The 55,940-nt window shown below is 55.5% G+C and carries 57 protein-coding genes (1 of these 57 running past the window's edge); 24 read left to right on the forward strand and 33 right to left on the reverse strand.

Going from position 1 to position 55,940, the window contains the following annotated elements; translation table 11 throughout:
• Window positions 1–92: 92 nt before the first annotated feature.
• Complete coding sequence (locus tag ACR0JE_RS14365; protein WP_480826963.1) at window positions 93–980, reverse strand: FAD:protein FMN transferase; 888 nt, start codon at window positions 978–980, stop codon at window positions 93–95.
• On the reverse strand, window positions 977–3,022 hold the full coding sequence (locus ACR0JE_RS14370) for a 4Fe-4S binding protein (protein ID WP_480864649.1): 2,046 nt from the start codon (window positions 3,020–3,022) through the stop codon (window positions 977–979). Before ACR0JE_RS14370 ends, ACR0JE_RS14365 begins: the two co-directional genes overlap by 4 nt.
• Before the next feature lie 218 nt (window positions 3,023–3,240).
• Here ACR0JE_RS14370 and pqqA point away from each other — a divergent pair, with 218 nt between their 5' ends.
• The 5 genes from pqqA to pqqE are packed head-to-tail and all read left to right on the forward strand — an operon-like array spanning window position 3,241 to window position 6,347.
• The gene (gene pqqA / locus ACR0JE_RS14375) at window positions 3,241–3,348 is read left to right on the forward strand and encodes a pyrroloquinoline quinone precursor peptide PqqA (RefSeq protein WP_170537497.1); all 108 of its coding nucleotides are present in this window, start codon (window positions 3,241–3,243) and stop codon (window positions 3,346–3,348) included.
• A gap of 26 nt (window positions 3,349–3,374) precedes the next feature.
• Window positions 3,375–4,262, forward strand: a complete 888-nt coding sequence (pqqB, locus tag ACR0JE_RS14380) for a pyrroloquinoline quinone biosynthesis protein PqqB (protein WP_480864650.1) — start codon at window positions 3,375–3,377, stop codon at window positions 4,260–4,262.
• Window positions 4,259–4,987, forward strand: coding sequence for a pyrroloquinoline-quinone synthase PqqC (gene pqqC / locus ACR0JE_RS14385; RefSeq protein ID WP_480864651.1), 729 nt, complete (start codon window positions 4,259–4,261; stop codon window positions 4,985–4,987). Before pqqB ends, pqqC begins: the two co-directional genes overlap by 4 nt.
• Window positions 4,984–5,271 carry a pyrroloquinoline quinone biosynthesis peptide chaperone PqqD gene (pqqD, locus tag ACR0JE_RS14390; protein WP_480864652.1) on the forward strand — a complete coding sequence of 96 codons (288 nt, stop codon included), beginning with the start codon at window positions 4,984–4,986 and terminating at the stop codon, window positions 5,269–5,271. The genes pqqC and pqqD overlap by 4 nt, the downstream gene beginning before the upstream one ends.
• On the forward strand, window positions 5,268–6,347 hold the full coding sequence (pqqE, locus tag ACR0JE_RS14395; protein WP_480864653.1) for a pyrroloquinoline quinone biosynthesis protein PqqE: 1,080 nt from the start codon (window positions 5,268–5,270) through the stop codon (window positions 6,345–6,347). Before pqqD ends, pqqE begins: the two co-directional genes overlap by 4 nt.
• 373 nt (window positions 6,348–6,720) lie before the next feature.
• Here the strand turns inward: pqqE and ACR0JE_RS14400 are convergent, their stop codons facing one another.
• The 4 genes from ACR0JE_RS14400 to ACR0JE_RS14415 are packed head-to-tail and all read right to left on the reverse strand — an operon-like array spanning window position 6,721 to window position 9,874.
• Entirely contained in the window at window positions 6,721–7,512 is a 792-nt protein-coding gene (locus tag ACR0JE_RS14400) for an ABC transporter permease (RefSeq protein WP_480864654.1), read from the reverse strand.
• Entirely contained in the window at window positions 7,509–8,261 is a 753-nt protein-coding gene (locus ACR0JE_RS14405; protein WP_480864655.1) for an ABC transporter permease, read from the reverse strand. The genes ACR0JE_RS14400 and ACR0JE_RS14405 overlap by 4 nt, the downstream gene beginning before the upstream one ends.
• Window positions 8,262–8,270: 9 nt before the next feature.
• Window positions 8,271–9,035 (reverse strand): transporter substrate-binding domain-containing protein, encoded by a 765-nt coding sequence (locus ACR0JE_RS14410; protein ID WP_480543767.1) that lies wholly within the window; start codon window positions 9,033–9,035, stop codon window positions 8,271–8,273.
• 41 nt (window positions 9,036–9,076) lie between these two features.
• Window positions 9,077–9,874: an ABC transporter ATP-binding protein gene (locus ACR0JE_RS14415; protein ID WP_480864656.1), complete on the reverse strand. Its 798-nt coding sequence runs from the start codon at window positions 9,872–9,874 to the stop codon at window positions 9,077–9,079.
• 77 nt (window positions 9,875–9,951) lie between these two features.
• On the opposite strand from ACR0JE_RS14415, the gene ACR0JE_RS14420 reads away from it, so the two are divergent.
• From ACR0JE_RS14420 to ACR0JE_RS14435, 4 genes are read left to right on the forward strand one after another with little or no spacing between them, the layout of a single operon-like run.
• Complete coding sequence (locus ACR0JE_RS14420; RefSeq protein WP_480864657.1) at window positions 9,952–10,608, forward strand: TetR/AcrR family transcriptional regulator; 657 nt, start codon at window positions 9,952–9,954, stop codon at window positions 10,606–10,608.
• Window positions 10,605–11,789 (forward strand): pyridoxal phosphate-dependent aminotransferase, encoded by a 1,185-nt coding sequence (locus ACR0JE_RS14425; protein ID WP_480548345.1) that lies wholly within the window; start codon window positions 10,605–10,607, stop codon window positions 11,787–11,789. The genes ACR0JE_RS14420 and ACR0JE_RS14425 overlap by 4 nt, the downstream gene beginning before the upstream one ends.
• The gene (locus ACR0JE_RS14430) at window positions 11,786–13,390 is read left to right on the forward strand and encodes a 5-guanidino-2-oxopentanoate decarboxylase (RefSeq protein ID WP_480864658.1); all 1,605 of its coding nucleotides are present in this window, start codon (window positions 11,786–11,788) and stop codon (window positions 13,388–13,390) included. Before ACR0JE_RS14425 ends, ACR0JE_RS14430 begins: the two co-directional genes overlap by 4 nt.
• A gap of 3 nt (window positions 13,391–13,393) precedes the next feature.
• Window positions 13,394–14,176: a dimethylarginine dimethylaminohydrolase family protein gene (locus ACR0JE_RS14435; RefSeq protein WP_480864659.1), complete on the forward strand. Its 783-nt coding sequence runs from the start codon at window positions 13,394–13,396 to the stop codon at window positions 14,174–14,176.
• Between the two features lie 63 nt (window positions 14,177–14,239).
• Here the strand turns inward: ACR0JE_RS14435 and ACR0JE_RS14440 are convergent, their stop codons facing one another.
• Window positions 14,240–14,419: a hypothetical protein gene (locus tag ACR0JE_RS14440; protein WP_480864660.1), complete on the reverse strand. Its 180-nt coding sequence runs from the start codon at window positions 14,417–14,419 to the stop codon at window positions 14,240–14,242.
• A 129-nt stretch (window positions 14,420–14,548) separates the two neighbouring features.
• Between ACR0JE_RS14440 and ACR0JE_RS14445 the strand changes: the two genes are divergently transcribed.
• The 7 genes from ACR0JE_RS14445 to ACR0JE_RS14475 all read left to right on the forward strand — a co-directional run bounded on the left by ACR0JE_RS14445 (window position 14,549) and on the right by ACR0JE_RS14475 (window position 20,814).
• The gene (locus ACR0JE_RS14445) at window positions 14,549–15,211 is read left to right on the forward strand and encodes a Crp/Fnr family transcriptional regulator (protein ID WP_480864661.1); all 663 of its coding nucleotides are present in this window, start codon (window positions 14,549–14,551) and stop codon (window positions 15,209–15,211) included.
• A 90-nt stretch (window positions 15,212–15,301) separates the two neighbouring features.
• Entirely contained in the window at window positions 15,302–15,514 is a 213-nt protein-coding gene (locus ACR0JE_RS14450) for a YgaP family membrane protein (RefSeq protein ID WP_480864662.1), read from the forward strand.
• Between the two features lie 4 nt (window positions 15,515–15,518).
• Window positions 15,519–15,950 carry a YeeE/YedE family protein gene (locus ACR0JE_RS14455; RefSeq protein WP_480864663.1) on the forward strand — a complete coding sequence of 144 codons (432 nt, stop codon included), beginning with the start codon at window positions 15,519–15,521 and terminating at the stop codon, window positions 15,948–15,950.
• A gap of 1 nt (window position 15,951) precedes the next feature.
• Window positions 15,952–16,380 carry a DUF6691 family protein gene (locus ACR0JE_RS14460; protein ID WP_480864664.1) on the forward strand — a complete coding sequence of 143 codons (429 nt, stop codon included), beginning with the start codon at window positions 15,952–15,954 and terminating at the stop codon, window positions 16,378–16,380.
• Between the two features lie 23 nt (window positions 16,381–16,403).
• Window positions 16,404–17,285: an MBL fold metallo-hydrolase gene (locus ACR0JE_RS14465; RefSeq protein WP_480864665.1), complete on the forward strand. Its 882-nt coding sequence runs from the start codon at window positions 16,404–16,406 to the stop codon at window positions 17,283–17,285.
• 10 nt (window positions 17,286–17,295) lie between these two features.
• Entirely contained in the window at window positions 17,296–18,975 is a 1,680-nt protein-coding gene (locus ACR0JE_RS14470) for a bifunctional protein tyrosine phosphatase family protein/NAD(P)/FAD-dependent oxidoreductase (protein ID WP_480864666.1), read from the forward strand.
• Between the two features lie 105 nt (window positions 18,976–19,080).
• Complete coding sequence (locus tag ACR0JE_RS14475) at window positions 19,081–20,814, forward strand: SulP family inorganic anion transporter (RefSeq protein WP_480864667.1); 1,734 nt, start codon at window positions 19,081–19,083, stop codon at window positions 20,812–20,814.
• A gap of 14 nt (window positions 20,815–20,828) precedes the next feature.
• On the opposite strand, the gene nadC is transcribed toward ACR0JE_RS14475, so the two are convergent.
• From nadC to ACR0JE_RS14520, 9 genes are all read right to left on the reverse strand, one after another.
• Window positions 20,829–21,725, reverse strand: a complete 897-nt coding sequence (nadC, locus tag ACR0JE_RS14480) for a carboxylating nicotinate-nucleotide diphosphorylase (RefSeq protein ID WP_480864668.1) — start codon at window positions 21,723–21,725, stop codon at window positions 20,829–20,831.
• A gap of 3 nt (window positions 21,726–21,728) precedes the next feature.
• Window positions 21,729–23,267: an L-aspartate oxidase gene (locus ACR0JE_RS14485; protein WP_480864669.1), complete on the reverse strand. Its 1,539-nt coding sequence runs from the start codon at window positions 23,265–23,267 to the stop codon at window positions 21,729–21,731.
• Window positions 23,264–24,235 carry a quinolinate synthase NadA gene (gene nadA, locus ACR0JE_RS14490; protein ID WP_480864670.1) on the reverse strand — a complete coding sequence of 324 codons (972 nt, stop codon included), beginning with the start codon at window positions 24,233–24,235 and terminating at the stop codon, window positions 23,264–23,266. The genes ACR0JE_RS14485 and nadA overlap by 4 nt, the downstream gene beginning before the upstream one ends.
• Before the next feature lie 77 nt (window positions 24,236–24,312).
• Window positions 24,313–25,125 (reverse strand): NUDIX hydrolase, encoded by an 813-nt coding sequence (locus ACR0JE_RS14495; protein ID WP_480864671.1) that lies wholly within the window; start codon window positions 25,123–25,125, stop codon window positions 24,313–24,315.
• A 374-nt stretch (window positions 25,126–25,499) separates the two neighbouring features.
• Window positions 25,500–26,672: an ABC transporter permease gene (locus ACR0JE_RS14500; protein ID WP_480864672.1), complete on the reverse strand. Its 1,173-nt coding sequence runs from the start codon at window positions 26,670–26,672 to the stop codon at window positions 25,500–25,502.
• A 35-nt stretch (window positions 26,673–26,707) separates the two neighbouring features.
• Window positions 26,708–27,850, reverse strand: a complete 1,143-nt coding sequence (locus ACR0JE_RS14505) for an ABC transporter permease (protein ID WP_480864673.1) — start codon at window positions 27,848–27,850, stop codon at window positions 26,708–26,710.
• On the reverse strand, window positions 27,847–28,560 hold the full coding sequence (locus ACR0JE_RS14510; protein ID WP_480864674.1) for an ABC transporter ATP-binding protein: 714 nt from the start codon (window positions 28,558–28,560) through the stop codon (window positions 27,847–27,849). The genes ACR0JE_RS14505 and ACR0JE_RS14510 overlap by 4 nt, the downstream gene beginning before the upstream one ends.
• Window positions 28,557–29,375, reverse strand: a complete 819-nt coding sequence (locus tag ACR0JE_RS14515) for an efflux RND transporter periplasmic adaptor subunit (RefSeq protein ID WP_480864675.1) — start codon at window positions 29,373–29,375, stop codon at window positions 28,557–28,559. Before ACR0JE_RS14515 ends, ACR0JE_RS14510 begins: the two co-directional genes overlap by 4 nt.
• A 369-nt stretch (window positions 29,376–29,744) precedes the next feature.
• Window positions 29,745–30,689, reverse strand: a complete 945-nt coding sequence (locus tag ACR0JE_RS14520) for a helix-turn-helix domain-containing protein (protein WP_480543788.1) — start codon at window positions 30,687–30,689, stop codon at window positions 29,745–29,747.
• A 384-nt stretch (window positions 30,690–31,073) separates the two neighbouring features.
• On the opposite strand from ACR0JE_RS14520, the gene ACR0JE_RS14525 reads away from it, so the two are divergent.
• Genes ACR0JE_RS14525 through ACR0JE_RS14555 form a run of 7 tightly spaced genes read left to right on the forward strand, consistent with a single transcriptional unit; the run spans window position 31,074 to window position 38,548 of the window.
• Entirely contained in the window at window positions 31,074–32,192 is a 1,119-nt protein-coding gene (locus ACR0JE_RS14525) for an aromatic ring-hydroxylating oxygenase subunit alpha (RefSeq protein WP_480864676.1), read from the forward strand.
• Window positions 32,189–33,724: a choline-sulfatase gene (gene betC, locus ACR0JE_RS14530; RefSeq protein WP_480864677.1), complete on the forward strand. Its 1,536-nt coding sequence runs from the start codon at window positions 32,189–32,191 to the stop codon at window positions 33,722–33,724. Before ACR0JE_RS14525 ends, betC begins: the two co-directional genes overlap by 4 nt.
• Window positions 33,721–34,515 carry an SDR family NAD(P)-dependent oxidoreductase gene (locus tag ACR0JE_RS14535; protein ID WP_480864678.1) on the forward strand — a complete coding sequence of 265 codons (795 nt, stop codon included), beginning with the start codon at window positions 33,721–33,723 and terminating at the stop codon, window positions 34,513–34,515. The genes betC and ACR0JE_RS14535 overlap by 4 nt, the downstream gene beginning before the upstream one ends.
• Complete coding sequence (gene kce, locus ACR0JE_RS14540) at window positions 34,515–35,447, forward strand: 3,5-dioxohexanoate:acetyl-CoA acetone transferase (protein WP_480864679.1); 933 nt, start codon at window positions 34,515–34,517, stop codon at window positions 35,445–35,447. The genes ACR0JE_RS14535 and kce overlap by 1 nt, the downstream gene beginning before the upstream one ends.
• A 10-nt stretch (window positions 35,448–35,457) precedes the next feature.
• Window positions 35,458–36,876 carry an aminobutyraldehyde dehydrogenase gene (locus ACR0JE_RS14545; RefSeq protein WP_480864680.1) on the forward strand — a complete coding sequence of 473 codons (1,419 nt, stop codon included), beginning with the start codon at window positions 35,458–35,460 and terminating at the stop codon, window positions 36,874–36,876.
• Window positions 36,876–37,616 carry an SDR family NAD(P)-dependent oxidoreductase gene (locus ACR0JE_RS14550; RefSeq protein WP_480543794.1) on the forward strand — a complete coding sequence of 247 codons (741 nt, stop codon included), beginning with the start codon at window positions 36,876–36,878 and terminating at the stop codon, window positions 37,614–37,616. The genes ACR0JE_RS14545 and ACR0JE_RS14550 overlap by 1 nt, the downstream gene beginning before the upstream one ends.
• Window positions 37,616–38,548 (forward strand): 3-hydroxyacyl-CoA dehydrogenase NAD-binding domain-containing protein, encoded by a 933-nt coding sequence (locus ACR0JE_RS14555; RefSeq protein ID WP_480864681.1) that lies wholly within the window; start codon window positions 37,616–37,618, stop codon window positions 38,546–38,548. Before ACR0JE_RS14550 ends, ACR0JE_RS14555 begins: the two co-directional genes overlap by 1 nt.
• On the opposite strand, the gene ACR0JE_RS14560 is transcribed toward ACR0JE_RS14555, so the two are convergent.
• The 7 genes from ACR0JE_RS14560 to ACR0JE_RS14590 all read right to left on the reverse strand — a co-directional run bounded on the left by ACR0JE_RS14560 (window position 38,508) and on the right by ACR0JE_RS14590 (window position 47,036).
• Complete coding sequence (locus ACR0JE_RS14560; protein WP_480864682.1) at window positions 38,508–39,554, reverse strand: GlxA family transcriptional regulator; 1,047 nt, start codon at window positions 39,552–39,554, stop codon at window positions 38,508–38,510. The genes ACR0JE_RS14555 and ACR0JE_RS14560 overlap by 41 nt on opposite strands.
• 143 nt (window positions 39,555–39,697) lie before the next feature.
• Window positions 39,698–40,765, reverse strand: coding sequence for an ABC transporter ATP-binding protein (locus tag ACR0JE_RS14565; protein WP_480864683.1), 1,068 nt, complete (start codon window positions 40,763–40,765; stop codon window positions 39,698–39,700).
• Window positions 40,765–42,012, reverse strand: a complete 1,248-nt coding sequence (locus ACR0JE_RS14570) for an MGH1-like glycoside hydrolase domain-containing protein (RefSeq protein ID WP_480864684.1) — start codon at window positions 42,010–42,012, stop codon at window positions 40,765–40,767. Before ACR0JE_RS14570 ends, ACR0JE_RS14565 begins: the two co-directional genes overlap by 1 nt.
• 5 nt (window positions 42,013–42,017) lie before the next feature.
• Window positions 42,018–43,226, reverse strand: a complete 1,209-nt coding sequence (locus tag ACR0JE_RS14575; RefSeq protein ID WP_480543799.1) for a carbohydrate ABC transporter permease — start codon at window positions 43,224–43,226, stop codon at window positions 42,018–42,020.
• Window positions 43,226–44,458: a carbohydrate ABC transporter permease gene (locus ACR0JE_RS14580; protein WP_480864685.1), complete on the reverse strand. Its 1,233-nt coding sequence runs from the start codon at window positions 44,456–44,458 to the stop codon at window positions 43,226–43,228. Before ACR0JE_RS14580 ends, ACR0JE_RS14575 begins: the two co-directional genes overlap by 1 nt.
• A gap of 65 nt (window positions 44,459–44,523) precedes the next feature.
• Window positions 44,524–45,879, reverse strand: coding sequence for an extracellular solute-binding protein (locus tag ACR0JE_RS14585; protein ID WP_170537420.1), 1,356 nt, complete (start codon window positions 45,877–45,879; stop codon window positions 44,524–44,526).
• A complete protein-coding gene (locus ACR0JE_RS14590) occupies window positions 45,876–47,036 on the reverse strand; it encodes a LacI family DNA-binding transcriptional regulator (RefSeq protein ID WP_480864686.1) in 1,161 nt (386 codons plus the stop codon). The genes ACR0JE_RS14585 and ACR0JE_RS14590 overlap by 4 nt, the downstream gene beginning before the upstream one ends.
• Window positions 47,037–47,283: 247 nt before the next feature.
• On the opposite strand from ACR0JE_RS14590, the gene ACR0JE_RS14595 reads away from it, so the two are divergent.
• The gene (locus tag ACR0JE_RS14595) at window positions 47,284–47,547 is read left to right on the forward strand and encodes an ATP-binding protein (protein WP_480826998.1); all 264 of its coding nucleotides are present in this window, start codon (window positions 47,284–47,286) and stop codon (window positions 47,545–47,547) included.
• Window positions 47,548–47,904: 357 nt separating this feature from the next.
• Here the strand turns inward: ACR0JE_RS14595 and ACR0JE_RS14600 are convergent, their stop codons facing one another.
• From ACR0JE_RS14600 to ACR0JE_RS14645, 10 genes are all read right to left on the reverse strand, one after another.
• Entirely contained in the window at window positions 47,905–48,195 is a 291-nt protein-coding gene (locus tag ACR0JE_RS14600) for a TFIIB-type zinc ribbon-containing protein (RefSeq protein ID WP_480548286.1), read from the reverse strand.
• Between the two features lie 295 nt (window positions 48,196–48,490).
• Window positions 48,491–48,883, reverse strand: coding sequence for a RidA family protein (locus ACR0JE_RS14605; RefSeq protein WP_170537414.1), 393 nt, complete (start codon window positions 48,881–48,883; stop codon window positions 48,491–48,493).
• Window positions 48,873–49,286, reverse strand: a complete 414-nt coding sequence (locus ACR0JE_RS14610; RefSeq protein ID WP_480864687.1) for an acyl-CoA thioesterase — start codon at window positions 49,284–49,286, stop codon at window positions 48,873–48,875. The genes ACR0JE_RS14605 and ACR0JE_RS14610 overlap by 11 nt, the downstream gene beginning before the upstream one ends.
• Complete coding sequence (locus ACR0JE_RS14615) at window positions 49,286–49,972, reverse strand: ABC transporter ATP-binding protein (RefSeq protein ID WP_480548282.1); 687 nt, start codon at window positions 49,970–49,972, stop codon at window positions 49,286–49,288. The genes ACR0JE_RS14610 and ACR0JE_RS14615 overlap by 1 nt, the downstream gene beginning before the upstream one ends.
• Window positions 49,969–50,718, reverse strand: a complete 750-nt coding sequence (locus ACR0JE_RS14620; RefSeq protein WP_480864688.1) for an ABC transporter ATP-binding protein — start codon at window positions 50,716–50,718, stop codon at window positions 49,969–49,971. Before ACR0JE_RS14620 ends, ACR0JE_RS14615 begins: the two co-directional genes overlap by 4 nt.
• Window positions 50,711–51,694: a branched-chain amino acid ABC transporter permease gene (locus tag ACR0JE_RS14625; protein WP_480864689.1), complete on the reverse strand. Its 984-nt coding sequence runs from the start codon at window positions 51,692–51,694 to the stop codon at window positions 50,711–50,713. The genes ACR0JE_RS14620 and ACR0JE_RS14625 overlap by 8 nt, the downstream gene beginning before the upstream one ends.
• Window positions 51,691–52,611, reverse strand: a complete 921-nt coding sequence (locus ACR0JE_RS14630) for a branched-chain amino acid ABC transporter permease (RefSeq protein ID WP_480543807.1) — start codon at window positions 52,609–52,611, stop codon at window positions 51,691–51,693. Before ACR0JE_RS14630 ends, ACR0JE_RS14625 begins: the two co-directional genes overlap by 4 nt.
• 64 nt (window positions 52,612–52,675) lie before the next feature.
• Window positions 52,676–53,806, reverse strand: a complete 1,131-nt coding sequence (locus ACR0JE_RS14635) for an ABC transporter substrate-binding protein (RefSeq protein WP_353009520.1) — start codon at window positions 53,804–53,806, stop codon at window positions 52,676–52,678.
• Window positions 53,807–53,917: 111 nt separating this feature from the next.
• Window positions 53,918–55,552, reverse strand: a complete 1,635-nt coding sequence (locus ACR0JE_RS14640; RefSeq protein ID WP_480864690.1) for an AMP-binding protein — start codon at window positions 55,550–55,552, stop codon at window positions 53,918–53,920.
• Window positions 55,552–55,940 carry the 3' portion of an acyl-CoA dehydrogenase family protein gene (locus tag ACR0JE_RS14645; protein WP_480827007.1) on the reverse strand. The gene runs 763 nt beyond the window's last position, so only the last 389 of its 1,152 coding nucleotides appear in the window; its start codon lies beyond the right edge, outside the window — the gene reads right to left on this strand; its stop codon occupies window positions 55,552–55,554. The genes ACR0JE_RS14640 and ACR0JE_RS14645 overlap by 1 nt, the downstream gene beginning before the upstream one ends.

Genomic DNA, 55,940 nt, shown 5'->3' on the forward strand with positions numbered 1-55,940 from the left:
GGTCTCCGTCATGACCAAACGCGCCGTCCAAGCTTGTAGCTAAGGGGGGCAGCCGAAGAAACAAAAGCCCCGGTCAAAACCGGGGCTTTTTTCTATCCGGTCAGAGTTTTTACAGTGCCGTTTCGGTTCACACAAAGAGCTGTGGTTTCATCATCGGTTCGAGAGAGAACCGTACGAATCTCTGCTTTGTTCGCGCAACAGAAGGCCGTCGACAAGGCATCCGCAATCGTTGCGTTCGACGACTGTACACTCACCGTGGACCATTGCGGTGCGCGAGCGCCATTTGGGTCCAGGATGTGTGGACCACCTGATCGAGACTGAGATACTGTTGGGCTGGACGTTGCAACTGCGCGATCCTGCAGTTGGATTGTTTCAACCAAACCATGCATCGGGTCGGAGACACCAAGAGTCCAAGTGCGGCCACCGGCATGGAACTCTCCAACATTGACCAGAACCTTTGTCCACCCGGCTTGACGCAATGCGCGTGCAACAAGATCTGTGGCGTAACCTTGAGCTATACCGTTCAAGGTCAGTGACTGGCCCTGATCCAACTGAATGCGGGACCGGGAGATGCGCACCCGATCCCAACCAACGAGCCGCTGTGCTACTTTGATCTCTTGCGAGGTGCGGGCCGTCCAAAGCGGCTGAACCGTCGGATCAAAAAATCCTCCGGTCAGTTTGTAAGCGGTGTCGCTGACCACAAGCAGAGCATGAAAATCCGGGTCAGGGTCGCTCAGAAATCCAGTACGATTCAGCTGTGCTAAAGTCGAATCCGGACGGTAAAGGCTGAAGAGCGTCTCACACCGCTCAAGTATGGATCGCACATGCACAATCGCGTTCTGAGCTAAGTCGGGATCACCTTCGAGGGTCAGGTGAACCTCGGCCCCCAAGGCATAGCCTTGCCAATGAATGGGACGTGCCTGTGCCGGGGTCGCAAGGGCAGCGGCTGAAATGGCCAGAAAGCGGCGTCGGTTCATCATCGCGCAGCTACCCCTCGGCTCTGGCGCCGCGCTGCGATGATCAGCGGAACACAGCGGCTTTGGTCATCATGAATGGCGACACAGTCAAGACACTGAAAGCATTCGTCATACTGGATTTCACCGGTTTTCCGGATCGCACCGTATTTGCATTTGACTTTGCATAGCTGACAAGGTGAACCGCATTCCGTGCGGCGTTCGATCCAGTTTCGACCGCGCAGCAATCCTCCGATCGCCATAAAGGCCCCCAAGGGGCAAACGTAGCGACAGAACCCCTTGAAGAGCACCATGCTCAGCACCAGCCAGAATATCGCGTAGGCCGCATAGTACCACTCGCGGATGAAGAAGGTTGTGATCGCGGTTTTGAACGGTTCAACTTCGGCTGCTTTGTCAATCTGATCCGGGGCGAAGAAAACGACGGCAATAAGCGCCAGGAGAATGGCGTATTTCAGCCATTTCAACCGATTGTCCCATCTGGGAGAAGGTTCGATCTGCGGGATTCGTAACGCCTTACCAAGGTGATGGGAAAATTCCTGAAGCGCGCCAAACGGGCAAAGCCAACCGCAAAAAAGCCCCCTGCCCCACGCCACGAGGCCAGCAAGTGCGACCGCCCAAACCAAAAGCGAGAAGGGATCGTAGAGCAGAAACGCAAAGCTTCCGCCTTCCAAGGCGGTGCGCAGAGACCCCAGAACCGTAACGATTGACAGCTGACCCTGCCCCCACCAGCCGATGAAACCTGTGACAATGGCAAGAACCCCAAGACGCAACGGGGTAAACAGCGGTCGAGCCGCAAACGCGTTCATCCGCAGACCTAAAACGCCGACGAGCCCGGTCAGGAAAACCCCCAATACGATCATATCAGCCTGGCGGTTCCGCAGCGCTTCCAGCCAGGGCGGCGCTGGTTTGACCTGTACTGGCCTGTCAAAAAACCGTTCGGGCGTGCTGTGAGGTACCTCTAGTGTCACCGAGCCTGTTTCGGGTTGAAACATGCCATGTTCGCGCACCGCCAGAACCTTCAGCACCCATTCGCTTGCGGGATCAAAACCCAACCTTCGATCCGTGCGCAAGATCATGGCAACCCCATCGGGCATATTGTCTGAAAGCTCGACCAGCAGATCTGCATCGCGCAATGCGACCGGAAGCCCGCCTTGTTCTGCAGCAATCCAGTCCGGTGCAGTGTTGCGCACAAATTCATCGCTGACCAATCCATGGCGAGCTGTTTCAATCAGCAGGATCGGTTCGTCATTGTCTGAGATTTCCATAAAATTCTGCAGCTCTTTAAAGCTATCTTCAGACAAAGCTGCGCGAGCAATGGATTTGGGACCGAGATCCACAATCCAGAGATCAAGATATGGGTCTTCCGGATAATCCTTTGCTTCGGGGTCGTCATCCTCCCACAAGGTGCTTTTGAACAGGGCGTCGACTTCAGCATTGGTGATCACTTTGCGTGTCGCGATACCTTGGTCGACCAGGTCCTGCCAGGTCAAATCCTCTTCGTAGTCGGGTTTCGGAAAGGCTGGCGGCGCCGTTGCCAAGCCCTTCATCTTCTCTCGCGCAACGGCCAAAGCAGCACCCATAACCGATTCATGCGCGATCCGAACGCTGGCTGTCGCTTTTGTGACCCCGTCCAAATACACCAAAGACGACCCCGAAGCGCCATCGCCATAGGGCGTGCCAACTACGATCGAATCCGAAATCGACAGCCCGCCATATTGTTCAAAAAACTTGTGAAATGGCGCCTCTCCGAGGCCCGAGACAAAGATCGGCTCATTGTGTTCGATCAGTTGGACATCCAGAAACCGACCTTCAAGATCCAGAACAACAAGCAGGTTGATCGGCGCCCCTGAAAAGCCCGGCAATGGTGCTAAAGGTTCGGATTCAAATACATATCCCACCTCAGCGCCACCCGAGTTCAACAAACTGTAGACGCCATCTTCGTTTAACGCCTCACCCAGCGACATCGGAGCCCGTACGTAGGGTTCAATCTGTTCTCGTGGCAAAGGCTCGGCCAAAGCCGAAAGGCTGCCAAGAAGGAACACCAACATACTCTGAAGTACGCGCATGGGCGAAAGACTAACTTTCCACCCTTTGACATGACATTCGACGAAAGTCCTAGGCTAGGTATCTACGACCCTAAGGCTATTGACGTGAATTGCCCGAACCTTGAGACTTCGACTATCCCTACGACCAAAGCACCATTTTCGACGGAGTGCGCGAACTGTAGGTTTTGAGGAAACACTAGCTGTTCATGGGAGGAGACATCATGACTTGGAGCACACCGAAGCTGAAAGAAGTGAACTGCGGAATGGAGATCAACATGTACTCTCCCTCCGAGGATGAAGGCCGCGAGCACGAACGCGACCTGTTTTGATCATCTGATCTCAGCGGAGGCCCAAAGTGCATTTTCTGGTTCTTGGGGCTTCTGCAGGCGGTGGACTGCCGCAGTGGAATTGTGGTTGCCGGAACTGTGAGGATGCCCGTAACGGGCTTATCCCGCCTTCCGGCCAATCTTCATTGGCAGTATCGCAAGATGGTGAGCATTGGAGCATTCTTAATGCCTCACCAGACATTCGCCAGCAAATGCTGGACAATCCCAAAATGCACCCCCGGTCATTGCGCGATACACCGGTCGTCTCAGTTTTGCTGACCAATGGCGATATTGACCATATTGCAGGTTTACTCAGCCTGCGTGAACAAACCCCGTTCACCCTGTTTGCGACCGGTGACATTCTGGAAGTGCTTTCCAACAACCGGATTTTCGACGCGGTGAACCGGGCGAAAGTAGATCGCAAACGGATTGTTTTGGAACAAGACTTCGATCTTCAGAACGGGCTGCACGCGCGATTGTTTGCCGTACCGGGTAAGGTACCTTTGTTCATGGAAGGTGACACAGTGCAAACCGATCTGATCGGGGAACAAACAGTTGGTGTAAGGCTTAGCGCAGGCGGCAAGGTCGCCTACTACATCCCCGGGTGTGCGCAGGTGACGCCAGACCTATTGTCCCAGATCGCAGACGGGGATCAGCTTTTCTTTGACGGTACGCTTTGGGACGATGATGAGATGATCCGCACGGGAACGGGTGTCAAAACCGGGCAACGCATGGGCCATATCTCGGTCAGCGGACCTGATGGGTCAATCGCGTTGCTCAAAGACATCTCGGCAGCCAAGACGTTCATACATATCAACAACACCAACCCGATGCTGCAACCCGGCGGGCCGGAACGGACTTTTGTCGAGAACGCAGGCTGGTCCATTGCTTATGACGGGCAGGAGATCACGATATGAGCCGCGAAACGCTGGAAGCTCGCCTGCGCCAAATCGGCGCTGAACGCTACCATGATAAACACCCGTTTCACCATCGGCTTCATAGCGGGCAGTGCACACCCGATCAGGTACGGGCCTGGGTTATAAATCGATGGGCGTATCAGGCAGCCATTCCGATGAAAGACGCTGCGTTTATGTCGCGTTGTACCGATCCCGATATCCGACGCGAGTGGCGGTCACGGATCGAAGATCACGACGGTGGCGTTGACGAGGGCGGTGGTATCCGAAGGTGGCTGAAGCTCGCCGAGGCGGTGGGACTAGACCCTGACTATGTTGCGTCCGGCCAAGGTATCCTCCCGGCGACCCAGTTCGCAGTGGATGCCTATGTACACTATGTTCGCGAAATACCGCTTCTACAGGCGGTTGCGTCCTCACTAACAGAGTTGTTTGCACCAAAAATCCACGAGCAACGGATTGAGGGACTTTTGGCGCACTACGACTTCGCCAATCCAGATAGCTTGTCCTATTTCCAGAAACGCCTCACTCAAGCACCCAAGGACGTCGCCTTCGGTCTGAACTGGGTGCTCGATCACGCCGACACGCCTGAAAAAGAAGACATGGCCTGTGAAGCGCTGCTTTTCAAAACCAATGTCCTTTGGGCTCAGCTTGATGCGCTTTGGTGCGCCTATGTCGAACCCGGCCTGATCCCCCCCGGGTCTTGGCAGCCAGGGGAAGGCTTGACATGACACTTAAGCTACGCCCCCAAGATCGCCCCTATCTGCCACGCGGCGTGCGGGTTCAACACGACAAGGTTCGCAACCGCACAGTGCTGATGGCCCCGGAGAAGGTGATCGAGCTGGATGAAATCGGCGTTGCGATCCTGAACCGGATCAATGGCGCAGCCAGTTTAGATCAGATCATTGCGGAGCTGGCCGATACCTATAACGCACCCGCGGATCAAATCGCTCAGGATGTGCAACAGTTTCTTCAAACGCTTCGCAGCCGATTGTACCTGATGGTGCAAACATGAGTGTTCAAGCACCTATTGCCCTCTTGGCCGAGTTGACCCATCGCTGCCCGCTCAGCTGTCCCTACTGCAGCAACCCAATCGAGCTAGAGCGCAAAGAAACCGAACTGGAAACCAACGCATGGAAAGACGTGTTCCAACAGGCCTACGACATGGGCGTGTTGCAGCTGCATCTGTCTGGTGGTGAGCCCGCATCGCGCCGTGATCTGGAAGAGTTGACGGAAGCCGCCGCCGCCACCGGCCTCTACACCAACCTGATTACCTCGGGCATTGGTCTAACACCCAAACGGTTGGATCATCTTGAGGCTGCAGGTCTGGATCATATCCAACTCTCGCTGCAAGGCACCAACGCGGAACTGGCAGATCGGATCGGCGGGTATCGCGGAGGGTTTGACCGCAAGATGGCCTTCGCAAAAGAGGTCCGCGCACGGGGTATTCCCTTGACCTTGAATGCTGTTATGCACCGTCAAAATCTGGATGATTTGGATCGCACTATTGAAATGGCCGTCGAGCTCGGGGCGCGCCGACTAGAAGTGGCTTGCGTCCAATTTCACGGATGGGCCTTGGAAAATCGCTCTGCGTTGCTACCAACCCGTGAACAAACCCAAGTGGTAAAGAATACGGTCGCAGCAGCCGCACAGCGCCTCAAAGGGATTCTTGCTTTCGATTTTGTACCTCCGGACTACTACTCGGACTATCCCAAAGCCTGTATGGGCGGTTGGGGTTCAACTGGCTTGAACGTCACGCCCAATGGTACCGTTTTACCATGTCATGCAGCCCAGACGATCAAACACATTCAGTTCGACACAGTACGAGAAAAAAGCCTTAGAGAAATCTGGTACCAAAGCGAGTCTTTCAACATTTTCCGTGGAACCGATTGGCTACCGGAACCCTGTCAGAGTTGCGAACGCAAAGAGTTGGATTTAGGTGGGTGTCGTTGTCAAGCGCTTGCACTGTCTGGTGATGCCGCCGCGACTGATCCAGTATGCCAGAAGTCACCTATGCATGCCCAGGTTGCATCGGTTCTGGATCAACTTCCAATCTCGTCGGACACCAGTCTGGTCTACCGAAAAATATAAGCTCAAGCCCCATTCTGTCGCTTAAGATGTCATGCATCGCGACAGCAAAAGCCGGTCGATGGTGGCACGGTGTGCACTTTTTTGACCTTTGAGTTTATATACTAATGCGTCTTACCGCTCGCTGCCTTTGACACCAAAGCGGGCTCGGGCATCTGGTCGATAGGACCGCCTGCCCCGTGAACGCTGGCCAGACGAACGCCGAAGAAATTCTGCGAAACTTCTTGATTCAAGTCGTTTGCAAACGCGATGGCTGACACATGTGACGTTCAGCAATTCGCCACCCGTTCAGGACAACAGCTAACACATAGGCAGGGCCAACAGGATCACGGCAAGAGTTATACGCAACTGTCCCCTATCCCTCGCTAGGTCAAAATCAAGACGTACTTCGCTTTCCGGTTCCCAGAACTCGGACCTCCAACCAGTGGAACGCCAATGCAATCATACCCGCGACCAGAATATAGAATACAGCCAATAGAAGGAGCGGCTCATAGATGATGAAAGTATCAGAACGCACACGTGAAGAGACCGCGTAGATATCGACAACGGTGATAGTGGCGACCAAGGGGGTTGCTTTCAACTGAAGGATGGTTTCACCACCCAATGTTGGAAGAACACTGCGGATCGCCTGCGGCAACCAGATACGGCGGAACATGGTAAGCCGTGGCATGCCAAAAGATTTGGCGGCCTCAAGCTGCCCCTTGGCAACGCCCTTGAACGCGCCCCGCATGACTTCACCTTCATAACCCGCATAGGACAACGTCAACGCCAGCACTGCATAAGGCCATGCCTGCCGTAGATAGGGCCATAGTTCTGAAGACCGTATCCACGGAAACTGCGGGAAGAGCGAGCCCAGCCCATAATATAACAACCAAAGCTGCAACAGCAGTGGCGTGCCGCGGATGATGGTACAAAATGCCTTGGCAGGGGCGGCAAGATACCAGGGCCCAACCGCCTGTGCCAACCCAAGCGGAACCGCAAGCAGGAAACCAAGAACAACGGTGACGACCAACAGCCAGATTGTCGTCCAAATACCCTGAAGGGCCAGTGGGGCGTATTTCGGGATCCAGTCCCACTGCAGCGATACGGCGCACCATATGACGATCCCGACGAAGACTAGCATCATCACGATGCGGTGTGGTTGCATCAGCGATCTGAAATCGATCATCTGCTCCCTCCCGTCAGAGAGGGTTGGCCGCGACGCGCCCATTTCTCAATCCGGGCGAAGATACCGCCGGAAAACAGCGTGACCATGAGATAGAGAAAACCCGCCGCCAGAAAAAAAGTGAAATAGGCGCGCGTGCTGCTGGCAGCTTGTCGGGTCTCCAGCGTCAACTCGTTGAAACCCACAACAGCAAGCAGTGCCGTGTCTTTGGTCGCAATCAGCCACAGGTTGGCCAGACCCGGCACCGCAAAGCTCATCATCGCAGGGATTGTCACACGCCGCATGGTCATGAAGGCAGGCATCCCGTAGGATTTAGCAGCTTCGATCTGACCGGGTGGAACCGCCTGAATGGCACCGCGCAGAATTTCGGTCGCGTATGCACCCTGAACGACGCCCAGTACCCATATGCCTGCGCCAACGCCGCTAACCTCGACCCGGCCACCACCCATGGCAGCAGAGATTTTATTGATGATATCCGATCCCACGTAGTACAGGATCAGGATCAGAACCAGTTCCGGTACGGCCCGGATGACCGTCGTGTAAATGGCGAGAAGATCGCGCGTGACCTTCCCGCCATAAAGTTTGCCATAAGCTCCGAACAAGCCGATCACCAGGCCCAGCGCATATGCACCAAGGGCGATCTGCAATGAGTGGGACAATCCGCGCAGCAGATTGGCCCCCCACCCCGGTGGCGACAGCGACAGAAGCTCTGCGCTCTGCGTCAATCCAAGTGAGTCCAACAGTTCGGTCACAGCGGCAGCTTAGTAGATGCTGGCCGAGAAATAGTTCGACGTGATTTCCTCGTGCGTGCCATCGGCCAGAATTGCCGCGATGCCCTTATTCAGCGCCGCAAGCAGGTCGTCCTGACCCTTGCGGACGCCAGCACCCACACCGCGGCCCAGAATGGCCGGATCGTCTGCAACGGCACCTTTGATTTCGCAGCAGGCGCCGGCATCCGAGTTTACAAAGTCAGCCATCGCGATGCTGTCGGCCTGTGTGGCATCAATGCGGCCTGCGAACAGATCCTGATTGGCCTCATCCTGGGTTTGGTAGACGCGCAGTTCGGAATCCTTGAAATATTCCTGCGCATAAGCCTGGTGGATGGTCGAAGCCTGAATGCCAACAATTTTTCCCGCCAGCGATTCGGGGGTTGCTTCGATATCCATCGATTTATCCGCGACGATGACGGCAGGTGTGTTGTAGTAAGGATCGCTGAAATCAATGGTCTTCAAGCGTTCCTCGGTGATCGACATCGACGCCATGATCGCATCGATCTGCTGACCGGTCAGCGATGGGATGATACCATCCCAAGCGACGGGTGTGATCACACAGTCAAGCTCGGCCGCAACACAGACGGCGTTGATAACGTCGATCTCCCAGCCAACCCAGTTACCTGAGCTGTCCAGCGACGCGAATGGCGGGTAAGGCTCAGCTGCGATGCCGATCTTGACCTCTTCGGCACTGGCGACACCAGCCGAAAGAATGGCGGCGGCAAGCCCGGATGCGAGCAGTTTCTTGACGTTCATTTTGTTACTCCCTGTTGATTCATTCGTTAGTTTTGACTGGATCAGGCGACCGAGCTGAGGAATTGCTTCAACCGTTCTGATTTTGGGTTCCCAAAGACCTCGGCAGGTGGCCCCTGCTCTTCAATGCGGCCTTCGAAAAGATAGACAACGTGGTTTGCGACTTCGCGCGCAAACTTCATTTCATGGGTGACAAGCAGCATGGTGCGCCCTTCGGCGGCCAGATCACGGATCACGGTCAAAACCTCGCCGACCAGTTCGGGATCAAGCGCCGAGGTGGGCTCGTCAAACAGCATGACAGACGGATCGACCGCAAGCGCGCGTGCAATGGCAGCGCGCTGTTGCTGGCCACCTGACAGATAGGCTGGATAAGTATCGGCCTTGTCGCCGAGCCCTACCCTTTCCAGCAGTTCATGCGCCCGCGCAATGGCCTCTGACTTTGGTATCTTTAGCACATGCACCGGCACTTCGATTACGTTCTCTAATAGCGTGCGATGTGTCCACAGATTGAACTGCTGAAACACCATCGCCAACCGCGTTCGGATACGCTCGATCTGGCGGCAGTTCGACGGGCTGCCATCGGTATGCATCTCAACCAGTTCGCTACCTATGGTGATCTTTCCCGAACTCGGCGTTTCTAAGAAATTGATGCAGCGCAGCATGGTGGATTTACCAGAGCCCGATCCCCCGATGATCGCAACGACATCCCCCTTGTTGGCTGTTAGCGACACACCTTTCAAAACCTCCAGCGTACCGAAGGATTTATGAAGGTCTTCAACCTTTATTGCCTCGTTCGTCGCGGTTGCTTCGAGTGTGGATGATGTTGCTTTGGCTGTGTCCATATCCAAGAATCTTCTGATTTCGACTTGCAGTAAGCCCCGAATCTCGCAATTATGCAAGTGTATAATAACTCGATGCCATGGATGACCGGGACGTGCAGGACGACAGCCGAAAATTTACACGTGAGTCTGCTGAAGTTCGGCGCGAGGCGCTGATCCTGGCGACATTGGACCTGATCGCCGAGATGGGTGTTCGGGGTGCTACTGTGCGTGAGATTGCAGCCCGCGCGAACGTGACCCAAGGTTTAATCCGTCACTATTTTTCGACGAAGGAAGAGCTGGTTCAGGCGGCATATGAGCACCACATGAACACGCTGACCGATCAGACGGCTGCTTCGTCGGGTCAGGGCAGCGCAGTCTCTCGGTTAACCAACTTCGTTGACGCATCGTTGCGGCCACCAATCATTAACACAAGCGCTGTGGCCTTATGGGCCGGCTTCCTGAACAAGGTGCAGCGTGATCCGAAAATGCAGCGCATCCACCAGCAAACCTATAACTATTTCCGGGATCACCTCGAGAAGTTGATCGTCGCCGCATTGCAAGAAACCGGGCGCACAGTCGCAGCATCAGAAGCAACGCAACTGGCCATTGCCTGTAACGCGGTGATCGACGGCCTCTGGTTGGAAGGAGGAGCGCTTCCGGATGCATTTTTTGAAGGCCAGTTGGCGCAGATCGGGCTGGATTCTGTCAGCGCCATCGTCGGTATTCCTTTGACCAAAGAGGTAAAACAGCCATGAAGACCACGTCAGTGACCGAACGATTGGCGGGTTTGGGGGGTGCCAAATGGGGCGTCCATCTAAAAGCGCGCGAACTTATCAAAGCCGGAGCGGATATCGTTGAGATGACGATCGGCGAACCGGATGTTCCCGTGTCCGAAGCTTTGGTCGAAGCCACAGTGACCTCGCTACGTGCGCAGCGGACAGGATATTCCAACGGACGCGGTGAAGCTGGGCTGCTTGACGCGCTTTCTGCGCGCTATACAGCCTCGCGCGGGCGAGCTTTTGGGCCCGAGAACTTTCTGTGCTTCCCCGGGACACAAACCGCCCTATTCACAGCGATGGCTGGGGTTGCTGAGGCAGGTGATGAAGTTCTGATTGGCGACCCGATGTATGCGACCTACGAAGGGGTCATACGCGCCTCAGGGGCGGAAATGGTGCCCGTTCCGCTGCATCCTGAGCACGGGTTTCGCATGCAGGCCAAAGATATCGCAGCGCGGATTTCTCCGCGCAGCCGTGCCATTCTTCTAACCACGCCGCACAACCCGACGGGTGCAATCCTGACCGCGACGGAAATTGCCGAGATCGGGAAACTCGCAATTGCCCATGATTTATGGATCATCTCGGACGAGGTTTATGAAGAACTAGTCTTTGATGGTGCCCGGTTTGTTTCACCTTTAGCGAATCCGGAACTGGCGGATCGGGTCATAGGCGTGTCCTCCATCTCGAAATCACATGCCGCACCGGGGTTCCGCAGTGGTTGGTGTGTTGGACCCGCAGCATTTTGCGAAGCGCTGCTGCCGTATTCCGAGACCATGCTCTTTGGCAATCAGCCTTTCATTGCGGATATGACCGAAAAGGCAATCCGCGACGGGTCTGATGTTGCCCACGGAATGACCACCCGCTTCTTCAAGCGCGCAACCCTTTTGGCCGATCGTCTTGAAGCGGAAACGGATCTGACGGTTCACCGCCCCGAGGCAGGAATGTTCGCCCTCATCAACGTCTCAGCCACCGGGCTAGATGGTGAAACTTATGCCTGGGATCTGTTGCAAGCCGGGGTCGCTGTGATGCCGGGTTCCGCCTTTGGGGACAGCTTGAAGAACTGGGTGCGTGTCGCACTGACGATCAACGACACAGATTTTACCACCGCAATCTCTCGCATCATCGATCACGCCAACAGCAAATCACGCGAGGTTGCATGAGCAAAATGACAATCGGCGAAGCTCTGGTTTCGAAACTTCGCCAAAGGAATGTGACCTGCGTTTTCGGAATTCCAGGCGTTCACACGGTTGAGCTGTACCGCGGGCTTGCGGCCTCGGGCATTCGCCATGTTACGCCTCGGCACGAACAGGGTGCAGGTTTCATGGCTGATGGCTATGCCCGCGTGTCTGGCAAACCGGGTGTCGCCTTCGTGATTACCGGCCCCGGATTGACAAATACGCTAACGCCGATGGCGCAGGCACGCGGCGATTCAGTACCAATGTTGGTGGTGTCTGGCGTGAACAAAACCGCATCGCTCGGCAAGGGCTTGGGGCATCTGCATGAATTGCCCGATCAACTGGAGCTATCCAAAACAGTTGCACTAATGTCGGAACAAGTCTCCGAAACCACGGCTCTGGACCCGACCTTGAGCCGCGTTTTTCACAACCTCGCAAACGGCCGCCCTGGACCGGTGCATATCGAGGTTCCGTTGGATATCGCTGCGGCTGAATATCAGGAAACGCCTCTCGCGACGCTCGATCCAGAGCCGCCGGTTAACCCGGCTTTGATCACACAAGCCGCAACGCAACTGGCTGAAGCGAAGCAAACTGTCATTTTGGCAGGTGGCGGTGCGAAACGTGTTGGGGCCGGACTGCAAGCTTTGGCCGAAGCGCTGGATGCGCCCGTGGTCCAAACTGTCAACGCGCGCGGTTTGATGCATGGGCATCCTCTGACCGTTCCAGCAAGCCCGAGCCTGAACGCGGTACGCGCACTGATAGAAAGCGCCGATTGGGTGCTTGCTTTGGGAACTGAGCTGGGGCCAACGGACTACGATATGTACGACACGGGTGAGTATGCGAAACTGCCAAACCTGATCCGAGTTGATCGGTGTAGCGATCAACTGGCCCGACACGAAGCAACCCTTGCCATTCAGGGTGATGTTAACGTGGTTGTGCCAAAGCTGCTTGAGGCTTTGCCACTGGATGCAAAGCAATGCGATGGTGCAGAACGTGCCAGCAACGCACGCGACGCCGCCTGGACAGAAGTTGGCCCCGATTATCGCCATCAGGTGGAAATCCTGAATGCGATGCGCGCGGCGGCCCCGAACACGCTGATGGTCGGGGACTCTACACAACCAATTTATGCCGGTAATCTTTTCTACGATCACGACCGGGCTGGTGGCTGGTTCAATGCAGCGACGGGGTACGGCGCGCTCGGCTATGGGATACCCGCAGCCATCGGCGCATCAATCGCCGATCCAACAGCCCGAGTAATCTGCATTGCCGGCGATGGCGGCGCGCAGTTTTCATTGCCCGAAGTTATGGCAGCAGTCGATGAAAACCTGCCCATCACGTTCGTGATCTGGAACAACCACGGATATCGCGAAATCGCCACATCAATGCAGGATGTAGGAGTGACCGTAATAGGGTGTGATCCCTCGCCCCCAGATTTCGCCGCCACGGCCAAGTCATTTGGCATTCCATTCACTTCGATTCCCGCTGAACCCAGCGCTGTCGGGCAGGCCTTGCGCGACGCAGTCGCCACGGATGGGCCGGTCATGATCGAAGTCACCGCTCTGAAATTCGAACCTCAGAAAGAGTGAAACATGTCAGACCCTACCTTTGAGTTTTCCCGTGCCATTACCCGTCGCCCGGCTCCGACCATAGCCGGAGGGCTACGTGCAGAAGATATCGGAAACCCGGATTTTGACGGGATGATAGCGGCGCATAAGGCTTACGTTGCAGCACTAAAAAGTACCGGAGCGGAGGTGATCGAGCTTGATTCCCTCGACGCATTCCCTGACGCGCAATTTGTCGAGGATACGGCCCTGTGCCTGCCGCAAGGAGCCATACTGATGCGGCCAGGTGCACCGTCGCGGATGGGCGAAGTGGACCAAATGGCTCCGGCACTTCGAAATTGCTACGAAACAGTTCTTGAGATCAAAGGCCCAGGTCATGTCGAGGGGGGAGATATCCTTGTCACCGGTCGCGAAATACTGGTGGGCCGGTCCGAGCGAACGGATGCTGAAGGTGTCGCCGAGTTGGCACAAATCACCTCTAACTGGGGTTACAAACTGCGCGAAGTATTCACGCCAGAAGGCGTTTTGCATTTCAAGACAGATTGTTCATTGATGGATGCCGAGACAATCCTGTCGACCCGTCGATTGGATGCATCGGGTTGCTTTGAAGGCTACCGTGTATTGCATGTCGCCGACGGCGAAGAAGCCGCTGCCAACGCAATCCGCTTTAACAATCTGGTCCTGATGGCAGCGGGCTTCCCACGCACTGCAGAGATGCTGGATCGCGAAGGCTACCAGGTCGTAGAGATCGACAACACCGACTGCGCAAAGCTGGATGGGGGGATGTCCTGTCTTTCGTTGAGATTCTAAAGGTTTCGTTTCGATCGGTTTTGATCATCGGTGCAGGTTTGGCTGGCATCAGCGCCAATTGAGTCAAGTCTGATGATACGGGTCATCGTTCAAGGCGAGGTCATAGAATGAAGCTGACATCTGCATCAATTTAGCCTGGCCAAAGCGCAGTGCACGGCTCTCAAAGCGATTGAATTGATCCGGGTCGATGACGTCATGCAGGTCAATGGATTTGCACGACCGCATATCAAAAAGATCGTGCATGAACTGGGCCTCGTGGGGTATGTGGTCACCCGACGAAGGCACAATGGTGGTGTTCAATTGGGCAAACCTTTTGTCCTCTCGCATTGCTACAATTGAAAAGGGTATCGTAGCACCGATGCGCAAAGCACGATGATCACTGATTGGACAGAGCGCTTTCAGGGGACCGCGGCCTTGCCGCGCTCGGTGCGCGACCGCCTGCTTAAGGAAGCTCGGATCGTCGAAATGCCTAAAGGCGCGCAGGTATTTGGACCTGCGAATGTGCCCGATAGCCTCTTCTTTCTTTATGATGGGCGCATCCGTGTCTCGCAAAATTCGGACACCGGTCGGGATATCGTCCTCTATCGCGTAGATGCCGGGGAAAGCTGCGTTCTGACGACGGCCTGTATGCTGGCGGAAGAGGCTTACAACGCCGAAGGCATCGCAGAGACTGACATAACTGCCATCGTTCTTCCAAAGCTTGCCTTTGACAGGTTGGTCGCCGAAGAAGAAGAATTTCGGAAATTCGTCTTCGCGGCCTATTCAAGGCGGCTGATCGACCTCCTGCGTGTCGTGGATGACGTCGCCTTTGGGCATATGGATGTGCGTTTGGCCGAGCGGCTTCTGACATTGGCAGGCGAGTTTAAGGAGATCTCGACCACCCACCAACAATTGGCGAGTGAACTGGGCACAGCGCGAGAAGTCGTTAGCCGAATTCTGCAGGATTTTCAGAAGCGTGAGATGATTGCTCAATCACGTGGTCACATTTTGTTGCTGGACAAACAAGCGCTACAAGAACGCGCTGCATCCAACTAATTCAAAATTTTGCATGTTAAGTGACAATGTCACTGAACCCCTGAAGTCAAAACTATATCCGTTCTCCAAGTTATGATGATGGAGAACACCATGAACACGAACGTTGGAACCATTGACCGCATCCTTCGCACTGCTCTTGGCCTTGGATTGCTTTATCTTGCCCTTTTCAGCGGCTTGCCCTTGTTTGACGGGAATGTTCTGAAATTCGGCGCAGCAGCCGTCGGTATGGTTATGCTGATTGTCTCGGCAACGCGTGTTTGTCCGATCTACTCTATCTTCGGCTTTAAGACCTGTCGGTCCTGAAGCAATGGAAACTTCGTTTACTCCTTTCACCTCTTTTGGTGGTGGCTTGCTGATCGGCCTTAGTGCTGTGCTGCTAATGCTTGGCCTGGGGCGGGTACTTGGTGCGACCGGGGTTCTGTCTGGTACAGTCTTCGTCGAAAACCGGGAAGAGCTGATGTGGCGACTCGCTTTGATCGCAGGAATGATACTTGCTCCGGGGTTCATCTATGTCGTGACGGGCTCCATGCCTGTGCTCACCGTCCCCGTCGGCCCAGCCATGATTGTCATTGGTGGTGTGATTGTCGGGCTCGGCGCAAGCCTGGGGTCTGGTTGCACATCTGGTCACGGAATTTGTGGCTTGTCGCGCTTATCAATCCGTTCGTTCGTGGCGGTGCCGGTTTTCATGGCGACAGCAGCACTAACCGTATTCCTAATCCGCCATGTGGCCGGAGGCTGAAATGAAACATCTTATTGCCCTAGTGACCGGACTTGTCTTTGGAGCAGGAATTGCGATCTCTGGGATGATGGACCCGGCAAAGGTTCTGAACTTCTTTGACGTTGCTGGAACATGGGATCCAAGTTTGATTTTCGTCATGGGTGGTGCTCTGGTCGTGACGTTTATTGGGTATCGGCTTGTTTGGCATCGCCCTGCCCCGCTGTTTGAACACCGCTTCCAGCTACCTGTTTCCACACAGATCGATAACAAACTCATCGGGGGAGCAGCCCTATTTGGCATTGGCTGGGGAATTGCCGGCTTCTGTCCGGGCGCTGCCATCCCTGCATTGGGAACAGGCCGCTGGGAAGTCGCGCTGTTTCTCGCGTCGGTCATTGGCGGCTTCTATTTGCGCCGCCTGATCAGCCCTATGCCGGCCAAATCGACCACCTGACAATTCCCTTCGGAGGACACGATATGACTTACCCCGTTTGCATGGGCATCAAACCAGATATTCAGGCTTTTTTTGACGAAGCCACCAACACAATCAGCTACATCGTAAAGGACCCGTCATCGAATGCCTGCGCGATTGTCGATAGCGTCATGGATATCGACTATGCCGCAGGGCGCATCACCTATGAACACGCAGACCGACTGATCGACCGAATTGAAGAACAAGCACTAAAACTTGAGTGGATCATCGAGACACATGTTCATGCCGATCACCTCAGCGCGGCCCCCTACATTCAGTCGAAGCTGGGCGGCAAGATCGGTATCGGATCGAAAATCATGGTGGTGCAGGACACGTTCGGAAAAGTCTTCAACGAAGGCACCGAATTCCAGCGCGACGGATCTCAGTTCGATGCGCTGTTCGAGGATGGCGACACCTACATGATCGGCTACATGCAAGCCTTTGCCATGTATACGCCGGGTCATACACCTGCCTGTATGGTGCATGTAATGGGGAATGCCGCGTTTGTAGGCGACACCCTCTTCATGCCTGACGGAGGTTCGGCCCGAGCCGACTTTCCAGGCGGCGATTCCGGCGTTCTTTACGACAGCATTCAGAAAGTGCTGTCACTGCCAAACGAGATGAGGCTTTTCATGTGTCACGACTACGGTCCAAACGGCCGTGAAATACAGTGGGAAACCACAGTTGGTGACGAAAAAGCCCACAATATTCACGTTGGCGGGGGCAAAACGAAGGAAGAGTTCGTCAAGTTCCGAACCGAACGCGATGCACAGCTTGCCATGCCAAAACTCATCATTCCTTCACTGCAAGTGAACATGCGCGCCGGAGAAGTGCCAAAAGACGTTGACGGCAATCCGATGCTCAAAGTGCCCGTGAACGCACTCTGAGGAGGTCGAGATGGAAATCAGGAAAATCACCGACAAAACCTCGGTAAGCCCGCAAATCACGGTCTCCGATATGACCATGATCAAGGAAGCCGGCTTCCGAGCGATAATCTGTAACCGTCCCGACGGTGAAGGAGCAGACCAGCCCAGCTTCGAAGAAATCGAGGCTGCAGCAGAACTGGCTGGGCTTGACGCCGTCTACGTTCCCGTTCGATCCGGGATCGTAAACGATGCAGATGTCGAGGCATTTGGTGACGCGTTGGCCCAGCTGCCACGCCCTGTCCTTGCCTATTGCCGAACCGGAACACGATCAGCCACCCTTTGGTCGTTCCACGAAAGCAAGAAACGTCCAATGCCCGAAATTCTCGCAGCAACGAAAGCCGCGGGATACGATATGAACGGTGTCGCGAGACGTATAGCAAACGGGGGTAAGACCCCGACGGATACGGGCGATGCAAATTTTGATGTTGTGATTGTCGGTGCGGGTGCCGGTGGTGTTTCTGTCGCTGCCAGCCTGCGATCCCGCCAATCGAACCTTTCAATTGCGATAATCGATCCGGCGGATATTCACTACTATCAGCCAGGATGGACCATGGTCGGCGGTGGTATCTTCGAGGCCAGCGAAACCGCAAAAACTATGGGCTCGCTCATCCCGAATGGAGTCAAATGGATCAAAGCAGCGGTTGCCGCGTTTGAACCCGAAAACAATGCGGTGATCCTGGATGGATGTCGTGTTGTGAAATACGATCGATTGGTTGTTTGCCCCGGTCTGAAACTGGATTGGGAAGCAGTTGAGGGGCTCGAAGAAACGCTCGGCCACAATGGCGTAACCTCGAATTATCGCTATGATCTGGCACCCTACACCTGGCAGTTGGTGCAAGATATGAAAGAGGGACGCGCCCTTTTTACGCAGCCACCGATGCCTATCAAATGTGCAGGTGCGCCTCAAAAGGCAATGTATCTGTCAGGCGACGCCTGGTTCCGAAACGGTCGCCTGAAGGATATCGACATTCAGTTCATGAACGCGGGTGGGGTCCTGTTCGGGGTGAAAGACTATGTACCTGCTTTGGAACACTATGTGGCTAAGTACGGTGCGACGCTGAACTACTTCCACAATCTGGTGTCTGTCGATGGCCCAGCAAAGACGGCAACATTCAAGGTCGCCAAACCCGAGACTGAGCCGGAAACCGTCACAGTGGACTTTGACATGATGCATGTCTGCCCCCCTCAGGTGGCCCCTGACTTTGTCCGTGTCTCTCCTTTGGCCGATGCCGCAGGTTGGGTTGACGTCGATCAGGGTACCCTCCGCCACAAGAGCTACGAAAACATCTGGAGCCTTGGCGATGTCATGAACGCCCCCAATGCGAAAACTGCAGCGGCAGCACGCAAGCAGGCTCCAACAGTAGCGGAAAACATCGTGGCTGATATCTCGGGTCGCTCACCGACTGCAGCCTATGATGGCTATGGGTCATGCCCTTTAACAGTTGAACGCGGAAAAATCGTTCTGGCCGAGTTCGGTTATGGTGGGGTGTTAAAGCCTAGCTTCCCACCCGCACTGCTGGACGGCACCAAGCCCACACGCTTGGCATGGTTTCTCAAGGAAAAGATGCTGCCGCCGATCTATTGGAAAGCCATGCTGAAGGGCAAGGAATGGATGGCCAAGCCCGAAAAACTCAAGGTCGCTTCTGAATAAGCGGCTGATAACCAGCGCGGTGGAACCTTTTCCCATATGCGCATCATAAAAGGGTTGGCTCATGCGTGAACCGCTGAGCCCATCTTCTTTACTCTGGACGGGGCCATGACCCAACTTCTACGCCGCTACCTGCCAGTACTGGACTGGGGACGCAGCTACGATCGCAACGCTCTTTCGAACGATATGATCGCGGCGCTGATCGTCACGATTATGTTGATCCCACAAAGCCTTGCCTACGCGCTGCTGGCTGGTCTCCCACCAGAGGCGGGTATCTATGCCTCGATCGTGCCAATCTTGCTTTATGCTTTGTTTGGGACAAGCCGTGCTCTGGCCGTAGGGCCAGTTGCTGTGGTCTCACTCCTGACAGCCTCGGCAATTGGACAGGTCGCAGAACAGGGCACAGCCGGCTATGCGGTCGCGGCACTAACGCTCGCCTTCTTGTCAGGTGGATTCTTGTTTCTTTTGGGGGTGTTCCGGCTGGGATTTCTGGCCAATTTCCTCAGCCACCCGGTGATCGCCGGGTTCATCACTGCGTCAGGCATTCTGATTGCGACCAGCCAGATCAAACACATTCTTGGCGTTCCCGCCAAAGGACATACTCTGCCCGAGATGGTTGTGGCGACAGTATCTCATCTGAATGAATTGAATTGGATCACGCTTGTCATCGGAACAACTGCAACGGCGTTCCTGTTTTGGGTACGCAAAGGCTTGAAGCTAATGTTGAACCATCTTGGGGCCTCGGCGTTTGTTGCAGAGCTTGCCACCAAGGCCGGTCCCGTTGTCGCCGTTATCGGCACCACTGTTGCGGTTTGGGCGCTCAATCTTACAGACGAAGGTGTAGAGGTCGTGGGGGCTGTCCCGCAAAACCTGCCACCGTTGACCATGCCCAGTTTTTCCCCGGACCTCATCCAAGCCCTTCTAGTGCCAGCGATTTTGATTTCGATCATCGGATTTGTTGAATCCGTCTCCGTGGCTCAAACTCTTGCGGCCAAGAAACGGCAGCGGATTGACCCGGATCAGGAATTGATCGGGCTGGGCGCGGCCAACCTTGGTGCTGCATTCACCGGCGGCTATCCCGTTACAGGTGGCTTCTCGCGCTCCGTTGTAAACTTTGACGCAGGCGCGGAAACCCCTGCGGCGGGGGCATTCACCGCCATCGGACTCGCCATCGCGGCAACTGCCCTAACGCCGCTGGTTTACTACCTACCGAAAGCAACGCTTGCAGCGACAATTATTGTTGCAGTGCTGTCTTTGGTTGATCTGTCGATCCTGAAAAAAACCTGGAGCTACAGCCGTGCCGATTTCGTCGCTGTTACAGCGACGATTGTTTTGACCTTGTCGCTGGGGGTCGAGGTCGGGGTTGCCTCGGGTGTGATCATCTCTGTGCTGCTGCACCTCTACAAAACTTCCAAGCCGCATGTGGCCGAGGTGGGCCGCGTTTCCGGCAGCGAACACTTTCGCAACATCCTGCGCCACAAAGTCGAAACCGATCCGCGCGTGTTAAGCCTGCGCATTGATGAGAGCCTCTACTTCGTCAACGCTCGTTTTTTAGAGGATTTGATACAGTCTCGCGTTACCGAAGGCTGCAACATTGCCCATGTCGTTCTGATGTTTTCTGCGGTCAACGAGGTGGACTACTCCGCGCTCGAAAGTCTTGAAGCAGTGAACGCAAGTCTAAAAGACATGGGCGTTGGGCTGCATTTCTCTGAAGTGAAAGGACCTGTAATGGATCGATTAAGTCGCTCGCACCTGATTGAGGACTTAAACGGGCATGTCTTTCTATCACAAAACGAGGCCTGGATAACGCTCACGGAACGCCCACGCGCCGCTGCAGAATAGCCAAAAGACCAAGTTCAGTTTTTCGGCGCGGGCTCGAGTGAAGAGTTGACCGTAGCGACAAAATCCAGCCCGATGTCTAAACAAGGCGCACTGTGGGTGATCCAGCCCATAGAAATCAGATCGACGCCGGTTTCCGCAACGTCTCGCACACTATCCGGGGTGATCCCGCCCGAGGCTTCGGCGATCGCGTGACCATCAATCATTGCAACCGCTTTGCGAAGGGTCAGTGGATCCATATTGTCAAGCAGCACGGCATCGACGCCGATGTCTAGGACTTGCGCCAGTTGTTCGAGGGTGTCGACCTCAATCTCAATTTTAACCATATGGCCGACACTCTGTTTTGCTTTGGTCAGAGCCTTGCCAACACCGCCTGCTATCGCGATGTGGTTATCCTTGATCAGCACCGCATCACTTAAGGAATAGCGATGGTTCATGCCACCACCTGCACGCACTGCATATTTTTCGAGCGCACGTAGGCCGGGTGTGGTCTTGCGGGTACATGTGATTGCTGCACCCGTGTCTTTCACCCGGCGCACCAGATCTGCCGTCACGCTGGCGATGCCAGAAAGATGCCCCATAAAGTTGAGCGCGGTGCGTTCAGCTATCAAAAGGCTACGAGAGGGGCCTTGGAACGTTGCGATGATCGCGCCGGGCACGACGAGATCGCCGTCGTTTACATGACGCGTCACTTTGATTGCGGGATCGACCAATGCACAGGCCAGTTCTGCACAATCCAGTCCGGCAATACATCCAGACTGACGCGCACGAGCCACAACTTCAGAACTGTGATCCCCTGAAATGATAGCCGTTGAGGTTACATCGCCGGCAAGACCCAAGTCTTCCTCAAGGGCGCGACGGACTACAGGCTCCAGCATCATCCGGGGCAACGGGGCTAGGGGTGTGTCGGTCATAGGTCAAGCAATCCTTAGAAGGGGTTCCTGGCAGATCGAACCTGCATGGGTGAGAATTTCGGTCAGTGTCATCTGATTGGCATGCGCGATGGATTCCGAATTTGGGAAATCGCTGCGATAGCGTCCGCCGCGCGATTCACAACGAAGATGCGCGAAGATCGCGACAGATAGCGCCACAAGCGCCGGATCAGAAGCACACCCAGCGGATTCAACCATGGGCAACAGGTTTGAAATGGCAGAGCGCAGCCCGGCCTCATTGCGGATCACACCTAGATGTCTTGAAACCAACGACCTGACCAAACCAAGATCGGGATCAGGTAGCCATTCAGGCTCAAGCGCGGTCCGAGGAATTTGGTTCTTACACCCGGCAATGCTGTGGGCAGCGCGACGACCCATCACCACAGCCTCTAGCAACGAGTTACTTGCAAGCCGGTTTGCGCCATGCAGTCCAGTGGCTGCGCATTCACCAATGGCCCAAAGGCCAGTCAGGGTACTTCGGGCGTTCCGATCAACCGCGATACCACCCATGTGGTAATGCGCCGCCGGGCGTACTGGTATCGGTTCGCAAACCGGATCAATACCATGGGCATTACATAACCCATAAATACTGGGAAAATGCTGCGCAAAACTGGACCCAAGTGTTGTGCGGGCATCCAGAAATACACGGCCACCATCAGCGATGACTTGATGCACAGCGCGAGCAACCACATCGCGCGGGGCCAGTTCAGCACCCGGCATATGCGCCATGAAGCGCTTGCCGTTTTGATCGACAAGGATGGCGCCTTCACCCCGCACGGCTTCGCTGACCAGATACAAGGGCGTCTGCGGAGTATCCAAGGCGGTGGGATGAAACTGCACGAATTCCATGTCACGCAGTGCTGCCCCAGCGCGCGCAGCCATCATGACACCCTGCCCATAGCTGCCCGACGGATTGGTGCTGGCGTCGAATAAACCGCCGCAGCCACCAGTCGCCATGACAACCTGAGAGGTACGCAACACCTCTGCCTGACGGCCTTGTTGAACGCGAATGCCGGTAACACGCCCGTCAGTCGTTGTCAGCCGCCGAGCCTCGACATCTGTCAGGCAGGTGATCGACGGGCATTTCAGGGCTGCACGTGTCAAGGCAGATATGACCTCGGCGCCAGTGCGGTCGCCACCCACATGCAGTATGCGACGATGGGAATGTGCAGCCTCGTGCCCAAAGTCATATGCGCCATCAGCACTCCGGTCGAAGCAAACACCATAGCTTTCCAGCATGGTGATCGCCTCTTGCGCGTCGGCCAGAATGTCCGCCGCGACGGTCTTGTCGCACAACCCGTCTCCAGCTTGCAATGTATCGGTCAAATGTTGCGCCGGATCGTCATCCGCGCCCAACGCGGCGGCAATACCGCCTTGCGCCCAAGCGCTGGAACTTTCCTGCCCCAGCCCTGCACGGGTGATCAGCACCACCGGTTGCGGGGCCAATTCCAGCGCAGCGATCAACCCGGCAATGCCGCTTCCGATTATTGCAACCTGGCCATGAAGACCCTCGAGCTGGATCATTTTACTGCCAACATCCGTTCCACAGAACGACGCGCATCTTCGGCGATGGCCGGGTCGATCGTGACCTCATAGCGACCAAGTTCCAGCGCTTCGCGGATATTGCGCAGACTAATGCGCTTCATGTGCGGGCACAGGTTGCAAGGACGTACGAATTCGACGTCCGGATGGTTAAGCGCAAGATTATCGCTCATTGAACATTCCGTGAGCAGGCAAACCCGCGCCGGTTTGTTGGCGTTTACGAAATCCGACATCACGGCGGTAGAGCCCGAAAAATCCGCCTCAACAACCACCTCTGGTGGGCATTCCGGGTGGGCCAGTACCGTCACGCCCGGCCACGCTTCGCGCATGGCGCGCACGTCGTCAGGTGTGAACAGCTCATGCACTTCACAGTGCCCGCGCCATGCGATCAGTTCGACATCTGTTTCTTTAGCGACATTCTTTGCCAGATACTCATCAGGTATCATCAGAACGCGTGGCACCCCAAGGGACTCCACGATCTTCACTGCGTTGCCCGACGTGCAGCAGATATCCGATGCCGCCTTCACCGCTGCCGACGTGTTGACATAGGTGATCACCGGCAACCCCGGATGGGCTTGGCGCAGCAAGGCGATGTCCTCGAGGGTGATGGAATCAGCCAGCGAACACCCTGCCCCCAAATCCGGAATCAGTACGGTTTTCTCAGGGTTCAGCAGTTTGGCGGTCTCGGCCATGAAATGCACACCCGCCAAAACGATGACGTCAGCATCGACCTCAACGGCTTCGCGCGCCAAAGCCAGACTGTCACCCACAATGTCGGCAACTCCGTGGAAGATTTCTGGCGTCTGATAGTTATGTGCCAGAATGACCGCGTTCTTTTTGCGCTTCAGTTCGAGGATGGCTTCCAAATCCTCTTCGAACAGCATCCACTCTGGGGGCGGGATGACCTGCTTAACCCGATCATAGAGCTCGGGCAGTCGAAAATCTTTCATTGGACACTCCATTTATACTCGATTCGAGTACATTCTGCATCTACTTATTCTCGTTTCGAGATTATGTCAATGGATTGTTAGGGTCTGGAGAGCGGCAATCTGACACCCGACAGCATTCGGGCCTCAAGAATGGCGGGGCGATATCGGAACAGCCGCGCCGGACGGCCGCTGGTGCCGCTGGACATTTCACCGGTTTCTTCAACCAGTTCTTGCTGGTCAATCTGGCGGCGGAAATTGGGTTTGTGCAGGTGCAGACCAGACAACGCTTCGACCGTGCGCTGCAATTGAAGCAGAGTGAAGCTTTCGGGCAAAAGTTCAAATACCACCGGAGAGTATTTGATCTTGGCCCGCAGGCGCGAAATGCCTGTCGCGAGGATGCGACGGTTGTCGCCTGCCATGGGTACACCGAATTCTGGCGTATCGACCAGCCCGGCCTCGTACATCAATTCATAGCGTTGCAGAACAAGCTCTTCGTTCCACGGTTTTCCATTTAGACCGAACAGATAATCGACACGCTGGACCTTTAGCGCATCCGCCGCTGCCCAGGCTGTGAGGCGGTCAGTGATAAGCGGAAGTCCCCTGGGGCTGTGGTCACCGCGATGATCCTCCCAAGGAAAGTACCGATACCAGCTGCGCCATGTCGGGCGTCTGGCCCCGGCTGCATCCTGTTCACGCACCAGCCCAAGATAGCTGATCGAAATACGCTGCGAGCCGGTGACCTCCTCAGATCGTGGATCACGATCCTTATCTGCGAAAGTATAGAGTTGCTCGAGATAGCCTACTGGATGGCCGGTCTGTGCCTCGATCCAAGCGCGCAATCCGCTTTGCAAACTGCGATGAGAGGATTCGAAAGGCCCTGAAGGCAAGGCCTCGCCACCCCGTAGGGTCATGACCCGCGGCTGATCATCAGTTACCGCCGTTAAGATGGCGATCAGTTCGGCAGGGGCTAGTCCACTTGGCAATGAAATTCCTGTGTATTGAATGTCTGACCACATTGGCTTCAATGTGCGTTCTAACGCAAATTCAATACCTTTGCTTGTGGAAAATGCCCGGCGAAACGTGCTCATTCAGAGAATTCAGCTCTGACCCAAGTGCTCGCCGAGCGCAGTTAGAAGCACCCAACAACTATCACCTAAGGCGGTTTCGAAAACGGCTTCACGGGCAATTTTGTTTCAGGATGCACGAGATTAGCAAACCAGCGAGAGGTTATGTCATCGACATCAAGCAGCGGTACATTTGATGAGCACAGAACAGAAGAAGCCACCTAGCGACGCCCTCTCAATGCTACTGCAATCGGCAGCCGAGCTGCAGCCATTGCGGGTACGACACCACCTATGACTCCGATGGCAAGACCAACCAATGCGGCCTCAACCATAACATCTCGACCAACCACAAGATGGAAGGCCAGCTTTGTGCCATTTGCGCCGATCGTACTTGCCTGCCAGCCGTTTATTGCCAGCCATGATGCGGCAATGCCCAAACCAATGCCCAAGGTTGAAAGCAATACAGCCTCCAACCAGGTCGCTACACAAGCCGATAAGCGGCTAAACCCCAACGCCCGGACGATGGCGATTTCGACGGTTCGATCCGATACCGAGCTCATCATGGTATTCAGCGCCCCAGCGGTTGCGCCAATCGCCATCAATATCGCCATTGGCCATCCAAAATACCGGACGAGTCGCGCCGTTCCCTCGGCCTGACCTGCGTAGAGCTGAGCCTCGGTCAAAACCAAAAGTTGAGCTGTATTGAATTCTGAGGTGGCGCGGATTAGCCCGTCAAGCTTGTTGGCCTCCGTGAGAGAGAGCCGAAGACTTTGCACCTCACCCAAACGGTCGAACGCCGCTGCCACAGCATCAATGTCGCCCCAAATCTCTGATTCCAAAGCACTTCCTTGGTTAGAGAAATGTCCGACAACCGTCCAATCAACCGGACCGAGCCGAACCCGATCACCGACGTTCAAGCCAGGATAGCGGGCGGCCAGTTGCTCACCTACCATGATCTCACGCGCACCGGCTTTTATCGAGCGGCCGGAAACGAGCGTAACACCCGCGCGAATGCCCGGGCCAGTTTCATCCATCCCGCGTAGTGCCAGTGTTTCAGGTACCGCGTCGGGACTTTCTCGAAACTCGACGGGAACCACCAGTTCGCGCGACAGGACGGGTACATTTCGATCGTCGCGCAAGACGCCCAAATCGCCGCGCGTTGCCAGAAGTGCTCGCACAACTTCATTTGGGATATCAGAGTTGCCTTCCTGTCGTGTACCGCCGCCAAGGATAACAGCCACGTCTGATGATCCCGCGCTTTGCAACGTGATTTCGAACCCCCGCGCCATGGCAAGAAAGCCGCTTAGAACGCAGACCACAAGCGTGATTGACCCGACCATAGACAAGGAAATGGCCAGCCTGCGCGGAATACTGAGAAAGGTTGCACGGCTCATTGCAATGATTTGTCGAAAGGATGAAGGCATCGGGCTTACCTCGTTCTGAAAGCGGAAAGGATTGGCGTTCGCATGGCGGTCAGCGCGGGCAGCGCCCCGGCGACGAGACCAAGCAGGAAAACCAGTGCGGCTGCGCGCAACAGGACACCCTGATCAAAAACCAGCCCCAGAGCGGGCGGCAAGGCCAGGCTGGCAAGCTTCGCAAGTCCCAATCCGATCGTACCGCCGAGCAGGAATATGAAAAGGGCCTCAGCCAAAACCATCAGCAGGATACGGGATTGCGAAAACCCCAGGGTTTTCAGCACACCGACCTCAAAACGACGCTCGCGCAAGGCGAAGACCATTGTGTTGATCACGATCATCAAAAGCGTCACGAAAGAGGCGCTGACAACCAGCGTTACAACATGTTTGATGTCTGCATATTGGCTGAGGAACGCACTGAGGAATTGCTTTTCTGACAAGGTGCGCGTGGGTGCCGCAGAGTTGGCGAACAACGCGTCTATACGCGGTGCCAATTCCTGTGGTGCAACTCCTGGTTCTGGACGAAGCGCGAAGGTGGACACGGTATCTTTGCCCCGTGCGCGGCCTTCGTTGATGTAACGATACTGGGCAAGGATAAAATACGTATCTGTGCTGGCACTTTTGCCATCAAAGATTGCGGCAATCTCAAACGGCCAGTCACGGCTTCCATCACGTCTTTTGGTGCGGAAGGCCGAAACCGTCAGTCGGTCTCCGACCTTCCAGCCTTGAGCCTCGGCAAGGGCGCGCCCGACAAGGACCCTATCCCGCCCGGCACCCAGCGCATCAATCATAGACTGGCTTAGTCCGAGATCCCTACCGCTGACGGCCAGCAACTTGTCAGGCCGACCTGCGCTGACCGCGACCACATTGCGCTCATCGCGAACGCTGCCGCGCAACCGTGTGATGGGGCTGACTTCTGCAACACCAGCTACCTTAGCGATGCGCGGTAGATAGGCCACGGGCAAGGGCTGACTTCGACCGGCTGAGTGCATTACACCAAGCAAATCGTCGCTGGCGGCGGCCGTGCCCTGTGATCCGGCAATAAAACTGGCGGTCAGACCGTAGATGAAAAAAGCCACAACGACGGAAATGATCAGCAATATGGAACGCAGTGGTTTGCGTAGCGCGCTTTTGCGAGTGAGACCAAAGAATGTCATGCCATCACCCGCTCACGCTCAATAAACACGCCTTTATCAAGATGCAGTGTACGGCCCGCGACCTCGGCAGCTTCAGGGTCATGGGTGACCATCACGATGGTCTTGCCAAGCTCGCGGTTCAGGTATTCTAGCATTGTCAGTACTTCATCGGCGGATGCACGATCCAAATCCCCGGTCGGCTCGTCGCAAAGTAAAAGAGTTGGATCAGACACAATTGCGCGTGCGATTCCGACGCGTTGTTGCTGCCCACCGGACATGCGTGCAGGATTTTGACGTCCGCGCCCGGCCAGACCCACGAGATCGAGTATTTTCTCAACCCGCACGCGCCGCATAGATGCAGGGATCGGTTTCAACAGCAGCGGAAGTTCCACGTTTTCTTCGGCGGTTAGCATTGGCAGAAGGTTGTAGAATTGGAACACGATCCCAAGATGGTGCGCACGCCACGCTGAACGGGCGGCCTCGCCCATATGGTCCAGCCTTTGGCCTGCGATCCAGATCTCACCAGTATCTGGCCCGTCAAGACCTGCCAGAAGGTTGAGGAGCGTTGATTTCCCGGAACCCGATGGCCCCATCACAGCGACAAATTCACCTTTTTGGATGGTGAGATCGAGGTTTTCGAATATTGGAACGCTCGTGCCACTGGTTTGAAAGGTCTTGCCGATACCGTGCAGTGTGATGAAAGACTTGTTGGTTTCTGAATTGGTACTCATGGGTTAGCTCCCGGTTCTATTTGGGTGTGCATCGATGATGAAGGCAACGTGATGTTGACGCGCGCTGCCATGCCTGGCCGCAGCCCGGCAGGCGGATCGATCGGTTTTAGACGCAGCTCAACGGTTCCTTTGGCGGCATTCACCAATGGCGCTATGCGTTGAAGCGAGAAAGTGAAGGGTTGATTGGGAAAGGCGTCCAGAACCGCCTCGCCTATGAGATCATCGCTTAGGTCAGTAATCGCTTTTTCTGTCACATCAGCATCGATGACCAACCGGCCCATATCAGCGATTATCATCAGACCGATTCCATCATGTATCGCATCGATACGATCCAGAACGGCATCGCCTACATGAGCGGAAAGCTGTGTCACAGTCCCCGCGATCGGCGCACGCACGGTCAGATCGGCAACGCGTTCTTCTGCGACGCGTACAGCAAATTCGGCCCTATTAAACTCGGCTTTAGCGTGTTCGACCCGGTTGGCCGCCATGCGCGCAGCCGTCTGTGCATCTTCCAACCGACTACTTGGAACCGCCCCCCTTCGGCTGAGCTCGGCCTGTCTCTGCAGTGTCGTATCAACCTGTGCCCAGGAAATACGTGCAGCAGAAAGCGCCAGTTTGGCGACATAACGCGAGAGCTGCGCGCTTTCCAACGCGAACCTGGCGTCTTTGTCCTCGATAACAAGTACCGGTTGGCCCAAGCGAACCGTATCTCCGGGTTCAACAAGAATATCCGCTATCAGCCCACTATGTTCGGCATAAACAACGGCTGAGGATTGTGCGGCGACGTAGCCGGAACCAGTGATTTCTCGGATCATGGGTGCTGAAGAAGGAGCAGGTGAGTCTAAGACGAAACGCTGCGGCGCAGCTCCAACTGACGTATTCGGCACGTCAGACTGCAACAGAGTGCGCTGCGCGCCATCAGGCAGAAGAGCAATTCCCAGACCGGCCGCAAACAACAACACAGATGTTAAACTTGCCAAAGACAGCTTGGAAAAGCGCCGCGATGACCTGCCCGATGCAATTGGCGCCGGATACGCTGAAAGCTCTCTCAGCGTCTCGGACATCTTACTGTTTTGATCGGTGACTGTTTTCATGTCACCAGAATTTGTCGCATCCCGCGAACCCGCGACCTCTAACGCGATCTAGGACGTTCGAAATCGCGATTCAGTCAATTCCAAGCGAGGTCAGCGCGCCACTTTTGACGTGGACCCTTTTGATTTGCGCCATTCAAGCGGCGTTACGCCTGTCACACGTCGAAACTCTCGGTTGAAATTAGATTTTGTCTCAAAACCAACTTCGAACATGATCTCCGTTACCGAACGTGTGCTGTTCTCCAGCAGTTCGCAAGCCTCAGCGATACGGTAGCCGTTGACGTATTGTGAGACATTGTTTCCCGTCATCCGGTTGATTGCCCCCGAGATTTGCCTCGACGGGACAACCGCCCGGCGGGCGAGGCGCGCAAGGTTTAGATCGGCGTCCCGATAGATATGTGTTTCGCTCATCAAACTCTCGATGTTTGCCATGATCTCTTGATCATCAGCAGAACCAGAGAGTGACGATGGCGCAGTTGTTGGGGCGTGTGTTGAGCTTTCACCCGTGGCTCGACCACGACTGGCCACTGCGGTGGCCATTGAAAGAAAGAGCAGAGTTGCGACATTACCAACCGAGACGAGCTGCGGCAAATGACGGGCATTCATGATCGCGATGTCAACAGTGATAAGCGTGTCAACCACTGCAGAGAATATCAAGACAAGTGCCGCAAAAACCAAAGCACGGTGAACCAGTCCCGCAGATTCCAGCGCCGTCACCCGAAGTGCATCTGCCCCGGATCTCAGCAGAAAAAGTATAAGAGCTGCATAGACAAGGAACGTTACGATAATAATCACGTCCAGCGCAGCGGGCCAGAAAGCCATCGAAAACAGGACCATCAAAAGTGGAAGACTGTGCGGCGCAATCGGATAGAGTTTCCCAACCCGCCGTGGGCCGACCAGTTGCAACGAGCCGAAGTAAACCAATGGGGCCATTACGGTCGCCAGCAGTGGCGAAAGGAAGCGGACCCATTCAACACCATACCCGAAACGCAATCCGATCAACATGGACTGCAAAGCCGCACATATGATCAACAGCATAAATGCTGAGTTCTTGGGTTGATCATTCTCCCGCCGGGCGATGCTGACAAAAAGCAGTACCAGTAAGATTGTGACAACAAAAGGCAGCGGTACAAAGATCATAGCGCAGAGATAACTCGTCATGCTTGAATAGAATGATTGCTGACAAAAGATGAGGCACCCAGCGCCAATGGTCTAGACCTCAACACAATGTTTCATGACGATGCTTCAGATCTTGGCAACTGTATTTTTCAGACTTCTCGTAAACAAAGCCCATTGAGATTGATCCAAATTCACAGACTCTTCCTTTGTTGGATGGCTATTTTTGTAATTACTTTGGCGAAAAATGCTAAGTTTCGTTCCACCGCTTCAATATCGTTTTTTCAAATCCGGGAGGATGAATTGATGGACATCGCGGCAATTTCAGATGGCTATGACGACAATCCAGCGCGTTCGAAATCATTGAGGGCAGAAGCCTATACCGAGCCAAGATGGTTCGACACTGACCTAAAGTCCGTGATCGGCAAGACTTGGCAATGGGTCTGCCACGTTGAAAAAACACGTGATCCGGGGGCCTATGTCACAGTTGAGATCGCGGGCCAGCCAATTGCGGTTGTACGTGACAAAACTGGCGTACTGCGTGGGTTTTATAACGTCTGTAAACACCGTGCTCATGAACTCCTTTCAGGCGAAGGCACCACAACACGGATTATGTGCCCTTATCATGCATGGGTCTACAAACTGGATGGGCAGTTGGTGCGCGCGCCACATACCGAAAATCTCGTCGATTTCGACGTGAACGAAATTTGCTTGGACGAGGTGCAGGTTGAAGAGTTCTGTGGCTTCGTTTTCGTCAACCTAGACCCAAACGCCATCCCGTTGGCAGAGCAGTCTGGCAATCTTGAGATCGAAGTGCGCCATTGGGCCCCTGATGTAGATCAGCTGACCTTTGGCCACCGACTGACATACGACATCAAATCGAACTGGAAGAATGTCGTCGATAACTTCCTGGAATGTTACCATTGCCCCACCGCGCATAAGGATTTCTGCGATCTGGTAGACATGGATACCTATAAGGTAACAACCCACTCCATCTATTCCAGCCACATGGCCGATGCAGGTCAACACGCAAATTCAGCGTATGACGTTGCCAATGCCACGGTCAAAACCCACGCGGTGTGGTGGCTCTATCCAACGACCTGCCTGATGCGATATCCGGGGCGGTCCAGCATGATCGTCCTTAATATCATTCCAGTTGGGCCGGATCGGACTTTGGAAACCTACGATTTCTTTCTGGAAACCCCCGAGCCTGACGCAATGGAGCTTGATGCCATCCGATATCTGGATGAGGTTCTTCAGGTCGAAGACATCGGTCTGGTCGAAAGTGTGCAGCGCGGTATGAGCACGCCTGCCTTTACCCAAGGGCGCATCGTGCATGACCCTGGTGGATCGGGAAAATCCGAACATGCGGTGCATCACTTTCACGGGCTGCTTCTGGATGCCTACGCCAAAGGTGCAGCGTGACACAGCCCAACATACTCGTGATCATGGCAGACCAACTGGCGCCACACTTCACCGGAGCTTACGGGCACAAAACCGCGAAAACGCCGCATCTCGATGCGCTAGCCGCACGTGGTATGCGGTTTGATGCGGCCTATTGTAATTCACCTCTTTGTGCGCCCTCGCGCTTCGCCTTCATGTCAGGTCAGCATATCGGCCGTATTGCGGCCTATGATAACGCGTCAGAGTTCAAGGCATCCGTCCCGACCTTCGCCCACTATCTGAAAATGTTAGGATATCGGACCTGCCTGTCAGGCAAAATGCATTTTATTGGCCCTGACCAGATGCACGGGTTCGAAGATCGCGTGACCACTGATATCTATCCGTCGGATTTTGCCTGGACCCCGGACTGGGAAGCACCCGATGAGCGGATCGACAAATGGTATCACAATATGCAGACCGTCAAGGAAAGCGGCCTGGCACATGCAACATTTCAGATCGACTACGACGATGAGGTCGCCTTTGCCGCCAAACGGTGGCTCTTTGATGCAGCGCGCGACAAGGCGGCGGGCAACGCGGCACCCTTTGCGATGGTGGCCAGTTTCATTCACCCGCATGATCCTTATGTTTCCCGGCCCGAGTGGTGGAACCTCTATTCCGACGACGATATCGAGATGCCGGACTTTGTGCCCGCGCTTGAAGACCAGGACCCGTTTTCACGCAGGCTGTTGGATGGGATCCAGGCGTCATACGTACCACTGACGGATGAGGAAGTGATCCGCGCGAGACGCGCTTACTTGGCCAATGTCAGCTATTTTGACAGCAAGATCGGTGAACTTGTTCAGACCCTCGAAGAAACGGAGGAACTTGAAAATACGATCGTGATCGTGACCGCAGATCACGGCGACATGTTGGGTGAACGTGGTCTTTGGTACAAGATGAGCTTCTTTGAGCATTCCGCGCGCGTGCCGCTTGTCATGGCAGGCCCTGGCGTAGTGATTGGTACGGCTCAGAACGCGGTCTCGCTTGTAGACCTCCTCCCCACCTTCATCGACATCGCAGGTGGCGATCTTTCAATGCTGGGCGAACCGATAGACGGGCGCAGCTTGATCCCTTTGATGAGGGGAGAAGACGATCCTGTGGACGAGGCGATTGGCGAGTATTGTGCCGAAATGACCGGCTATCCCGTAATCATGATCAGACGGGGGCTGCTCAAATACATCCATTGCGATAGTGACCCCCCTCAGCTTTACGACCTTGGCCGCGATCCCAAGGAAACGCGAAATGTCGCCGCAGACCCGGATTACACAGATGCCGCAGCTCGCTTTGCCAAAGAGGTCGCTGATCGATGGGATGGCGAAACGCTTCGAAAGCAGATCATAGCGACGCAAAAGTCACGTCGGGCTCTGCACGCTGCAATGGAAGCAGGAACCAGCGAGGCTTGGGATTACAACCCGCCCTCTGACGCCAGCCAGCAATATGTGCGCAACCACATGGATTGGACGCTTGCGGCCAGCAGGTACCGTTTCCCTCCCCGGAAGGATCAGGATCAATGATGTTAAACGGAAAAGTCGCACTGGTGACAGGCGCACGGGGTGGAATCGGTCGCGCAATCGTTGCGCGGTTTTTGAAAGAAGGTGCGACGGTCTATGCGGCTGATCTGACACCGGAGGGGTCGCTGGACAAGCACGATGATGACGGCAGTCATTTTGTTAAACTCAACGTCACTCAAGAAGCAGACGCCATCGCCGCGATGGATATTGTCCGCACGGCCCATGCCAAGTTAGACATCCTTGTAAACGCGGCGGGGATCGAAATCGAAAAGACAGTCGAGGAAACCACGCTTGAAGAATGGAACCAAAGTTTCGCGGTGAATTCTACCGGCACGTTCCTGACCTCAAAATACGCGCTGCCTTTGATGCGAGCAGCAGCAAAGTCTGGCAGCAGTGCCAGCCTGATCAATTTTGGCTCCTATGACGGATTCATCGCTGACCCCGGACTGGCTGCCTATTGCGCGACCAAAGGGGCCGTCCATGCGCTTACCCGCGCCATGGCCTGCGATCACGGCCCAGAAGGCATTCGGGTCAATGCGGTTTGCCCTGGGTACATCGATACACCCATGTTGCAAAGTTTCTTCAACGGCGATGGCTCGGGCGGTGGCGGTGGCAATATCGAAACCCTGCAAAAAGCAGTGCGCGACGTGCACCCGATGCGCACCTACGGCACACCGACGGATATCGCCAATCTGGTAAATTGGCTTGCCTCGGACGAGGCGCGCTATGCGTCAGGCCAACTATGGGTGCTGGACGGGGGTCTGTCGGCGCAAGTCCAACAGATGAAGCTCTGATGCCCAGGCCTGTTATCATCACCTGCGCACCGACCGGTGGCATTCACACACCGTCGATGTCGCCTCACCTGCCCATCACGCCAGCTCAGATCGCAACAGCAAGCATCGAAGCGGCAGAGGCCGGTGCGTCGATCATCCACCTGCACGCCCGTCACCCTGAGACGGGTAAGCCCGACCCACGGCCGGAGCTGTTCGGCCAGTTCCTGCCTGTCATCAAGCAAGCGACTGATGCGATCATCAACGTTTCGACCGGAGGCGGGCTGGGAATGTCTATCGACGAACGGCTGTTGGCTGCCACGTCTGCGAGCCCAGAGATGGCTAGCCTGAACATGGGTTCAATGAATTTCGGGATCTTCCCGATGCTTCAGAAATACACCGAATTCCAGCATGATTGGGAACGTCCATTCCTTGAGATGACCGAAGACTTCATCTTTCCCAACACGTTCAAGACGATCCGCTACGCTATCGAAAAACTCGGCGGAGATCATGGCACGAAGTTCGAGTTTGAATGCTACGATCTTGGCCACCTCTACAACGTTAAATGGTTTGTCGATCAGGGGATCATCAAACCGCCATTCTTCATTCAGATGGTGTTTGGAATTTTGGGCGGCATCGGGGCTGACCCCGACCATTTGGTCCACATGCACAACACAGCCGACAAGCTGTTCGGATCAGAAAACTACGAATGGTCCGTGCTGGCCGCTGGCCGCCACCAGATGCCATTCGCCACGCAAAGCGCCATGCGTGGCGGCAACCTACGCGTCGGGCTAGAGGACAGCCTATTTATTAGTAGAGGCGAACTGGCCAAATCGAATGCCGAACAGGTGGCACGGATCCGCACGATAGTTGAAAGCCTTGGCCTCACAGTTGCATCCCCTGCAGAAGCGCGCGCACGGCTTGCCCTCAAAGGTGGCGATCAGGTCGGGTTCTAGGGAGGACAACATGCAAACGAAAATGCTGATCAATGGCGAAATGGTGGACGGTACGGGCGAGGCGCTTGATGTCGTGAACCCCGCAACGGGTGAGGTCATCGGGGCCGTGAATGAAGCCGGGTTAGAACAGGTCGAAGCGGCTGTTCGCAGCTCTGCCGAAGCCTTCGACAGCTTCGCGCGCATGCCTCCTGCTGATCGCGCCGCCATTTTGCTGCAGATCGCTGATATCCTCGAAGAACACAGTCAGGAACTAGCAGAACTGGAAAGCCTTGATGTCGGCAAACCATGGCCTTCGGCCCTTGATGATGAAATGCCTCTGACCATCGATGTCTTTCGTTTCTTTGCCGGTGCCGCACGCACAATGACGGGCTCAGCCGCCGGAGAGTACGTGGCTGGGCATACATCGATGATCCGTCGTGATCCCGTGGGTCCGGTCGCCGCCATCGCACCATGGAACTATCCTTTGATGATGGCCTCCTGGAAGTTGGCGGCCCCTATCGCCGCCGGTTGCCCGGTCGTCCTGAAACCGTCCGAGATAACCCCTCTGTCTACCCTTCGCATGGCGGAGCTGCTGCAAGACGTCCTTCCCAAAGGGGTGTTGAATGTGATCCACGGGCGCGGTCCAACTGTTGGCGACGCCCTCATCAACAGCCCGCAAATGGAAGCCATCAGCGTCACAGGTTCCCCCGCAACGGGCATGGCGGCGATGCGGGCAGCTTCGCAGCAAATCCGGCATGTCCACCTTGAACTGGGCGGGAAGGCACCTGTGATCGTCTTTGATGACGCTGAACTTGAGGCCGTAGCCGAGACCATTCGCTTTGGGAGCTATTTCAACGCCGGTCAGGACTGTGCCCAACCCTGTCGGGTGATGGTCGCTGCCAAAGCTTATGACAAGCTCGTCTCAGCCATTGAAGGCCAGGTCAGCCAAATTCAGATCGGCGCTCCAAAGGCGGAAGGCACCGAAATGGGGCCATTGGTCTCTTTGGCGCAAAGGGATCGCGTTGCAGGCTACGTCGAACGAGCGCGCGGCGCTGCTGAAATCGTGACCGGTGGTGCCGAGGGTGACGGACAAGGTTTTTTCTACCAACCAACCGTCATCGCCAACGTCAACAACAATGCCGAGGTCGCCTGCAAGGAAGTATTTGGTCCAGTTGTGACAGTTTCGCGGTTCGCAGATGCGGACGATGCTCTGAGTATTGCAAACGGTGGTTCTTACGGTCTCGCATCCTCGGTCTGGACGCGTGATGTCGGCCGGGCCATGCAGATGACGTCGAAACTGCGCTATGGCTTCACTTGGGTGAATACGCATGGGGTTGCCACACCGGAAATGCCTTGGGCCGCGATGAAAGGGTCCGGCACTGGAAGTGATATGTCCGTTTATGCGCTGGACGCCTATACCGCGATCCGCCATGTGATGGTGGCGCACTAATGCGGCTGGCTGGCAAACGCGCTTTTGTTACGGGCGGCAAGCAAGGGATTGGTCGCGGAATTGTGGAGGCATTTCTGGCTGAAGGGGCTGCTGTTACGACCTGCGGGCGCGGCCCACAACCTGATGATCTGCCGGAGAATGCAATTTGGCACACGCTAGATGTGTCCGACCCTGACGCAGTTGCACAAATCGTCTGGACAATTGGGGGCACCGATATCCTGGTCAACAACGCGGGCGTGCAGGTCGAAAAGTCCGTGGTCGACAGCACAGACGAAGATTGGAACCGGGTGATGGGCGTCAATGCGCGCGGCGTGTTCAACTGTTGTCGGGCGTTCATCCCACACATGCCTTCGGGATCGGCGATTATCAACATCGGTTCGATTTCTGGAACTGTCGCGGACCCATCAATGGCACTTTATAATGCGTCCAAGGCCTTTGTGCATGGGCTGACCCGCTCAATCGCTGTCGATCATGGCCCCGACATTCGCTGCAATGCCATCTGCCCCGGCTGGATCGAAACGGGCATGCTGGATGCCGGTTTTGATTTGGCAAATGATCCAGCACGAGCCAAACAAGACGCGCTCGCCCGGCACGCGGTTAGACGCTTTGGCAGACCGGCTGATATCGCTGCTATGGCTGTTTGGCTCGCCTCTGATGAGGCGGGCTTCGCAACCGGGCAGCTGTTCACTGTTGATGGCGGCATGACCGCAGCCTCACCCCTTAATCCGGGACTATTCTGATGACAGAGATTAATCATACCGCCGTCCTTGGGGCTGGCGTTATCGGTGCAAGTTGGGCCGCACTCTTCCTCGCTGCGGGTCGTAGTGTCACTGTCTTTGACCCCAGCCCAACCGTTGAATCTGACGTGCGTGACTATATCGAAAAAGCATGGCCCGCCCTTGAAGAGCTTGGATTGACGACGCGTGCAACACCCGATGCCATTCGCTTTGTTGCGAACGTAAAAGAGGCTGTGCGCGACGCGCAATTCGTTCAGGAAAACGTCCCGGAACGACTGCCCATCAAACACGCGACCTACAAAGATATCGAAGCCGCTCTCACACCAGATGTGATCGTTTCCAGTTCCACCTCTGGTTTGACGCTGGAGGCATTGCAGGAAGGTTGGCAAGATCCGAGCCCTCTGATCCTTGGCCACCCATTCAACCCACCCCATCTGATCCCACTGGTCGAGCTCACTGCTAACACCGCGACGAAGGCGGATGTCTTGGACCGAACAGAAGCGTTCTATGAGGATATCGGCAAAGTCACGATCCGAATTCGCAAGGGTCTTCCGGGCCACGTTGCGAACCGCTTGCAGGCCGCTGTATGGCGCGAGGCAGTACATATGGCCATTGAAGGCGTCGCTAGCGTCGAAGACATTGACAAAGCCATGTGGGCTGGACCCGGCCTGCGGTGGGCCGCAATGGGCCCGACAACGCTCTTTCACCTCGGCGCGGGCGAAGGTGGGCTCAGGGCCTTTTGCGCGCATTTCAAGGACACGTTCAACGGCTGGTGGGATGATCTTGGGGATCCTCGACTCAATGACGATGTTATCGATCTTTTGGTCGATGGAGTTTCGTCTCAATCCAAGGGCCAAAGCCCGGCAGACCTATCTGCTCAGCGAGATCGAATGCTCACAGCGTTGCAGACAGCGACCCGGCACCTTCGCTCTTGATGTCAGGTTGGTACATGGGCCAGGCGCGGAACTCGAACGGCACCCGCCCAGCCACCCGATCCGCGCTTGGTGCTAGGCCGAAACGTTGATGATAGGCCCGACTAAAATGCACTTGGCTGTTGAAGCCAGAGGCCGCAGCGATCTCACTTAGCTTCAACTCAGTCTGCGTGACCAAACCACGTGCCCGATCCAGCCGGATATCACGGTAATAAGCCACGGGTGATCTATGTACATATTGCTGAAACAGGCGGCTGAGTTGCCGCTGTGAGGTTTGTAAACGCTCCGCAATCTCGGGGATCGACAGGGTGTTTTCCAGATGGGCTTCCATCAAATCAATGGCAGCGCGGACGACGCCAGATGTTACATAGCCCATGGGTTCAACAACCTTCGGGTTTTGTGACTGATCTTCACCCCTGACATTGTGATGAAAAAGGTAGCGTGCTGTCGCGTTGGCAGTGCTTTCACCCGCAACGTTGTGTACGAGTTTCAGCCCCATATCCGTCGAAGCCGTGCCGCCGCAACAGGTGAACATGCGACCATCCAGTACAAACATGTTCTCAGAAACCGTGGTGTTGGTTGCAATTTCGATGAATGCATCAATGTGCTCATAGTGAACTGTTGCAGTCTTACCCTTAAGCAATCCCGCCATTGCCAAAATGATCGCGCCGGTGTCCAAACCACCAATGATGACACCCGATCCAGCCCATCGCTGAAGCAGTGTGCGAAGTTGGCGCGACGCGTGCCGTTCGGGTGTCCAACTGGAACTGACCAGCATCATCCAGGGCTCGGATCGTTCGACCTCTTTCAACGGTTTGGTGCAAACGACCATCCCATTGCTGGCTTCAACTTCGCCACCGTCTTTGGAAACGAAAACCCAATTGAACTTCGACGCTCCGCTCAGATAATTCGCGATGCGGAACGGATCGATAAATGCAGAAGTCGCCGAGACATTAAAATGCGGCGTCACAAAAACGATGATCTCAAGCTGTGCACCTGACATGGCCATTTTTGTAAAGCATCGTCCGAATTCGTCAAACGAACTTCCATGGAATAAACTGGATCATCGGATCTGGCTTTGACGGCCCAAAATCGGCTTTAGTGCACCGACCGTTCCATTTCATCTGGCCAGAAAAGCACGCGAAAGACCGATCATGTCTTTGCAGCTTGCTCGGTCATCGATTGTCCGTCGGCATCAAAGAAGTGTGTTTTGTCAGGTGGAAAGACCATGCCAATTCTTGCGCCGCTTCTTAGATCAGTATCCCCGTTCAGACGCACCGTGACACGTTCATCGTTGCCGCAATCAACAATCAGAAACGAGTCTGCCCCCAGATACTCGACCACCTCGATTGTCCCGTCCGATTGACCGGCACCGGGGTTTGCGATCTCAATATGCTCGGGGCGTATTCCGACTTTGGTCGCTTCGCTGGTCAGGGAAAACCCGCCTGAACCGCCATTGTCCAGATGATATGCGCCATCCCGCGTCGTACATGGCAGGATGTTCATCTTTGGGCTTCCTATGAACTGAGCAACAAACAGATTGGCCGGGCGCTCATACAACTCGCGTGGTGTCCCCACCTGAGCGATCTTGCCGTATTCCAGCACGACGATCCGATCCGCAAGCGTCATGGCCTCAACCTGATCATGGGTCACATAGATCATCGTGCGCTTTAGGTTCTGGTGCAGTTTCGCAATCTCGTATCGCATCTCGACCCGCAGGGCGGCATCGAGGTTGGAAAGCGGTTCGTCGAACAGGAAAGCGGTGGGATCGCGGACGATCGAGCGTCCGATGGCGACGCGCTGACGTTGTCCCCCCGATAGATCCTTTGGTCGGCGTTCCAGAAACGGCTCTAGCTTCAGCACCTCGGCGGCTTTTGTAACCTGTTCCTGAATCTCAGCCTTGGGCACGCCCGCTACCTTGAGTGAAAAGCCCATGTTTTCGCCCACGGTCAAATGCGGATAGAGCGCATAGGACTGGAAAACCATGGTGAGCCCACGCTTGGATGGCGGGTGGTCGGTGACATCGCCGTCATTGATCAGAAGCGCACCACGCGAGATATCTTCTAACCCGCCAATCATGCGAAGAAGTGTGGATTTCCCACAACCCGACGGGCCGACGAAGACAACAAATTCACCTTCTTCGATCTTAAGATCGACGCCCTTGATGACCTGTGCGCTGCCGAACCATTTTTCGACGCCTTTGAGTTCAATACTGCCCATCAGTTCCTCCCAGCCCAATGCAGCCAAACAGCGGCTGTCCAGGTAAATGCCTTGCCGCCTGCGGGGCTGCCCGTCATTGGGTCAAAATATTCTGCAAAGCCAAAGGTTGAGATCAGATCTGCTGTTTTACTGCGTAACAACTCTGCCTCTACCTTGTGGCCCATTTCGTCCAGACCGAACCCGGCCAGCATGTTCATGATCGCCCAACTTGGCCCTCTCCAATATCGGCGAGGATCGAAGCCCGGCATTGACGGGTCATAGCTTGGGAAGGGGTATGTCACGGTTTCCAATACCGACCGTGCGCGCTGCAGCATTCCCTTAGAATCCACACCTGCATACCAGCACAGGTAAGATGCGTTTGAAACGCTACCGGACCACTCGCCAGTGTGCGCATCGCGAGAATCAAAGGACCCCAGTTCATCATTCCAAAGCGATTGCGCCCCGGCTTCCAATTTTGCGATGTCCTCGGTCAAACCGTCGGCGGGTAAATCCAAAGCTTCGCTGACGATCAATAGATCCCGTGCAGCGCGCAAAGTGGTGAAGGACATGGTCGGATCGGCAACCCGGAATGGATTATCATCGAGAAGCCTACTCTGATCCCAATGCACGTTCCGCCCGATCTGGACCAGCTTTATATAACGGTCGTAGTCGTATTTGGTCGGGCGGTCATCGCTGTTCACGTGCTTTGTGTCACGACGCTGATATTCGCCCACGTCCGAGGCATCCATCCGCGCCATCGTGTTGTCCCAATCCGGCGCATTGTCCCGGCCAGCCTCCCATGGATGGGTGGTGCAAACTGCGCCGTGGTCATCAAGGCGCCACGTCATGATCCACCGGTGCCAGGCCAGCAGCGCCGGGAACAATGAACGCATCCGCGCTTCACCGGCTTCGGGGTCTTTTTCCCAGATCTTGCGGGCCATCGTTGCGGCGATCGGCGGCTGGATTATACCTGAGGAGGGAATTGGCCCGTTGCAGCCCCAGACGTCAGGGCCCGGGAAATAACCCTCATCCTGCTTATGAAACAGGATATGTGGCACCATACCGTCATCCCATTGGCCTGAAAACAATGTTTCGATTTCGACCCATGCGCGGTCGATGTCGAACTCGGCAAAGCCCAGCGCAGCGATGGCACTGTCCCAGTTCCATTGATAGGGGTACAGCCCCTCGGTTGGGATGGTGTAACCGCCGCGATCGTTGGCAATCAGAATGTTGCGTGCCTCGCGGTCGGGGTTTGTATGTTGGTTCATCTCGGTCATCCTTTGACAGACCCTGCCGTCAGGCCTTTGGTCATGAAACGTTCAAGCCCCAGGAACAGCGCCATGATCGGAACAGTGGCGATCACCGCGCCGGCCATAAGGTGCTGTCGGGGAATTTCTGAGGAGTTCAGCATGGTGACCCCTCGGGTCAGAGTGAATTTCGACGGATCGTCCAGCAACATGAAGGCCAGCAGGAACTCGTTCCAGGCAATCATGAAGACATAGAGTGAGACCGAGGCTAGGGCTGGCAGGCTGAGCGGCAACGTGATCTTCCAGATCACCGCCAAGCGCGAGAGGCCATCCATCAGACCAGCCTCCTCCACCTCGGTCGGGAGTCCACGGAAATACCCCTGCAGCATGTAAAGCGCGACCGGGATCGTCGTGACCGGATAGATCATAACGATGCCCAGGATAGAGTTGCGCAGACCAGTCAGCGAGAACGCAATATAGATCGGCAGCGCCAGAACGATCATCGGCACCATGTAGATCAGCAGGATTGAGCGAGAGAACGCCTTTTGCCCCTGAAACCGGAAACGCGCGACCGCATAGGCACCTGGAACGCTAAACGCCAGTGTGATGAAAACTGTCAGGACCGAGACATAGAGAGAGGTCCAAAGATAGGTGCCGAAGTTAAAATCGCGGAAGAGTTCCGTATAGCTGCGAAAAAGCGCCCAGCCCTGCGAAAGGTCCACCGAGAAATCCAGCGGATTTTGTAACAGCGCCTGTTGCGATTTCAGGCTGGTCATTACCATCACATAGAAGGGAATGACGACAATGGCGGTAAAGAAGATATAGCCGAATCCGGTGCAGAAGCGGATCACCGCATCCTCGAACTCATGGCGGGTTAGCTCTCCGAAAGGCAGTTCCTTCAAGATTTCTGCCATTGAAAGATGCATCACCAAAGCCATGGCGATGACGGTAATCATCGTGGCCTGCAGCGTGGTGTCTGACCCGACCAGAACCGGACCAAAACCTGTCACACAGGACAGGCCCAGCAGGGCCGTCACACCCAGGCGTGCCGGGGCAAGACGCGCCGGAAAGCGAACGTAGGTCAGACCAACCACCGCCCCCCAGATCAGGCTCATCAGAACCTGCGGACGAAAGGCTGCGCCCGTCGCGAAAGACATGGTCACCGCGACGGTTGTGGAAATGACCACCAGCCAAAGTGCACCCAGAACAGGTCCAGTGATAAATCCATTGCGCATCACAAACCCTCCTCACGGCTGATGAAGCGGAAGAAGACGAAGCTGAAAGTGATCAGGCACATCAGGATCACAACAGCAACGGCCGCGCCTGCACCGATATTCGAGATCGCAAAGGCTTGCTCATAGACGTTCACGGTCAATGTGCGGGTCCCCGCATTGCCGCCGGTCAGCAGGAAGATGTCGTCGAACTTATTGAACGTCCAAATAAAGCGCAGCAGGAACAGCACCGACAGGATGCCCAGCAATTGCGGAATGCTCAGCAGCCAGAACTTTTGGAATGGTGAGGCCCCATCCATATCGGCAGCTTCGTACATGCTGGAGTCGATGGACTGCATCCGCGCCAGAATGAATAGGAAGGACAGTGGAAAATAGCGCCAGATTTCGAACACCGTGACCATGATCAGTGCCAGTGGTCGTTCACCGAAAAAGTTGATCGGATCATTACTGAGCCCCATTTGCACCAGCAACGCATTGGCCGAGCCAGAAAAGGGGTCAAACAGTGTGACCCATGTGAAGGCCACGGCAATCACGGGAGCGACATAGGGGAATAGATAAAGACCCCGGATGAAGCCCTGACCTCTGAAGCTTTTGTTCAGCAACAGCGCGGCAAACAGGCCCATGACCAGGGCACCAATTGTACCGAAGACGGTGTAAAACAAGGTGACCCAGAGAACGCCCCAGAATTCTGATCCGTCAAAGACACGAGCGAAGTTTTCCAGACTGAACTCCAGATTGGTCAGAACGTTTGGTCCTTTCCCGGTAATGCCCGGTTCGGATCCTTCCACTAGATCTTCAAATGTGTCCTTATCGCCATCCAGGGTGACCGGAATGCGAATACGTTCCCGTTGACCACCCTCCAACGTACCGAAATCGCAGAATAGGTCTTGTCCATTCAGAATGCATGGGGTGGCGACCTCACCCGCGGTGACACCATCAGGCAAAACATCGCTGAGCGTTACACCTTCGACAGCGATTTCCTGACTAGAGTTGCGCAGTCGATATTCGATACGCAGATCGTCACCCGATCCTCGCAGGCTCTCGCGTACAACGGGCGCAGGTGGACGCAGGTCTGACAGCGAGAAGGGTTTGAAGCTGATCCAGATGATTGCCAGCAATGGCAAGATCACAACCAGCGACACGCTTATGATGGTTGGAGCCAGCAGCGCCCAGGCCAGACGCGCCTCGCGTTTGGCTAAGGCCCCGGTTCCGGTCGGTGGGGTGGCCGAAGTCATGAGGTACCTCGAGGGGTTGGGTGCAACGGCGCGAACGCCGCTGCAGATGCCAAAGAGAGGTCGCGTTATTCGACCTTGGCGAGTTCGTCATTCATGGCGGCAACCGCAGCTGCAGCGTCAATTTCACCATCAATGTACTGACGAACGACCCGATTGATCGCTTGGCTGTTGATCATCTTCGACGCTAGTGCCAGCTGACCTTCAGCCACGCCCCAGCGCTGGGCAACGTCCAGACCGCCAACGATTTCATCGATCATGGCCTGTTCATAGAGATCTCCGAGCGGCGCTTTGCGATCGACACCAACGGGCAGTTCAGCCCATGCTTCCGCAAAGGCAGTCGGGTTATCGGCGTTGCCACGACGGACGGGGAACTTGCCCTCTGGTGCGATAGCCAAAGTTTGGGTGTAGCCATCATCCATAGCAAACTTCACAAAGTCGATCGCCGCATCGGTATCCGCATCGCTGGTAATACCGAAGTAACGCACATCACCCCAAGCAGCTCCATCCGGGTTCGAGGGGCCGGACAGCTTGGTCACGATTCCGGTCTTGCTGGCCAGATCGCGCGAGGTCGGATCGTCGTTGATGGTTGGCGGCGCACTGTCGCGCAGACCAGCCAGCTCGTCCAGAATGAATGGGGACCAGATGATCATGGCGGCTTTGCCGTCGAAATACAGCTCACGCGATTGCTTCCAGTACAATTCACCCGGAGGCGAGGCCTGAGAGATCGCTTTGTAGAAGTCCAGAACCTCGGTGGTCTTGGCTTCGTCCAATGGCTGGAAGCCGTCGGAACCTACAGGGCTGACGCCATTGGCGAGGAAGACATGCTCCAACACCTGGCTCATGAAGTTTTCATCAACCTTGGTCGCGGAAACAAACCCGTACATTTCAGGTGGGTTATGCAGCGCATCCAGCGCCGCCTGAATGTCAGCAAAACTGTTCGGTGCTTCCAGACCCGCCTCATCAAACAGGTCCTTGCGATAGACTACCATCTGGGTCCAGCCGTCGACCGGAACCGAAGCAGTTTCATCATCAAAGGCAGCCATGGACAGAGGGCCCGGGGCAAAGGTATCCGCGCCCAGATCCTCGATCACTTCACTTGCAGCCCCGGTGTCCAGAATGCCAGCTTCAGCCCATGGAAGGGCATATTGCAGCGGGTGGTAAACTACGTCCGGCAGATCGCCGGCAGCAAAGGCGGCGGTGGCGCGGGTGCCAAGATCGCTTTCGGTAACCGGGATCACCTCAACTGTCGTACCGGTCTGGGCCTTGAACTGATCAGCCATCTCCTGCTGTCTGGCCAGACGCTCTGGTTGTTCTTCAGTGGTCCAGAAACGGATCGTATCAGCCTGTACGGATAACGCAGTCAGCGCGAGTGCAAGCGACGAGCCCAGCATAAGCTTGGCCGCTTTGGGCGTAAGTTTCATTGATTGGTTCCTCCCAAGATGTGTTCATTGGATTTCGTGATTTTTTCCGCCAACTCCTCCGACGTCAGCGATGGCGGGCCGTCAGAGGCCCGTTCGGTCAAAGATGCCTCGCCAAGCTCGCGCAAAGTGTCAGGGGCTTCCCCCCGGATTTGACGGATCAGCAATGTTGCGAGGCGAGCCCCCGCAGCGTGGCTATCAACATTAAACGTCGTCAGGCCCGGACGGGCATAGTGGCATTCAGGGATACCGTCATAACCAATGATCGAAATATCCTGTCCGATCTTCAGCCCTAGATCGGTTGCGACCCCGTAACATCCCAAGGCCGCCAGGTCGGTGGCAAAAACGATGGCGGTGGGTGGCCGATCCAGACGCAGAAGCGCCCGGCTTTCGGCGGCTCCCTCTTCGCGCGTTCGAGCGCCGTTCCGCACAAGCTCTGGATCGAAAGGCAACCCGGCGATACCCAGCCCTTCAACATAACCATCGCGGCGGAGATGGCTGTAGTTGAATTTCAGATCACTGCCGACATACCCGATGCGGGTATGGTTGTGACCTGCCAGCCGAAGCACCGCCTTACGGATGGCTGTCTCGCCCGAGATATCGAACCACGACGTATTTGCAGGCGGAGTGGCGCATCCATATCCAGTGCGGCCATATAGGATGAACGGCACGTCCAGATGCCGTAAAAATCGAATACGCGCGTCGTTGACCGCAGTTCGAGGCAGGATAAACCCATCGGCCTTATGCTCTTCCACAAGACGGGCAAGAACCTTGAGCGTGTCCTGCTCGGATCTTGCGGTTGATATCGTCATGGTCCAGTCAAACCCGCTTGCGGCCTCGCAAGCTCCGGCTAGGAATTCCTGCAAAAATGGGTTGTGGCCATCCGGCTCATCAGCGTTGAGCACCATCGCAATAGCGCGAACACGCCCGGTTCGAATAGCTTGCGCATGGCTAAGGGGACGGTACCCGAGCTTACGTGCCATGGTTTCGACACGCTTGCGCGTGGTTTCGGAAATATCGGGATATCCGTTCAGCGCGCGCGAAACCGTGCTTTTTGAAAGACCAAGCCGGGCTGCAAGATCATGGATCTTAACACGGCCAGAAATCTGCTGATTTTCAGCAACAGATACATCCAACCGATTTGTAAGATTCGCTCCCATCTTTTTAACTTTCAGCTCCGAAACCGGTTTCGGCAACAGATTTGTAGAACTTCCGCAGCCTGAACCTCTGCTGGCAGAGCCAACTTGGTTCCTGGAAGACGCCTAAAACTCTAATATCCGAAGAGACACTGTCGCGACGATCTCGGGTCAGGATTCACAACCAGTAGATGATGGCTGTTACGAGGGCGACTGAGGAGAGGAAGACCTTGGATAGCGATCACAACGTAACGCCACTTGTGTCCAATTCTTGAGCCAGACAACATTCCAAATCACCGCAATGCGTACTGAAAGCGGTATCGAACTTTGTATTGAAGATGACGGGCCCGGCATTCCGGAAGGCGCCCGAGACGAAGCCCTTCGGTCCGGCAGTCAGCTGGACACCTCAGTAAGAGGAACTGGTTTAGGCCTGTCTATTTCCGTTGATTTACTGGCTGCCTATGGTGGGAAGCTGGAACTTAATACATCGGAACGCCTAGGTCGCTTGGCTTGTGAGGTAACGCTTCGTACGTGAACAAAGCGCTTTGCTTATTGCGCCAGCGGTCACGGCGCAGCCTCTCCCTATCTGCAATCATCGTCTGTATTAACGCCGAACCAGGCTTTGACGCGCACCAAAACACGTGTTCCTATGAGCTTAAGCGATCCGTCAGTTTCAGGCGATCAGGGCAGAGTGCCGGCCCAAACGGGGCACCTAGCCGACTACCTAGACGCTGCAGTTGTGGCGAAAGTCCGGTCTTGCAAAGCTGCGTGGCAGCGCTTGAAGGCCTAAGCCAAATCCTCAATCCGGACTTGCCCGGCAGTCACACGGTAGGCCCGGCAATCGGTCATACATACGAGCACGGCAGTAGTGGCCACGAATAGCGTGACATGCCTAGTCGAAAATCTCTAGCAGATTGTCGAACATGCCGCCCCGCTTGCGGCGTTTTGGGTAATCCTGCGGCGTGCGCTGGGGGCTTTCGTGATAGTGCACATCAGAATATGCATCGTCAGCGGAGACGCCGCTATCGATGAGCGCTTCTTCGCGGATGGCCATGATGATCTTTTCCAACTCTCCACGATCCAACCAGATGCCACCCGAAGAGGGACAGATATCCATCTTAACACCATAGCGTTCCACCTCACGCATGGGCGAACCGTCGATTGGAGATGTCATCAGGGGCATGTGCGATATCCTTTGCTAAGCGTGATTTACCAGTGGGCAGACCTTACCTAAATTGTAGTTGAGCGATGCCTTTACAAGGCTGAGAACTCCATTGGATCAGCGGTTATCTTCAAAGGATTGGTTCACTGCGCCCTGGATAATGTGGCCCGATGTGCTCCAATTGATGGACCAATGTTCCATCACGGCCTAGTCGGCGAACGCGCAAGATAGTCAGCACGGATCGAAGGCAGTGCGCCGCCATACCGACAGATTGGCGTTCGTTACATATCGCAGATGAAATAGGCTTGCACCAAAATCACAATTGCGCCGTTGCTTCGATTTCGACCTTTGCCGCGTCTTCAACAAGACCAGCAACAACCACCATCGACATGGCCGGGAAATGTCTGCCAAAAATCTCCCGATAGGCCTGACCAACTTCGCGTTGAGCGGCCAAATATTCAGCCTTGTCGGTGACAAACCAGGTCAGGCGCATCACATCCTCGACTTTGCCACCGGCCGTTTCGACAATTGTGCGGATGTTGAGCAGCGCCTGACGCATTTGACCGATGAAATCGTCACTCACAAACTCTTTGTTCGCGTCCCATCCAATCTGGCCACCAATATGAAGCGTGCCATCTTTAGCCAGTATTCCATTTGCATAGCCCAGCGCCGGCAGCCAACCTTCGGGGTGAATTACGTCATGCGGCATCAGTGGGCTCCTTCAAGTCTTGCAGTCGTTGTGCGATCCGTTCCGGCCAGGGCGCTGCACGTCCTGTCGCGTTGATGTGAACCAAGGTTGCCTCGGTTGCGAATCTAAGCTCTTCTTCACAATGCGCAGTCAGGCGAAACGTCATTGATCGGCGGCTGACGGCAGAAATCTTCAATCGCAATATCAGCTTGTCCCCGTGCCGGCTTGGGGCGGCAAACCGCGTGTTGATCTGTGCCGTCGGCACGCCGCTCTGGCCATGAATGTCTTCGAATGGCCAATCCAGCACGTCCGCGAAAAAACACTCGACGCAGTCGTTAATCATCTCGAAATAGCGTGGGTAGAAGACAATCCCGGCAGGGTCGCAGTGTTTGAACATGACCTTCTGTGTAAGTTCAAAGCTCATCACACACCTACATATTGCGCGGTCAATTCGGGCGTCAAAGCGTCCATTTTGCCAGCCCAGACCGTCTTGCCCCGCGCCAAAATGACGGCGTTGTCGGCAACCGAGGACAGCTCGCGCAGGGATTTGTCTATCAACAGGATCGACATGCCGGTTTCACGCTTAATCTGCGTGATCGCTGCCCAGATTTCTTGACGGACAATCGGGGCCAGGCCCTCAGTGGCTTCGTCCAACACCAAAAGCTGAGGATTGGTCATCAATGCCCGTCCAATTGCGAGCATCTGTTGCTCTCCGCCGGAAAGCGAGGCCGCGCGTTGGCCCCTGCGTTCTTCAAGTCGGGGAAAAAGCCGGGCGACGGCATTTAAGTCCCAAGCGCCAGAGCGTGCCGCAGCAATGAGGTTCTCTTCGACCGTCAGATCCCGAAAGCAACGACGCCCTTCTGGCACCAATCCAACACCCAGCCGAGCCACGTTATGGCTCGCCATCTTATGCAGGTTTTTGCCATTAAACATCAGGCTGCCGAACGAGTCGATCATTCGGCAGATCGCTTTGACAGTGGTGGATTTTCCCATACCGTTCCGCCCCATCAATGCGCAAACCTCGCCTGCGTTCAGGGTCAGATCAACGCCGAACAAAGCAGGCGTACGACCGTAGGATGCTGTTAGGTTTTCAACCTCGAGCAAACTCATGCCTCCTCCCCCAAATAGGCCTCTCGGACCTCGGGCGATGATCGAATTTCATCGACCGTTCCGGACGCAATCACCTGGCCATAGACGAGAACGCTGATCCGGTCGGCCAGCGAGAAAACTGCATCCATGTCATGTTCAACCAGCAGGATCGGTGCCTCGTGGCGCAGTTTGTCCAGAAAGCCGGTCATTTCCTTCGACCCCTCCGCACCCAATCCCGCCATCGGTTCATCCATGACAAAGGCCTTAGGGGACAGGGTTAAGGCAACGGCGACTTCCAATTGTCTGCGTTGCCCATGGCTGAGATTGGCAGTGGTTTGGCCTGCGACACCGTCTAGGCCGACGCGGACAAGCGCCTCCATAGCCCTGTCGCGCAAGTCTGTATCCCGGCTTGCCGCGCCCCAGAAACGCCAAGGGTTTCCGGAATGTCCAAGCGCACCCAGCAGCGCATTTTCAAGCACGGTGTCTTCCATCGCAAGTGCAGAGATTTGGAAGGTTCGCCCTAGACCGGCCCTGGCACGCTCCTGTGTCGATAGGGACGAGATGTCCTGATTGTTCAAGTAGACGCGGCCGGAATCGGGCCTCAATCCTCCACAGATTTGGCCAATCAGCGTTGACTTGCCAGCGCCGTTCGGACCGATGATGGCGTGGATTTCCCCAGCCCTCAAATCAATCGAAACATCCTGCGTGGCCTTGAGCGCGCCAAAGCTCTTTTTGAGGTTCCGCGTAGATAATACAACGTTAGACATTGGGCCCCTCTTTGCCGGTCAAAATGCCCAACAGGCCACCGCGGGCGAACAGCACAATCAGAAGCAGGATCACCCCAAGCCAAACATGCCAGAAATCGGTCAAACCCCCCAAAAAATGCTCGAGCATAACAAATAGTGCGGCTCCAATGACAGGACCTATCAGACGCCCAACACCACCAATGATAATCAGAACAATCAACTCGCCCGACAGTTGCCAGCTGAACATCGTCGGACTCACGAAACGATTTAGATCAGCAAAAAGAGCACCCGCTAGTCCGGTCACCGCTCCAGAGATGACAAAGGCCAAAAGCTTCAGACGCATCGGATTCAGCCCGACCGTTTCCACACGTTGCGGCACCTGTCGTGCTGCGTTCAAAGCCAAGCCAAAAGGAGATGCACGAAGTCGCCAGTGGAGCAGCAGCGCGGCACAAAGCGCCGCGAAACACAGACCGAAGAACTGGATCGGGACTAGCGTGTTCATGCCTGGAAATCCGTTGCGCACGTAGATCGACAGACCATCTTCGCCGCCATAGGCGCTCCAGGAAATGGAGAAGAAAAAGAACATCTGTCCAAACGCGAGCGTGATCATGATGAAATAGACACCCGTTGTGCGCAGAGACAGTAGCCCGATCAACAACGCCGCCAGGGCGGAGGTGACAATCGCCGTCAACCATATCACCGGCATGGATTTTGTGCCTTCGATGCTGAATGGTCCAAGCTCTAGCGCGGTATATGTCTGGGCATGATGGGCGAGAATGCCCATCGCATAGCCGCCTAGGCCAAAAAACACCGCATGCCCAAGGCTCACCAAGCCGCCAATCCCAAGCGCGATGTTCAACCCCACCGCGGCCAGTGCCAGAATAACGGTCCGTGTGGCCAATGTGATCGTGAATGGTTCATCAACCGCAAGAGCCCAAAGCGGCACGACCGAAAGCCCGGCCAGCACGACCCAATTGACATAATGTTCCTTGATCATGCCCGCACCCCAAACAAACCGGTCGGGCGCCAGATCAGAACGATGCTCATAAGGATATAGACAGCCATCGACGCCAAGGCAGAGCCGGTTTGCGTCGCAGCGCCTGCTTCCATGAACAGTTTAAAAACTTCCGGCAGGAATATTCCACCCAGCGTATCGGTCAATCCGACCAGGACAGCCCCGATGAACGCCCCTTTGATCGAACCGATTCCGCCGATCACGATCACCACAAAGGCAAGGATCAAAACAGGCTCTCCCATCCCCACCTGCACCGATTGGATAGCACCCACCAATGCACCTGCGAACCCGGCTAGCGCCGCGCCCAGGGCAAAGACGATCGTGTAGAGTTTCGAGATATCGACGCCAAGCGCTGCGATCATCTCGCGGTCATTTTCTCCTGCGCGGATCTGGATACCGATCCGGGTACGGGCGGTAAGCCACCACAGCCCCAGGGCCACCACAATACCCACGCAAATAAGGGTCAAACGATAAAAGGGATATTCAATACCGCCCGGCAATGTGATCGGGCCTGACAGGTAATCGGGGATGTCAAGAAACAGAGGGAAAGACCCAAAAACCCATCTCGTACCTTCGGAAAAGATCAAAATCAGGGCAAAAGTCGCCAACACCTGATCCAAATGCGGAGCATGATAAAGCCGTCGGATAACGGTCATTTCAACAATCGCGCCAGCACAGGCCGCGGCAGCCAGCGCCGCCACAAGCGCCAGAACGAAAGAGCCTGTGTATCCTGCAACGGCTGCGGCCGCGAAGGCCCCAACCATGTACAGCGAACCATGGGCCAGATTAATCAACCCCATAACACCGAAGATCAGGGTCAGGCCTGCTGCCATCAGAAATAGCATAACACCAAACTGAAGCCCGTTCAGAACCTGCTCAATAATGAGAATAGCTGACATTCAATCGCCTCGGAAACAAACAGGCCTGCCGTGCACACCACGCGCGGCAGGCCTGCCATCGTCACTACATCTTGCAATCACCCGCGTAGGCGTCAGCGTGGTTTTCGAGGGCGGCACCAAGAATTTTATTGGTGAAAACGTCACCTTCCTGGATCACCTCACGGGCATAGATCGTTTGGACCGGGTGATGGTTGTCGCCAAAGGCAAAGTCGCCGCGCGTGCTGTCAAACTCGGCGGCTTTCAGAGCCGCACGGAACGCGTCGGCATCGTCAACACTCGTGGTGTTCAGGGCCGATAGGATCAGGTTTGCCGTATCGAACCCCTGGCTTGCATACAGCGACGGAAGACGCCCGTATTCAGCCTGAAAGCTCTCGACAAAGGCGGCATTTGTCGGATTGTCGATATCCTTGTTCCACTGCGATGTGTTCACCACGCCCAAGGCGGCGCCCCCCACCGCTTGCAGGATACCTTGGTCAAAACTGAACGCCGGACCGACCACAGGCAGATCAACACCGCTATCTGCATATTGCTTCAAGAAGGAAATTCCCATTCCGCCGGGCAAGAAGAAAAACACGCTATCTGCACCCGAGGCACGGATCTGCGCGATCTCTGCCGCATAGTCTGTTTGGCCAAGTTCGGTATAAAGCTCGCCGGCCAGCTCACCTTCAAAGAAACGCTTATATCCGGTCAAAGCATCTTTCCCGGCCGGGTAATTGGGGGCAAGGATAAAGCTGTTGGCGTAGCCCGCACCATTTGCATACGCGCCAGCAGCCTCGTGAAGATTGTCGTTCTGCCAGGCAACGTTGAAGTAGTTTTTGTGGCAGCCTTTTCCTGCCAATGCCGAAGGTCCCGCATTGGGCGACAGATAGAAAACGTCCTGGTTTACGGCCGAAGGGACGACAGCCATGGCCAAGTTTGACCAAATGATTCCAGTCATTATGTCAACTTTCTCAGACTGGATCATCTTGTCTGACAGTTGAACCGCGATGTCCGGCTTGCGCTGATCGTCTTCGATCACAACCTCTACATCATCACGGCCGGATTGTTTGATTGCCAGCATGAAGCCATCGCGCACATCAATCCCCAGGCCGGCACCTCCACCTGAAAGTGTCGTGATCATGCCGATCTTGGTCTCGGCCACCGCTCCGGTAGCGGCAAGCGCAAGCGCTGTCGTCATCGCAAGTATTTTTTTCATTGGTTTTTCCTTTCCCTGTTTCGTTTCGGCACGGTTAACTTGTTCCCACTTTAAGCGTGGCTTTGTCCTCTCGATCCCGCCCAAATCGAGGGGACAATTGTCCGATAACGCTCATGTCGACCCTTGTTCCGGAATCTCCTCTTTCAGTCTGAAGCGTTGAATCTTTCCTGTTGGGGTTTTTGGCAGGTCATCCCGGAAAATGATAGAACGTGGATATTTGAAGGGCGCAACGGTCGCTTTCACATGGTCCTGAAGAGCTTGGATCAGCTCGTCGGATGGTTCGACATTCTCAGCAAGAACAATATGGGCTTGAACAATTGACCCGCGCGCCTCGTCTGGCGCACCAATGACGCCACATTCAGCAACGGCTTCGTGCCCCAAAAGGGCCGCTTCAACCTCGGGCCCAGCAATATTGTAACCAGAGGAGACTATCATGTCGTCATTGCGGGCTACGAAATAGAAATAGCCATCCTGATCACGGCGAAAACTGTCACCCGTGACGTTCCATCCATCCTGAACATAGGTGTCCTGACGGTCACCCCGCAGATATCGGCACCCAGTGGGGCCGCGCACGGCCAGCCGCCCCACCTCGCCAATCGGCGCTTCGCTGCCGTCAGGTGCCAGAATTTTGGCTTCGTACCCCGTTACAGGCTTGCCAGTACAAGCCGCACGGTGATCGTCAAAACGGTTCGAGATAAAGATGTGCAGCATCTCAGTCGCCCCAATCCCGTCCAGCATCGGTTTGCCGGTTTTTGCGATCCACTCCTCATAAACCGGGGCAGGCAAGGTCTCTCCTGCGGACACGGCAGCCCGTAGACTGGAAAGGTCAGCCCCCTCTTCCATAGCGCAGAGCATCACGCGATAGGCGGTTGGTGCTGTGAAGGACACCGTCGCCTTATATTTCTGGATAATGTCGATCATATTCGGCGGTGTTGCGTCTTCCAGCAGCGTTGCTGTTGCACCGAATCTGAGGGGGAAGATCGCCAGTCCTCCCAAGCCGAATGTAAACGCCAATGGCGGTGAACCGACAAAGACATCTTCGGGCACCACCTTAAGCACGTCGCGCGCATATCCATCCGCAATCATCAGAAGGTCGCGGTGGAAATGCATGGTCGCCTTGGGCGCACCGGTGGAACCGGAGGTAAAGCCCAGTAAGGCGACATCGTCACGACCCGTCTGAACCGCCTCGAACGTCACCGGTTTTTCCAGTGCCAGTCCATCAAGCTCGGCATCATGGTTCATTGTCCCGTCAAATGCCACAACGCGCAGAGAAGGACAGTCCTTTGCGCAAAGGTCCAATTCATCCATCAGTCGGGTGTCGCATAGCGCATGCGTGATCTCGGCCAGTTCGATATATTTTTGCAATTCGACCGCACGCAACATCGGCATTGTGTTGACCACCACAGCGCCTGCTTTCGTAGCAGCAAGCCAGCAGGCCACCATGGCCGGATTGTTGGCCGAACGGATCAACACACGATTTCCTGGTTTTACACCCAGATCGTTGACCAGTGCATGTGCCAGTCTGTTTGTCCAATCCGTCAGTTCTTTGTAGGTCCGCTGCCGACCATTTCCGATCAGCGCCGTGTGATCTCCGAACCCTTTGGCCACCATCGCATCAGTCAGTTCCACACCGGCATTCAGATATTCTGGGTAATCAAATCCAGCCGTCAAGAAATCAGGCCAACTGTCCTGCCTAGGCAGGTTGTCCCGCGCGAAACCATCACTATGCGCCGTCGGTCCAAGCATCAGGCACCCCCCTCGAACACGGTCATGGTCTGGCGCGCTATGATGATTTTCTGAACATCGCTCGCACCTTCATAGATGCGCAGCGCCCGGATTTCGCGATAGAGCGTTTCCACTGAAGACCCAGATCTTACGCCGTCTCCACCAAAAAGCTGAACCGCCTTGTCTATCACATGTTGCGCCTGATCCGTGGCAAACAGCTTTGCCATCGCCGCCTCGCGGGTGATGCGCGGGGCACCCCTGTCGCGCATCCATGCGGCGCGGTAAATCAACAAAGCCGCCGCATCGACATCCAAAGCCATGTCAGCGATATGCCCCTGAACCAGTTGTAAATCAAACAACGGAGACCCTTGTACGTGCCGGGAGGAAACGCGCCCAAGTGCTTCATCCA

The sequence above is a fragment of the Ruegeria sp. H3 genome (assembly GCF_056533095.1).

What these genes read in the sequence shown, in the direction of transcription:
- ACR0JE_RS14365 (WP_480826963.1), bottom strand. Translation starts at nt 980, where the DNA reads ATGATGAACCGACGCCGCTTTCTGGCCATTTCAGCCGCTGCCCTTGCG.
- ACR0JE_RS14370 (WP_480864649.1), bottom strand. Translation starts at nt 3,022, where the DNA reads ATGTTGGTGTTCCTTCTTGGCAGCCTTTCGGCTTTGGCCGAGCCTTTG.
- pqqA (WP_170537497.1), top strand. Translation starts at nt 3,241, where the DNA reads ATGACTTGGAGCACACCGAAGCTGAAAGAAGTGAACTGCGGAATGGAG.
- pqqC (WP_480864651.1), top strand. Translation starts at nt 4,259, where the DNA reads ATGAGCCGCGAAACGCTGGAAGCTCGCCTGCGCCAAATCGGCGCTGAA.
- pqqD (WP_480864652.1), top strand. Translation starts at nt 4,984, where the DNA reads ATGACACTTAAGCTACGCCCCCAAGATCGCCCCTATCTGCCACGCGGC.
- pqqE (WP_480864653.1), top strand. Translation starts at nt 5,268, where the DNA reads ATGAGTGTTCAAGCACCTATTGCCCTCTTGGCCGAGTTGACCCATCGC.
- ACR0JE_RS14400 (WP_480864654.1), bottom strand. Translation starts at nt 7,512, where the DNA reads ATGATCGATTTCAGATCGCTGATGCAACCACACCGCATCGTGATGATG.
- ACR0JE_RS14410 (WP_480543767.1), bottom strand. Translation starts at nt 9,035, where the DNA reads ATGAACGTCAAGAAACTGCTCGCATCCGGGCTTGCCGCCGCCATTCTT.
- ACR0JE_RS14415 (WP_480864656.1), bottom strand. Translation starts at nt 9,874, where the DNA reads ATGGACACAGCCAAAGCAACATCATCCACACTCGAAGCAACCGCGACG.
- ACR0JE_RS14420 (WP_480864657.1), top strand. Translation starts at nt 9,952, where the DNA reads ATGGATGACCGGGACGTGCAGGACGACAGCCGAAAATTTACACGTGAG.
- ACR0JE_RS14425 (WP_480548345.1), top strand. Translation starts at nt 10,605, where the DNA reads ATGAAGACCACGTCAGTGACCGAACGATTGGCGGGTTTGGGGGGTGCC.
- ACR0JE_RS14430 (WP_480864658.1), top strand. Translation starts at nt 11,786, where the DNA reads ATGAGCAAAATGACAATCGGCGAAGCTCTGGTTTCGAAACTTCGCCAA.
- ACR0JE_RS14435 (WP_480864659.1), top strand. Translation starts at nt 13,394, where the DNA reads ATGTCAGACCCTACCTTTGAGTTTTCCCGTGCCATTACCCGTCGCCCG.
- ACR0JE_RS14440 (WP_480864660.1), bottom strand. Translation starts at nt 14,419, where the DNA reads ATGCACGATCTTTTTGATATGCGGTCGTGCAAATCCATTGACCTGCAT.
- ACR0JE_RS14445 (WP_480864661.1), top strand. Translation starts at nt 14,549, where the DNA reads ATGATCACTGATTGGACAGAGCGCTTTCAGGGGACCGCGGCCTTGCCG.
- ACR0JE_RS14450 (WP_480864662.1), top strand. Translation starts at nt 15,302, where the DNA reads ATGAACACGAACGTTGGAACCATTGACCGCATCCTTCGCACTGCTCTT.
- ACR0JE_RS14455 (WP_480864663.1), top strand. Translation starts at nt 15,519, where the DNA reads ATGGAAACTTCGTTTACTCCTTTCACCTCTTTTGGTGGTGGCTTGCTG.
- ACR0JE_RS14460 (WP_480864664.1), top strand. Translation starts at nt 15,952, where the DNA reads ATGAAACATCTTATTGCCCTAGTGACCGGACTTGTCTTTGGAGCAGGA.
- ACR0JE_RS14465 (WP_480864665.1), top strand. Translation starts at nt 16,404, where the DNA reads ATGACTTACCCCGTTTGCATGGGCATCAAACCAGATATTCAGGCTTTT.
- ACR0JE_RS14470 (WP_480864666.1), top strand. Translation starts at nt 17,296, where the DNA reads ATGGAAATCAGGAAAATCACCGACAAAACCTCGGTAAGCCCGCAAATC.
- ACR0JE_RS14475 (WP_480864667.1), top strand. Translation starts at nt 19,081, where the DNA reads ATGACCCAACTTCTACGCCGCTACCTGCCAGTACTGGACTGGGGACGC.
- nadC (WP_480864668.1), bottom strand. Translation starts at nt 21,725, where the DNA reads ATGACCGACACACCCCTAGCCCCGTTGCCCCGGATGATGCTGGAGCCT.
- ACR0JE_RS14485 (WP_480864669.1), bottom strand. Translation starts at nt 23,267, where the DNA reads ATGATCCAGCTCGAGGGTCTTCATGGCCAGGTTGCAATAATCGGAAGC.
- nadA (WP_480864670.1), bottom strand. Translation starts at nt 24,235, where the DNA reads ATGAAAGATTTTCGACTGCCCGAGCTCTATGATCGGGTTAAGCAGGTC.
- ACR0JE_RS14495 (WP_480864671.1), bottom strand. Translation starts at nt 25,125, where the DNA reads ATGACCCTACGGGGTGGCGAGGCCTTGCCTTCAGGGCCTTTCGAATCC.
- ACR0JE_RS14500 (WP_480864672.1), bottom strand. Translation starts at nt 26,672, where the DNA reads ATGAGCCGTGCAACCTTTCTCAGTATTCCGCGCAGGCTGGCCATTTCC.
- ACR0JE_RS14505 (WP_480864673.1), bottom strand. Translation starts at nt 27,850, where the DNA reads ATGACATTCTTTGGTCTCACTCGCAAAAGCGCGCTACGCAAACCACTG.
- ACR0JE_RS14510 (WP_480864674.1), bottom strand. Translation starts at nt 28,560, where the DNA reads ATGAGTACCAATTCAGAAACCAACAAGTCTTTCATCACACTGCACGGT.
- ACR0JE_RS14515 (WP_480864675.1), bottom strand. Translation starts at nt 29,375, where the DNA reads ATGATCCGAGAAATCACTGGTTCCGGCTACGTCGCCGCACAATCCTCA.
- ACR0JE_RS14520 (WP_480543788.1), bottom strand. Translation starts at nt 30,689, where the DNA reads ATGCTGTTGATCATATGTGCGGCTTTGCAGTCCATGTTGATCGGATTG.
- ACR0JE_RS14525 (WP_480864676.1), top strand. Translation starts at nt 31,074, where the DNA reads ATGGACATCGCGGCAATTTCAGATGGCTATGACGACAATCCAGCGCGT.
- ACR0JE_RS14535 (WP_480864678.1), top strand. Translation starts at nt 33,721, where the DNA reads ATGATGTTAAACGGAAAAGTCGCACTGGTGACAGGCGCACGGGGTGGA.
- kce (WP_480864679.1), top strand. Translation starts at nt 34,515, where the DNA reads ATGCCCAGGCCTGTTATCATCACCTGCGCACCGACCGGTGGCATTCAC.
- ACR0JE_RS14545 (WP_480864680.1), top strand. Translation starts at nt 35,458, where the DNA reads ATGCAAACGAAAATGCTGATCAATGGCGAAATGGTGGACGGTACGGGC.
- ACR0JE_RS14550 (WP_480543794.1), top strand. Translation starts at nt 36,876, where the DNA reads ATGCGGCTGGCTGGCAAACGCGCTTTTGTTACGGGCGGCAAGCAAGGG.
- ACR0JE_RS14555 (WP_480864681.1), top strand. Translation starts at nt 37,616, where the DNA reads ATGACAGAGATTAATCATACCGCCGTCCTTGGGGCTGGCGTTATCGGT.
- ACR0JE_RS14560 (WP_480864682.1), bottom strand. Translation starts at nt 39,554, where the DNA reads ATGGCCATGTCAGGTGCACAGCTTGAGATCATCGTTTTTGTGACGCCG.
- ACR0JE_RS14565 (WP_480864683.1), bottom strand. Translation starts at nt 40,765, where the DNA reads ATGGGCAGTATTGAACTCAAAGGCGTCGAAAAATGGTTCGGCAGCGCA.
- ACR0JE_RS14570 (WP_480864684.1), bottom strand. Translation starts at nt 42,012, where the DNA reads ATGAACCAACATACAAACCCCGACCGCGAGGCACGCAACATTCTGATT.
- ACR0JE_RS14575 (WP_480543799.1), bottom strand. Translation starts at nt 43,226, where the DNA reads ATGCGCAATGGATTTATCACTGGACCTGTTCTGGGTGCACTTTGGCTG.
- ACR0JE_RS14580 (WP_480864685.1), bottom strand. Translation starts at nt 44,458, where the DNA reads ATGACTTCGGCCACCCCACCGACCGGAACCGGGGCCTTAGCCAAACGC.
- ACR0JE_RS14585 (WP_170537420.1), bottom strand. Translation starts at nt 45,879, where the DNA reads ATGAAACTTACGCCCAAAGCGGCCAAGCTTATGCTGGGCTCGTCGCTT.
- ACR0JE_RS14590 (WP_480864686.1), bottom strand. Translation starts at nt 47,036, where the DNA reads ATGGGAGCGAATCTTACAAATCGGTTGGATGTATCTGTTGCTGAAAAT.
- ACR0JE_RS14600 (WP_480548286.1), bottom strand. Translation starts at nt 48,195, where the DNA reads ATGCCCCTGATGACATCTCCAATCGACGGTTCGCCCATGCGTGAGGTG.
- ACR0JE_RS14605 (WP_170537414.1), bottom strand. Translation starts at nt 48,883, where the DNA reads ATGCCGCATGACGTAATTCACCCCGAAGGTTGGCTGCCGGCGCTGGGC.
- ACR0JE_RS14610 (WP_480864687.1), bottom strand. Translation starts at nt 49,286, where the DNA reads ATGAGCTTTGAACTTACACAGAAGGTCATGTTCAAACACTGCGACCCT.
- ACR0JE_RS14615 (WP_480548282.1), bottom strand. Translation starts at nt 49,972, where the DNA reads ATGAGTTTGCTCGAGGTTGAAAACCTAACAGCATCCTACGGTCGTACG.
- ACR0JE_RS14620 (WP_480864688.1), bottom strand. Translation starts at nt 50,718, where the DNA reads ATGTCTAACGTTGTATTATCTACGCGGAACCTCAAAAAGAGCTTTGGC.
- ACR0JE_RS14625 (WP_480864689.1), bottom strand. Translation starts at nt 51,694, where the DNA reads ATGATCAAGGAACATTATGTCAATTGGGTCGTGCTGGCCGGGCTTTCG.
- ACR0JE_RS14630 (WP_480543807.1), bottom strand. Translation starts at nt 52,611, where the DNA reads ATGTCAGCTATTCTCATTATTGAGCAGGTTCTGAACGGGCTTCAGTTT.
- ACR0JE_RS14635 (WP_353009520.1), bottom strand. Translation starts at nt 53,806, where the DNA reads ATGAAAAAAATACTTGCGATGACGACAGCGCTTGCGCTTGCCGCTACC.
- ACR0JE_RS14640 (WP_480864690.1), bottom strand. Translation starts at nt 55,552, where the DNA reads ATGCTTGGACCGACGGCGCATAGTGATGGTTTCGCGCGGGACAACCTG.